This window comes from Acinetobacter corruptisaponis (assembly GCF_030053775.1).
In the GTDB taxonomy this organism is placed as follows: domain Bacteria; phylum Pseudomonadota; class Gammaproteobacteria; order Pseudomonadales; family Moraxellaceae; genus Acinetobacter; species Acinetobacter corruptisaponis.
The window spans coordinates 2651370-2709040 of sequence record NZ_CP125669.1 but is presented as its reverse complement, the minus strand read 5'-3'; the positions used below and the strand labels follow the sequence as shown (position 1 = coordinate 2709040).

Genomic DNA, 57671 nt, shown 5'->3' with positions numbered 1-57671 from the left:
ATTTTGTAATTAATGCCACTTCTGCAAGTTTAACGGGCGATGCATTACAACTGCCAGAAACCCTACTTTTCCATCATGCCTATGAAATGGCTTATGGCAAACCCTCCAGCTTTCTGGATCAGGCTCAGGCACGTCAGGTTCCATCCACCGATGGCTTTGGTATGCTGGTTGGACAGGCAATTGAGGCCTTTTCAATCTGGAATGGAGTCAAACCTGAACTCAAAGATTTTTTATAATTGCTCAGTAAAATTCGGCAAAAAAGAACCTGCGCAATCAGCAGGTTCTCTTTTTGGGGATTAAATTATTTGCTGCTCAGCATTTTCTGGTACACATCCTTAAAGATTTCATAATCAATAAATTCATTATGTTCAGCCTTTAAGTTCTTGATTGACTTCTCAGACAGCTGGTTTTTGCGTGCATCCACATAAACCTGCCCCAGAATATTGGCTGTTTGTTCCAGCACGTTTTTTTCCTCAGGATATGCGCCATTTTCACGTTCAAACTGGATTTGATACTGTTTGGCAAAAAGCTGCTGTGGCTGTTTGTATTGTGCCCTTAACTTTTTCAGGGCCTGACGATCCTGATCACCACGTATGGCATCGTTCACAATACGGTCCACCGCCCGCCCCAGCTTGTCATCAAACTGGTCTTCTTGTTCAAGGTGGTGCTTGCCTTGTAAACCCTCAATCGCTTTCAGTGCCTTGCCCTCTGGGTTATACACCTCCTCATCCGAGTACCAGTAGGCGTAGACACTGGCGATTTCCTGCAACTCCTGAGTGGAATAACGCTGCACAACCTGTGGCTGGCTTTCAGTCAGCTTGGCAATAAATACAGCTTTATAGGTTTGTTCATAGGAATGGGTTGCATCATAACGCTGTTCCGCAATCACTTTTAGCTGGTCATCCAGAGACAGGGTATAAGGCTGTGCAGAACGTTCCTGAATGGTAGACTGGCCTAGTTTTTCCGAGAAGCTGCCAATCGCTTGTTCCAGCATTGAACCCTTGCTTGCTTCCGCCCATGTTTTTGCACGTTTCAACTGTGCCTGATCAATCGGGGTGGCCTTGCCGTAGTTTGAAATCTGCATATCCGCTTTCAGGTTAAAGCGTGACTTGAATTCTGGTAAGGCATAGTTCAGGTCATAATCTAGCTTAATTGCACGTCCCTTTGCATCCAGTCCCACATCCATCACAAATGGGTTGCGTTGACTCACAGGTGGCAAGGCTGCATCTATGTCTGCCTGATGCTTGATCCAGAGTGCCTTAAATGCCTGATCATCAATAAACTGGTTTTGGTCATACGCTGCAAATATCTTTTCCAAGGCTTGCAGTTTTTCCAGATAAGCTCCCAGGCGTGGCGTGGTCTCCTGACCAAATACATCCATGTCGTAAACAGTTTGGCAATACTGCACATCACCATAAGTGGTTTTAGCAGTATTTTGCAGTGCCAGACACTGTTCAGCAGTCAAGCCCTGCTCATCTGTAGCAGCTTTATCTATGTTTTCAGGTGCATCTTCAACATTATTTGCTTCCTGTTCAGCAGCCTGCGCAGCATCTTCAGAAGCAGAACCATAAGACTCATCTGCATCATCAACACCCAGATGTTGATTTACCAGACGATAAAGCTGCTGGCTGACCACACTGGCATCATCTGCCGAGTTTTTTGAAGCCAGCACAGAGGAACTCGCTGATTTAGCCTTTGACTGAACCGCAGCATCCACCTCATCTGTAACCAGTTTCTCTAAACTCTTTTCCTTGAAATTTAGGACCTGCTGTACCAGATATTTCTCATTGACCTTGCTATACAGGTTTGCCTGAAGAATGAGTTCCTCAACCGATGTTTTAAGGCGGATCTTTTCCACAACCCCTGCTGCATGGTCATTTGAAGAAACTGCAAGCGCCTGTATGTCATTTGGATTTGCCAGACGGTAATACACCGCACTGGATGCCTTGACATACTCAGCAAATTTCTTGATATCCACCTGCTTGAACAGATGCTGGTATTTAGAAAAGTCCAGATAGGCCAAGTTGTTCTGGTTTTCCTTATTCACCAGATAGGGCATCAGGGCAAAGTAGTTGATATAGAACTTATAATCATTCAGGTCAAGCACCATGGGCACTTTCGCCTGTAGCAGCAAGGTCGGTTTTTCATAGCGCGCGGTGAGGTTGAATGATCCCATTTTCTGACGGTAATGCACTGAACCATCATATTCAAACTGCATGTCATTCAGAACATTGGCCATGACACGGGTAAACTTGTCCGCCTTGCTGCCGCCAAACTGTTTTGGCTGTTGTGCAAGGGCTTCATATAAAGCCTGCTTCTGTGCGCTGTTGAGGTTGACTTTCTGGTCGCGCAGATATTGATCGACCTTTTGCTTTACATTGGCATCCAGAGCCGCCTTGTCATCTTTGCTTACGGTTTTATTTTGGTCCAGATCAACATGGACATTAAACTTTCCACGGTAGTCATAGCTTGGATATTCATACATCGCATTGATGCTGTTAATGGCTTTCTGTTCAAGGTTTACAGCACCAGAATTGGTTTTAATGACATGCTGAGAACATGCAGAAAGACTAAACCCCAATACACATAAAGTTAAATATTTTAAACGCATAGTTTTACCAAACACCTTTATATCATTATATTTACAACTGTAAATTTAATCATCTTCATATTTAAAATGAGTTTCAAACATCAGTGGGAAGATGACTTTTTTACGCCCCTACCGCCTGATCAATTCGCTTTTCTGACAGTCTTTTCCATAGTGTTTATCAATGTATTTTTATCACCATTGTGAATAATCAAAGTATCGAAACAGATAATCCAAAACGATTCAAATACAGGATTAAGATTATGCCAGCTTATAAAGCCCCGCTCCGTGATATTCGCTTCTTAATGAATGAAGTGTTTGATTATCCTGCACACTACCAAACTTTGGCAAGTGGTCAAAATGCAGATGCAGATACGGTTGATATGATTCTTGAAGGTGCGGCAGATTACTGCGAAAACGTACTTTCTCCACTTAACCAGTCAGGTGATGAAGAAGGCTGTACCTTTAACAATGGTGAAGTGACTACACCTAAAGGCTTCAAGGAAGCGTATGACCAGTTCGTCATGGGTGGCTGGCAAGGTCTTTCCTACCCTGAAGAGTTTGGTGGTCAAGGCCTGCCAATGTCTTTAAACCTCATCAAATCTGAAATGATGGGTACTGCAAACTGGTCATTCACCATGTACCCTGGTTTAAGTACAGGTTGTATGAACACCATCATCCAGTTCGGTACAGATGAGCAAAAAGCGACTTATATGCCTAAACTGGTTGAAGGCACCTGGTCTGGCACAATGTGCTTAACGGAACCTCAATGTGGTACAGACTTAGGTCAAGTTAAAACTAAAGCTGAACCTGCTGCTGATGGCACATATAAAATCTCTGGTACTAAAATCTTCATCTCTGCGGGTGAGCATGATTTAACAGAAAACATTATCCATATCGTGCTTGCGCGTCTTCCAGACGCACCTGCTGGTACCCGTGGTATCTCGTTATTCATCGTGCCTAAGTTCATCCCAACTGCTGACGGCGGTGTAGGTGAGCGTAATACCGTATCTTGTGGTTCAATCGAACACAAAATGGGTATCCGTGCATCAGCAACTGCGGTATTGAACTTCGATAACGCTACTGGTTACCTCATTGGTGAAATCAACAAAGGTTTGCATGCAATGTTTACTTTCATGAACACTGCACGTATCGGTACAGCAGTTCAGGGTATTGCACATGCTGAATTATCTTTCCAGGGCGCTTTGCCTTATGCGAAAGACCGTATGTCGATGCGTGCCCTTTCTGGCAAGAAAGAGCCTGAGCGTGTAGGTGATGCGATTATCCACCATGCTGACGTTCGTCGTTTGTTGTTGACTCAAAAAGCGATTGCTGAAGGCGGTCGTTCAATGATCTACCATGCTGCAAAACTCGCAGATAAGATGGCGGATGCATTGGCAAGTGGTGATCAAGCCGCTTATGAAGCTGCTGATGACAAACTTGGTTTCTATACACCAATTCTTAAAGGCTTCCTGACTGAGCTTGGCCTAGAGTCTGCCAACAATGGTATGCAGGTTTTTGGTGGTCACGGTTATATCCGTGAATGGGGTATGGAACAAATCGCGCGTGATGCACGTATCTCTACCTTGTACGAAGGCACTACAGGTATTCAGGCACTTGACTTAATCGGCCGTAAAGTTCTTCTAAGCTCAAAAGGCAAGGTTGTTCGTGACTATACTGCTGAAATCTTGAAGTTCTGTGCTACACATGCCCGCAACAAGTACCTACGCCGCTTCGCCTGGGACCTAACCAAGCTTTGCGCTCAATGGAACACTTTGACTGTTCGTATCATGCTTGCTGCACGTAAAGACCGTGACATCGTTTCTTCAGCTTCTGTTGATTTCTTGATGTTCTCTGGCTATGTGATGATGGCTTACTTCTGGGCTCAGCAGGCTGTGATTGCTTCTGAAAAACTGGAAGCAGGCAACGGTGCTGAAACTCCTGAATTCTATAAAGCAAAAATCAAGGTTGCTGATTTCTACTTTGACCGTTTGTTGCCACGTGCGCAGGGTCATGCAGAATCAATGGTTTCGACTTCCCGTACCTTGACTTCACTTGCACCAGAACACTTCAGCTTCGATTACTAATCGGGACTGACAAAAAAGAGCGCTTGATGCGCTCTTTTTTTATTTTCCAAACAGCAACGTCAAATGATGTCGCTGATTTATTGTGATTTTCCTATCCTCTCGATTATTCTAAAAAAATAAAACAGCTCCACATCATATAGGCAAATAAAAATGACATTTAGGAAAGGCAATCTAAATTATGGCATCTATAAAAAGGCAGAAGATGGAACTTTTATCATTGGCACAACACTTCCAGTATTTGTCTTACTTGAAATATATGATCCTGACGAAGCAGGGTGTTTATATTCTTTAGAAACACTGTCTATTTATCAGGATGGTACAATCAGATGTGGTTATCAGCACTTTAACCTGCAACAACTTAAGCAAGAGATTCAAGAGGGAAAAATTACTGTTCAAATCGCTGAAAGTTCTAAACTTGAGATAGAAAGCCTCGGTGAATTTGGAATTTACCCCTCTCTTTCATACTATAAAAACAATGATGATTTAATAAAGGAAGTTATAGATATTATTGATGAACTCAATGATCGTCCAGATTCAAGCGCACGTTGTCAAATTGCTTGGGAAAACTATTTAACCCACCCTTGTGCAGAAAATATTGAATATTTAAGAATCGCTTATGAAGCCATCCCCACACACCATCGTAAATATGTTTTAGGGGATATGGATCAACATGACATACCCATCCGCAAAGTAATTTATCAGGAACCCCTGCCCTTAAGATATTCAATTGTTCAACCTGAATTCCAGCCAGCAATTCAACAGTTCAGTAAAGAGATTTTTGATACATCCACACCGTTGGAAAAATTTTATAAAGAATTAAAAAATTTGGCGGGCAATCAAAACATCAGACCTTTTGTTTGTAATGGCAATCCACTAAAAACTGACATTTTAATTATTGGTTTTAATCCAGCGACTCAAGCAGATGAGTTTTGGAAATATTTTGCTCCAGCTACAGGCTTCAATAAAAATGACTGGTTACAAGCCTATCAACAAGACCGTATAGATGCTGGCAAACCTGCACTCAGCAATACTCGCCGAGTCATCGAATGGATCAATGATGCATTACTCAGTATTCATCTAAATCTAGTTATCATGGAAACAAATATTTATGCCCTGCCCACGCGCAAAAAAACCGATCTGACACAATCTGATCAAGACACCTTTATTTTTGATTTCCTGATTCAACATCTTCAACCCAAAGTGATGATTACACATGGTGTAGATGCTGAACGGCATATAAAATCCATTAATTTGAACACACCCGTTTTAGCACAGAAACATTTTGCTATTGGTTGGTCCAGGAACAAGGCTCAAGAAATCCTAACCTTTTTATAATCTTGGAATTCTATTAAATGCTTCAATCTTGGATTCCATAAAAATAAAGTACCTAATGGAACTCATGAGATACTTTTTCCTATTCGTTTACTTAAGGATAAAAAAGATCATTCCGCCTTTTCAAAAATATAGGCTTTCTTTGGAAATGGATATTCCTTAAAGAACTTGCGGTTGCGCCCCTGATCCCCATTCCAGATTTTATCCAGATCCATCACAAGATTCTGGTCCTGATTGATCTCATAATATAAATTCACGTCAGCGGCAGCACAGCGCACCACAATCTCTTTTTCCACTGGCTCAACATGCCACTGCACCTGCTTACAGGTTTGCTCAATTTTGGCAACATTACGCGATGAATCTGAACCCAGACGACCGAAACTGGTATTGGTCCAGTAGACAGAGCCATCCTCCAGCAAGTTCATAATATATTCCGCTTCTTTCTCGTTATTGACACAACCAGCGAAATCATCGGTACATGGAATACGCGCATGATAACGCCCGACATAGGCCAGTTCGGTTTCAGACAGTTTAGTTGGCGTATGCTTGTGTGTCACAGGATGAGGCAGGGTAGCCTGCCCAGCAACCTGGGTTAATGACATCCCCTGCTGCGGGTCTGATTCCATGACTTCATGACTCGGTTGCGTCTGGGCCTGTTGTTTAGCGGATTCTGGGTGATGGCTATCACAGGCACTCAACCCAAAGCTCAATAGAGTGCCTACACTAAACCACGATAAGAATAACCTAAACTGCATATCCATAAATCTCTAACATCGATATCGTGACCATTTCCCCTCACCATTCCAGTAAATAAACTTTTTGGAAAGATCAAAACGATTGAACCGTTTTGTTATATGCCTCCAAAAGTCCATTCGTGGAGTATTTTGATAAGACCGAAATTTCGATTAACCCAAGCCATATGCTTTAAGTCGGTGCATTTTAGGCGATACTGTTGGTTTTTCCATCAACAAGTTACATACCGTAACTATTCTCTCGCCTATTGAAACTTTAAAAATTCAGCTTTGCCCCTATCTCCTAAATAACAGCATTGAACAAAACCCTTTTTATTTTTTACTGCTGTTTCATTTATTTAAGGAGATAGACTTAATGGCCAATTCTGGTTTATATCGCTCAAACCAACAAAGCATGATCGCTGGTGTAATGGGCGGTATTGCGGAACGTTTTGGTTGGAATGCAAACTTGTTACGCCTGATCTTTGTGGTGGTTTCACTCATGAGTGCGGCCTTTCCTGGCATTTTGGTCTATCTGATTTTATGGCTGGTAATTCCGAAACAGCAGACAGCACGTGTTGACCATGTTCAAGGCTATCATCAACCTGTTAAGACAGTTTATGAAGATCAACACATAAAACGCTAATCCCTCTTTCCTCTTTTGGTCGCTACGGTTGATTTACCCCTAATACAACCGTAGCTTTTTTTTGCCTGAATCAGGTTAAAACATATTGCTGGTTGAGGAGTTGCTGTAATGCTGCAATCATGTCAGCACGACTCACAATTCCAATGAGACGCTGGTTCTCTACCACAGGAATATAGTTAAAGGATTTCTCCACAAAATAGGGGACTAAATCCTGAATCGGCTGTGATGGCTCCACAGTGACGACACGGCGACTCATAATCTGTCTCACATAATGCTGCCATGAATTTCTTGGATCAGCGGCACCCTTAAACCATTCCACTACCTCATATAAGGCCAGCGTTCCAACCAGTTCTTCTTCCGCATTGACGACAGGCAAACTCATGAGGTTGACTTCCTTGAACTTCTCTAAGGCCTGATGAATATCATCATCTTCATGTAGCTTAATGACATCCCGACTCATAATATCCTGACAGACAAAGTAACTATTCAAGCGTTCGCTTGCGTGTTCCTGTGCTTCCAGAATAATTTTTTCCAGATCATATTGGCTGATGTCCAACAACTCGGTATGTTGCTCCAGGGCATATTCAATATCCTTGGGTTGAATCGAGACTTTCTGGGTAGGTGTCGGGTCTTTCGAGCGCTCATTGACATGCGCGGTAATGGGATAATGCCGCCCAATTAAACGGTTAAAAAATACCGCAAACAGCAACAGTAAAATCGAGTTCAATAGCACGGGATACAGTACAAAATGAAATCCTAGACGATGTACCGCCTCACCACCCAAAACCGCGGTAATCGCCACTGCCCCACTTGGTGGATGCAAGGAGTCTGTAGTCATCATCATAAAAATCGCAAACCCAACCGCCACACTAAATGCGCTGGTCAGATCAGGTAAATATTGAGTACAGGCCACCCCAATAATCCCTGCCAGCGTATTTCCAACAACCACATTCCAGGGCTGTGCCAGTGGACTGTTGGGAACCGCGAATAGAAGCACTGAAGATGCACCCATCGGTGCGATATACCAGGCATTCATGCCACCCAGTACATACCAACTGACCAGTGATGATATGGCAAGGCCACACAACGCACCGATGCCTGAGTAAAGACGTTCTTTCAGGGGAAGAACTTTATAGTTGGGTTTTAAAAAATTTAGCCAGTCTGATTGGGTAGAGCTCACAATGCACCTTGCTGGAATAGTGTTGTTTTTGATTCGTTGCGCAGTATACGCCTATCTCCTAACAAAGATGTATTTAAATTATAGTTTTAGGTTATGAGTAAATTTGTTGAAACCCGACAAGATCAATTCAGGTATTCACTAAGCTGTTCCACGCGCTCCGCATATTTTTGCATCGGACAGAACTCATACATGGGAGAACCGATATAGGCACCCGCATTACGACATTCCTGATCAACAAAGTTTTTCCATAGCTGTTGTGATTTCATAATATCGCTGTAACGTTCAGGTTGTTGGTCATCCTTACTTTGGTTCTTAATTTGATCCAATAGTTTTACAATTTGCTTCGCATATAACGTCTTGGTTTTATTGCTACAGATTTCCACCACGGCATTATTGATATGGCCAATATTTAATTGTTGAATCGTTTCATCAACACACTGGTTATAAGGGTCTGGCGCTGCCTGTACTGCCGTTGCATAAATAACCAACGCCAAACCCAGTATTTTCACGCTCAACCTGACCATCTTTTTCTCCAGTTTTTTTATAATATTTAAAAAATACTGCTATCAACCTTATTCAATTTTCCATTACAAATTCTAGTGGCCGCTTTCCTGTTTGCATAGTTTAAGAAACGTCTTGTATATAAAGTGCATACAAGAAACAATCATCCTCTTTCAAACAAAAACAGCCCACTCTATGGGCTGCCAGTCTATTCGTGACTTGTCTTAAAATGTCTTTGCAACACCCAGCCAGGTAAAGGTATTTGGTACATCACTCAACTGAATCGTCTGTTTTATTTTGAGATTTTTCAGGTCCAGCTCCACAATGGTTTTAGCCTGCGTATCATTGATAAAGACCGTCTCTGTGGCTGCATTGACCACCAGACGACTTTTAGCAAGTTCAGTCGCATTTACATTTTGGAGGGCCTTGATTTGCCCGATGCGTTGCCAGCTTTGCGTATCCACCACATGCACCATACCCATACTATCCAGAATCGCAAGATAGTGACCTGATGCATTGACCACCTGCTGCAAACGCTTCACTGGCGTTGTGCCATCTGCCTCTTTTGCCCCTAAAGACCAATCCAGACCCACTGCATTTAAATTGTTTGGATCAACAACAAACAAGGCATGCGTTCCTGTGGCAAAGGCAGCAAACTTGTCCAGTTTTTCATGTCCAGCAATGGTGGTAATTCGCTGATCAATTAAAACTTTCTTATCAATAAATTGACTTCCCTTTTGTTCAACCACCAGTACCCCATCTTCACAGCCAAAGGCAGCATATCGCTGAATGGAGGCTGCACCATGCAAACGGTTACAACCATTTGCCAAAGTCTGTTCCTCGTGGAAATGGTCACCATGCAACTCATAGCTTTTCACAATACTGAGTGTATCGGCATCGTTGGCTAAATAGGTACTGAGCACATAGGCACCACGCGGTTCAGCCACACCATGATGTTTTTTAGGCAGTTTCTGACTGGAAATGGACTGTTTCTCAATCGCTGAATCATTAAACACATCAAACTTGGAGCTTTCAACTTCGCTGCCATCGTAGAACAATGCAGCCAAACCATTAAAGCTACGGTAGTGTGCGGGTGTTGCACCCTTGAGCTGAAACGCCAATACATGCGGCATATTCTTCTGTAGCAGATTATCCTTGTTCAGCACGCCACTGTCTGCAAACTGCACTACACCCTCATTGCGGCTCAGCATTACCGCATAACGTGACTGCGGGCTGCCATACATCGCGGATGGGGAATAACTTAGCGCTGTTGTATGAATGACCTTTTGATCCGCCAAATCATAAACTGAGAGCAAGGGACGAACGCTGTCATCATTGGCAATGGCCAAACGCCCCTCATAGATTTTTGCAGGTTGCTCTGGCTTGGGTGTAACGGTTGACGATGAACCTGAAGAATCCCCTCCACATGCTGAAAGCAACACACTGCTCAACAACGCACTCAGCACATAGCCTTGTTTTATTTTCTTCACTGTAACTTCCCCTATTGGACAAATGATCTTAAATTATTGTTACGTTATAACATAACAATAACAGCTTGTTCAGCATTTTTTAAGTTTTATTTGAATGAGGAAGATTACAGACAGTAATAAGCTGGTTTAGATGAGTTTTTCATTCAGATAACGCCAGTAGCGTTTGGGTAGATACTGCACATGCAGCCTAATATTCTGACGTTCCTTAATATTGATGCTGTTAAAATAGTCTTTCCAGAGCTGGTCATATAAAACCTCCTGCTCGTCAAGCTGCAACTGAAAGCTTTGGCTGAAACCATTTTCGAGATTGCGATCAATTTCATCCGCTTGCAGTGAAACCTCATGGATTTCGTGCAAATCATAATACAGGCCAAACTTGCGCTGCTCATCGTAAATCAGCCAGCGTTGATCCTGATAACGCCGCCTAAAATGTGGCTGGATTAAGGGCAACACGTTAAAGTCTGGACGAACCAGACTTAAAAATAGCCCATCGGTGGTTTTCTTAAAACGGATAAAGGCTTCCATACGATGCTTTTCACGTCCCACCTTTTTTGTCCATTGAGAAATTGCCAACACACTGGGATGCGAATAATCCGTTTCGACTGAACCCTGCTGACTAAACACATAAATACAGTAATTGAGTAAGTGCTGGTGCGCTTCCAAAGATTCAGACAGATAGGCAAAATAAAACTGCCTTAAGGCTGGCTTTGAAAGTTTACGCTGGAGTGCCGACCAGACCCGTTGCGCATATTGTTCATGATTGGGGATTTCAACAATGCTGGAAAACAGTCCATGTTGGGCATTTTTAAATAAACAGAGCTTGACCTGAAACTCCCTGAACTGGAATGCCCGAAATACACAATTCAGTAATCCAACCATTGAACCATCAAAGTAATAATAGACCATTCCTCCACCTTACATCATTAAAATCCCAGACTTAACTGTGGAGAGAGTTGCTGAACATACTTGGATGAACCCTGCGTTAAAATCTGTTGACGAATGTAACTGGAGGAAAGTTCTTTCTGGAAACGTGGGCTGTCTTCACAACGGATAAAGAATTTTGCCCGTGAATAGGCCACACCGAGCTGTTTCAACAAATCAATATGCACCTTGCCAAAACGGCGTGCCTGTACAATTTTCTTGGCTGATTTCACCCCAATCCCTGGCACACGCAGAATCATGTGGTAATCCGCCCGATTTAAGTCCACTGGGAACTGTTCAGGATGGCGTAGCGCCCAACTCAGTTTGGGATCAACATCAAGGTCCAGATTTGGAAATCGTTCATTGACAATTTCATTGACCTGAAAACCGTAGAAACGCATCAGCCAATCGGTCTGATAGAGCCGATTTTCGCGCAAAAGTGGTGGTGCGGAACCCACCACAGGTAAGTAGCTATTTTCTGTATTGATCGGGATATAGCCTGAGAAATAGACCCGCTTGAGTTTAAATTCCTTATAGTGATGATCCGCCATGAGTAGAATATCCTGATCGGTTTCCTGATGTGCCCCCACCACCATTTGTGTGGTCTGTCCTGCGGGTACATATTTCGGCACATGCTTGATGATCTGGCGTTCATCCTTGAGCTGAATCAGGCGATCTCGAACCAGTCCCAAATCTTTCTGCACTTCCTGATGGGATTTTTCAGGAGCAAAGGCTTTTAAACCAATTTCAGTCGGCATTTCCAGATTGATGCTCATTCGGTCTGCATAAAGTCCCGCTTCGTGGATCAGCTCTGGCGATGCTCCTGGAATGGTTTTAAGGTGAATATAACCATTAAAGTTTTCTTCCAGACGCAGTTTCTTCACCACCTGAAGCATTCTTTCCATCGTATGGTCTGCCGACTTGAAAATGCCTGAGCTTAGAAATAGCCCTTCAATATAGTTACGCCGATAGAAGTTCATGGTCAAATCAACCACTTCCTGAACGGTAAAAGCAGCCCGTTTGACATCATTGGAACGGCGTGACACGCAATAGGCACAGTCAAAAATACAGACATTGCTCAACAGGATTTTGAGCAGTGAAACGCAACGGCCATCTTCGGTATAGCTGTGGCAAATCCCACCATGACTGGTATCGCCTAAACCTTTGTCCTTATTTTTACGGTCACTGCCACTGGAAGAACAGGACACATCATATTTGGCGGCGTCCGCAAGAATTTGCAGTTTTTCACGAATGCGATCAGACACGCCTTTCACCACCATACACAACGAACGAGAGGTAAAAAATTAACATAAGCTTTTGCTCAAACATAAGTGATCAAAAGCAGTTTTACGTCATGGCTTGTCGTTTCAATGCACTGTTATTTCAAGTTCCTTTAGATAAAACAGTTCGGGTACTGTACAAAATAACTGGCAAGGCAATCAGGTAAATCACAATCACGCTCAGCCAAATTGCACCTGGCCATTGCGCCTGAAACTGGAAATAAAGCATGGAGAAAAACAAGGGGGCAATCATGGATGCCAAACTCACTGTAGATGCAATCACACCCTGAAACTGGCCTTGCTGTTCGGCAGAAACCTGTCGGGAAGCCAAGGCTTGGAGTGAGGGCGTACCCATACTTCCCAACGCAAAAATAGGCATAATCGCAAAAATCATCCAGCCACTTTTGGCAAAGGCCATCACGTATAAAGCCACACAGGTACAGGCTATACCTATCAGCACGGTGTTACGGTCACCCAATATGCTTGAAGCATGGCGTGGGATAAAGGCCTGAACCAGCATTTGACATAGACCAAACATCCCTAGCGAAAAGCCAACCCAAAACCCATTCCACTGAAACGTGTCATGTCCCCACAATGCCCAGCAAACCCCATACACTTCCCCTATGGCACTAAAGATAAAGAAAGTTGCAATTAGGGGAAGTACACCATGAACTGAACCAACACCAGCAAACACTTTCAAAGGATTTAATGTGGGTAATGGCCCTTTCCTTGAGGTCACCTGTCGAGATTCGGGTAAAACAAAATAGGCAAGTAAAAGGTTAAATCCTGTCAACATGGCCGCCACCAGAAAAGGTAGCCTTAACCAGTATTCACCCAGAAATCCACCCAGCACAGGACCAATAATAAAGCCTGCGCCAAACATGGCATTGATTAAACCAAAATATTTTGCACGACTGCTTTCCTGAGAAACATCGAAAATATAGGCACTTGCAACAGCCATATTGGCACTGGTGATCCCAGCAATAATACGCCCCAGAAACAGGAAAAGTAGGCTATGCGAAAAGGCCAGAAACAGATAGTTGACTGCTGAACCAGCAAGTGAAATCAGCAGGATCGGCCTACGGCCCCATCGGTCACTTAAAGCCCCTAACAAGGGAGAAAAGATAAACTGCATGGCCGCATACAGACTGGCCAATATCCCCATATATACGGCAATATGGGTACTGTGTGTCATATCTTGCAGTAATGAGGGAAGAATCGGAAAAATAAGCCCGATACCAACAGCATCCAGCGCAATAGTTGCAAAAATAATAAATAGAGGTCGATTCATAAAGCGTCCTATCGAAAAATCAGGCACAGTAAAACTGTGGAAACCTGTTAACGATGCCTGATAACATCTCAAGCCCTGATGAACGCTGACCGAACCTTAAAGATTGGGATATGTGTCGAACTGAGTATTTTCCCCAAGAATAGGAAATGAACCTCAAGTCGATTTTTCGCGAATTTTTTATCGTAACAATGAAAAAGATTACATTGCACATCCTAACATTAAAATGATGAGGCTCACAATCTGATCAGCAGGATGATGGGAACGCAAAAACCCAGGCTATCACCTCAGCAATTTTCCCCGCATTAAGCCTTTGCCACTCCCCCCCAAAATCCTTATACTTAGGGACAATTTTTCCTAAATTTATAACGGATACAGCATGAGCCGTGCGATCTCGCATATTGACACATTTCAGGGCTTAATTCTTGCCCTACAAAACTATTGGGCGGAGCAAGGCTGCGTCGTATTACAACCCTATGATATGGAAATGGGTGCGGGAACATTCCACACTGCAACATTCTTACGTGCATTAGGCCCAGAAACCTGGAATGCGGCCTATGTTCAGCCGTCACGTCGTCCAAAAGATGGCCGTTATGGTGAGAATCCAAACCGCCTGCAACACTACTATCAGTTTCAGGTTGTGCTTAAGCCAAACCCAGACAACATTCAGCAACTTTATCTCGATTCTTTAAAAGCCATCGGTATTGATACGCTGACGCATGACATTCGTTTTGTTGAGGACAACTGGGAATCTCCAACACTAGGTGCATGGGGTTTAGGTTGGGAAGTTTGGCTGAACGGCATGGAAGTAACCCAGTTCACTTACTTCCAGCAAGTCGGTGGCGTTGAATGTTATCCAGTGACAGGTGAAATCACCTACGGTCTGGAACGTCTGGCCATGTACCTGCAAGGTGTCGATTCCGTTTATGATCTGGTATGGACCAAAGGTCAGTTTGGTACGGTGACCTACGGTGATGTATTCCATCAAAATGAGGTTGAGCAATCGACCTATAACTTTGAATACGCACCTGTTGACAAACTGTTTGAACTGTTTGATTTCTATGAATCAGAAGCCAACCGTTTAATCGAAGCCAAGCTTTCTCTACCAGCCTATGAACAAGTGGTGAAAGCATCACATACCTTTAACTTGCTGGATGCACGTGGTGCAATCTCTGTGACTGAGCGTCAACGTTATATCTTGCGTGTGCGTACCCTTGCCCGTGCCATTGCCCAAAGCTATGTACAGGCACGTGCGGAACTTGGCTTCCCAATGGCAGAACCGCATTTGCGTGATGAGGTATTGGCCCAACTCAAGGCACAGGTTGAAGCGGAAGCTGCACAGAACAAAGCCAGTACATAAATGGAAAAATAACATCTGATTTAGGAAGATCAAAATGCCAAGTGTTGTGATTGAAGTAAGACGTGAATACTCAACTGAGCAGGAAATCGCCATCATTGAGGCTGTTCACTCGGCTTTGGTTCAACACTTTCAGATTCCTGAAAAAGATAAACATATCCGTTTCATCGCCCATTTACCGCATCGTTTTGCCTGCCCACCGCATCAGGAACAGCCTGAGTTTTATACACAGATTAGCATTGATGCCTTTGCTGGGCGTTCTGTGGATGCAAAACGAAACCTTTATCAAGGCATTGTCAACAATCTTGAGTTGCTTGGTATTCCACCCAAGTAAGTGACGATCATTGTTCGCGATCTTCCATTGGAAAACTGGGGGATTCGTGGTGGTCAGGCGGCTTGCGATGTTGCATTAGGGTTTAAGGTAGATGTTTAGATCATCTTGCTTATGACAGATAAATATTTTTAGAAGACATTTGAACATGACACATACCGTATTATTTGAATTGGGCTGTGAAGAACTTCCACCCAAAAGTCTAAAAACCTTACGTGATGCCTTAAAGGCAGAAACAGAAAAAGGTTTAAAGGATGCAGGCTTAAACTTTGCCTCTATTGAGGCTTATGCCGCGCCACGTCGTTTAGCGCTGAAGATTGTGGATATTGATGCAGCACAGGCCGACACGCAAAAACGCTTTGATGGCCCTGCTGTTCAGGCGGCTTACGATGCTGAAGGTAAACCGACCAAAGCACTTGAAGGCTTTATGCGTGGTCAAGGCATTGGCGTTGACCAACTTTCCACCTTTCAGGCGGGTAAAGTTGAAAAAGTTTGCTTCCTGAAAGATGTCAAAGGTCAAAGCCTTGATGCCTTACTGCCACAAATTTTACAGACAGCTTTGGACAATTTGCCAATCGCCAAACGTATGCGTTCAGCGGCAAGCCGTACCGAATTTGTACGTCCAGTAAAATGGGTTGTGTTACTAAAAGATGATCAAGTCATTGAAGCCACCATTCAGGATCACAAAGCGGGTAATGTCACCTATGGTCACCGTTTCCACGCACCAGAAGCAGTGACTTTGGCACATGCCAATGACTACTTGGCAGTGCTGGAAAAAGCGTATGTGGTTGCCAACTTTGAAAAGCGTCAGGTAACCATTCAGGAACAAGTGAAAAAGTTGGCAGATGAAGTCAATGCCACTGCCATTGTGCCAGCAGACCTGTTGGATGAAGTCACCAGTCTGGTTGAATGGCCTGTCGCTTTGCGTGCAAGCTTTGAAGAACGTTATTTAGCCGTTCCTCAAGAAGCCTTGATTACCACCATGCAGGATAATCAGAAGTATTTCTGCTTAATCAATGCCGAGGGTAAATTACAGCCTTACTTCATTACCATTTCAAATATTGAGTCGAAAGACCCGATTCAAATTATTGAAGGAAATGAGAAAGTTGTACGTCCACGTTTGTCTGACGCAGAATTCTTCTTCCTGCAAGACCAGAAACAGCCTCTCGCTAGCCGTAAAGAAAAATTAGCCAATATGGTGTTTCAGGCTCAATTGGGTACGCTTTGGAACAAGTCAGAACGTATTGCAAAATTGGCTGTGACATTGTCACCCATTACAGGTGCGAATGTTGCCGATGCTGAAAAAGCGGCGTTATTGTCGAAGTGTGACTTAACCTCTGAGCTGGTGGGTGAATTCCCTGAACTTCAAGGTATTGCAGGTACATATTATGCACGCCTTGAGGGTGAAAACAACGAAGTTGCAGAAGCGTTGGGTGAGCAATACTTACCGAAGTTTGCAGGTGATGTGTTACCGCAGACCAAGACAGGTACAACCATCGCCCTTGCTGACCGTTTAGATACGCTGGTTGGTATTTTCGGGATTGGTCAGGCACCGACAGGTTCTAAAGACCCGTTTGGATTACGCCGTTCTGCGATTGGTATCTTGCGTCTCATCATTGAAAATGAACTTGATGTGACCATCGAAGAGCTTGTGAACTTTGCCTTGCAAGGTTATGGTGGCGTTGTTAAAGATCACGACAAAACCCGTGCCGATGCGGTGGCTTTCCTTGAGGGTCGTTACCGTGCCAAGTATGAAGACCAAGGCGTTGCCGTTGATGTGATTCAGGCGGTTCAGGCACTTGCGCCAAAATCTCCGCTTGATTTTGACAAGCGTGTCACTGCGGTCAATCATTTCCGCACCTTGCCAGAAGCCGCTGCATTGGCTGCGGCAAACAAGCGTGTTGCCAATATTCTTGCCAAAGAAGCAACACCAGAGGGTACTGTGGTTGAAGCTAACCTAGTTGAAGCGGCTGAAAAAGCACTTTATGCAGAACTTCAAGCGTTGACACCTGTGGTTCAGCCTTTACTTGCTGCACGTAACTATACTGAAGCACTGTCCAAACTTGCTGCATTGCGTGCGCCAATTGATGCTTTCTTTGAAAATGTCATGGTCATGGCGGATGATGCTGAATTGAAAGCCAACCGTCTACGCTTATTGGCACAGTTGCGTGATTTATTCACGGCGATTGCGGATGTGAGTGTGTTGCAGGGTTGATAAAATAAGAAAAGAATCGCCTAAAAGCGATTCTTTTCTTATAAGAATTATTGAAGATTGCTTATTCCAACTTCTATAGATTACCTTTATATTCTATATTTAATAATTGTATTTCTTGTTTACTAATTTTATCTAAAATATCTGGAAAAAGTTCTAGCATATCAATTATTGCCAAACTCAAATATACCTCAGCGATACTTAATGAAAAAGCTGTATATTTCTCTTCAACCTCAGTTTTGACGCCTGTCCCTCTATCTGCTTCCAACATACGGTAGAACCCCATAGGATAACTATGAGTATAACTAGACAATAACTGATAGTTTATTTTAAAGTGATTTTTTGAGTTCCCAATTCTTTCTTCAATTTCTTCTCGACTTAAGAAAAAGGCTGTATCACCTTTCAAATAATGTTTTTTTTGTTTAACATCTAATTGATTAAAATAGTTTGTACTCTCTAGTTCACTAATCAAGCGCTCTTTTATTTCTGCATTTACTTCCTCATTACCAATTTTATAAAAAAGTTTTCCTCTAGCCATAAAATCATGGTAATTAAACAGTTTTTTACGAGCTAATGCTTCATCATCTGAAATATTATCAATACATAAGTAATAAAAAGTTTGGTAGCATTCCATCAAATTCCTAACCAAAGAAAAAGCTGAACTAAAATCCCAATGTAATGCATATTTTTTGCCAGTATCGTGGTCTACCAATTTTTTTAAGGTGATTGATATAACACAGATTTTCGTAAAAAGAATAGATGCCCAACCTTTACGATAATCCACCAATCTTCCTGCGACTAATTTAGAAACTTTTCTTGATAGGTTTGATATTTTCACATACTTGGATAATGACTTTTGGAAAGTCATTTTATCAATATTTATAATATCCATACCTTCACGTAGCTCTTCAAATAAATCTGTATTAGGCTTTATCATATAATCCTCTAATTAATATAAAATTTTATACCACTAATTTTACAAGCTAAATTTAAATTGCATTACCTTTAAATATAACAATTAACTCACAATAGTCTTATACACTTCAACAACTTAATATCTCAATTTCACATCACCTACATTCTTTTCTTGAACTTGGCGATAAGCTATAAAACTTGTATTGTAAAAATTTCGCTCTAAGGACAAACGATGATGAAAAAAGTTCCTGTACTGTATTTAACGACTACACTGATCGCATCGTCTTCTCTTTGGGCAGCCGAAACAAATACAACTACGGCGAATGCAAATACTGCAACGGCTGAAAAAACACTTCCTTATGGTGACAATCCAAGCTTAGGCCGTGTATTACTGTATAAAACAGGTAAAGGCTTGCAAAATCTTGGTGGCTCAATTCAGGGTGCATCTGAAAACACCTCTCAGAAAATGAGTGAAAAGTGGAAAACCACAAAAGAATACACTGCTGAACAATCCGTCATTGTTCAGGAACAGACTGAAAAAGCCAAACAATATACTGCTAAAAAATGGCAGGACACCAAAGATGCCGTGGTTGGAACCAATGATGGCAATGTGCCTATTGAGCGTGCTGAACTGAGCCAACCTTCATCAAATTAATACGATTTAACAAGATTTACAGGAATGAATGAAACAATGACTGTTACGCCTTTTAAAACCATTTTGCTTTCTTTAATCAGTAGTATTGGCTTCACTGCATGTTCTACATTATCCACCCAAACCGAGCCACCTTTGCAACAACTGCAACAGGTTCAGAACATTGATGCCCTACCCAATACCAACACCAATGCGGCATCCTTAAATAAATATAAGGATCATTGCATGATCCAGTTTACAGGTTATTTTGATGGTGGTCAGAGCACGGAATCATGGGAATTTAAAGGCAATCAGTTGAGTCGGGCTTTTTCTGAAACCTATCAATATGTGCCGAATCGTTTATTCAATGCGACCACTGAAAAACCTGTATTAGATCAGAAAACGCGAAAAACCACAGTATTTGACATTCAGAAACCTGAGGTAAAACAGAACTTTGACAAGTTAAAAAGCTACTTTAACCAAACTGCTTTAGACCAGTGTGGCTAAATTTGCCATCTCCATAATTTCTCTCCAAAGTGTTTTTAAGCTGTAATCTGGTTGTAAAGTTTTGCTGAAATCCATACATTTCCGCTTTTTTGCCCGCTATGATGCAGTTGCGTTGATGAAGTACCCCAAACGGTACATCGCTTAAGGAAATCGCAATGAAGAAAATGATCAAAACAGCTATCGTGACAACAAGTATTCTCGCTTCTGCCTCTATTTTTGCACAAAACGTCGGGGTAAATGCCAATGGCTCAGCTCAGGTCAATGTACAGTCTGGTGGCTTGATTAGTGGCGTTGCAGGGGCAGTAAAAAATACCGCCCAAGGCGTAGGTCACGCAGCTCATCATGTCGGTCATGCCGCTGTAAACACAGGTGTGGAGGCAACCCAGAAAACTGTGGCTACAGCAAGCAATGTGGGTTCACAGGTGGTGGATAAAACCGCGAAAGTGGTTAAAAACGGTAAGGATTATGCGGTAGAGAAAGCTGCTGATAGCAAGGAGTTTGCTGCCGAAAAAAGAGCGGAAGCAAAAAAACGTCATCAGCAACATCAGGCTGAGCAAAAATCAATTGGCCTGAATACCCAAGCAGGGGTTAATGTTGGAAACTCATCCATTCAAGCGCAAACGGGCTTAAATGCAGATAAGAAACAGGCTCAGGCAGGTGCAAATGTTGGTGTGAAAATCTTGGGCGTAAATGCCAATGTCGGCACCAATACCAAAGTGGGTGAAAACTAGTCTTTTCAATTCAATCTAACAAGCCCTCTGCGATTGTAGAGGGCTTTTTTATTTACGATTCAACAAGATGTAGGTGAGTTTGCTCATCCATATTATTTTCAACAAACTGACCCAATCCCTGTGCATCACAACTCAAGGTCAGTTGTTTATAGCTGATACTACAAAAATCCGCATACTGCTTGAAAACCAGTGGAGACTGGTCGAGTGGCAAAGCTTCACCTTGTTTGATTAGCTTATGAATCCCACGATCATTCATGGTTAGCAAATAGCTTTCATGATTCAGTTCAAGGGAAACCAAAGTATTGGCTTGTGCTGTTAAGGGCAGCAGGTATTGTGAGTTAGCCTCAATGATCTCAGCCTCATAGCTTTCAAGCTTTAAACTCACCAAATTAAAAACCAGAGCAGTATCCTGAGTTGTTTTTACATTGGCAGCCTGTGCCTGAGCATGCTGCACAAAATGGATAGGTATCCCCAATTTATGCAGGTTCTGTTCAGTGCCCTGCTTTAAACGAAATAATTGCTGCACCAGTTTTTGTTTTAACACGGCATCAAAATAACGTTCATCCAGCTCAAAATCATTCTGCTGTAAAATCCTTAGCAAGGCCTGATGATGTCGGGCAAGTAAATGATCAATCACCTGACGGTAATAGAACTTGCTTTGCTTTTTGACCTCCCTCACCCGTTTATAGAAATAGGTAATGTCAAAAGGCTGCTGGACAAAGTCATGCAGCAGTTGTGAACTTGCCAGCACAGACAAGGCTTCATGGCCTGTAAATGGTAGATGAATTACCTGCCTATTCGGCAGCAAAGGCTGTATTTTCAGGAAATGTTCTTTGTCTTCCGCATAGTAAGGATCATAGACCAGAATGTATTCCCGTGCTGGATCAACTTCATCCGCCTGAATCTGCATATCCTGATGCAATGCGGCATCAAAAAATTCGGCATAACGGCGGTCCTGCACCACTTCAGGATCAATTGAATATTGCGGGACAAATGCCACCACTTTTTGCATATTCAACAAGTTTGAATACTTAATTGCAGCATAGCCACCCATTGAACCGCCATAGCCAACAATTTCCTTGAATTGCTGCAAAATGGATTGAATCTGTTGCTGCATTTGCAACATGCTGCTTTTAGGGAACCACGATTTCTGTTTCGGCATAATGCCAATCACATTGTATTGATACTTGAATAATGATTTTTCAGCATTAATCGACATGCCTTTGGCACGGCTAATCAGGTCGCCAAAAGAAATCACCAAAGCGTCACTTGAACCTTTTAAAAAAATAACGCGAATATGTTCATCTTCAAATATTATTTGCTTATCCATGCTCACACTAAAAAGTTGATCCTAGGCGGGTATCAAAAACGCATCAAATGAGGGCTTTGCCAATTCATTATTGCGGAGTATCTTATTTTATAGAGATAAGACAGATTAAAAAGCGCAAAAAATGACACAATCCCTACATCCATCCGCTGCAAAAGGCTTCGGTTCAGGCGCTGAACTGTATCAGCAGGTCCGTCCCAGTTACCCGCAAGAAATAGTGGTTTGGCTACAAGATCGCCTCCAGATAGGTGAAAGTTCCACTGTTATTGACCTCGGTTCGGGGACTGGCAAATTCTTACCCTACCTCATTCAAATCCAGGCAAAAGTGATCGCGGTGGAACCCGTGGCGGAAATGCTGCAACAGCTTCAACAGGCTCATCCAACAGTTGCATGTGTACAGGCTTTTAGTGACCGACTGCCTTTGCAAAATGAATCGGTTGATGCCATGGTCTGTGCCCAGTCTTTCCATTGGTTCTCAAACATTGAAACACTGACCGAAATGCATCGCGTATTAAAACCATCAGGGCATCTGGGACTGGTCTGGAACCAACGTGATATTCAGGTTGACTGGGTCAGGGCCTTGGCGGATGAAATTGCACCACTTGAGGGAGACACCCCACGTTACCATAGTGAAAAATGGAAACAGGTATTTGAAAATCAGCAGCTCTTTAAATTTGTGGAACTAGAGACCTTTCAGTTACTGCATCAGGGAACAGTCGAGCAGGTGGTCAGCAAACGCCTGCTGTCCACCAGTTTTATTGCGGCAATGCCAGCACAACAGCGACAAACACTTAAAGCAAGGTTTGAACAAATTGTATTTGATTTTACAGGGCTAACTGCGCAAGATCAGATAGATTTTCCTTACACCACTTTTGCATATCATTTTCAGAAAACATCAAATTCATTATAGATCGAGTTGACCATGCCAAACATCAAAACAATATTTGCAATAAGCTGTGTACTCAGCACCACCCTACTGCTCAGTGCCTGTAACAAGGACCAGCCACCTGTCCCAAATAATGAAAAGCAAGGCAGTTCAGTCAACAATTCAATTGGCGAACTGAACCAGACACCCATCAAGCAATTCCCTGCCACGCCTGATGATGGACATGACATTGCCATTCTGGAAGATTATGACCAGCGTTTTACCGCAATGAGTGACAGTATGGAAATCGAGTTGGCAAAAATGAAAGAGGCCAATACGCTGACACCAGAATTTGAACAGCAGCGCCAGAAAGATAATATCCACTCTGCACTGACGATGCTAAAAGATCTGGAATTAAAAACCGAGCAAGGTCGCTATATTCAGGGTTTTTTGTCGGATTACTGGCAGAATCAGGCTAAAGCTCTGGAACAAAGCACTTTATCGGGTACAGGCACAACCGACACAGGCAAACAGGTGGATCAGTTAAACCAGTACCTGCATGCACAAAGTCAGTTGCATCACTGGAAAAGCACTCAAACTGCTGATTCAAAAATGCAAACTGAATAAAACCTATAAAGATGTAGAGGAGCATTTAGCCCCTCTACATCTCAAGAAAGATCCAATTTAAATCTTCTGCTTCTCAATCCACTGGATAGAGTTCACACGAAATAGCTCGCAGGCGCCATCCCCTGTGTCTGTGGGGGTCAATGACGACTTCCACACCAGATCCTTGTCACGCACCTCAACCAGCTCACCTTTGAGCTGCACCAAATCACCGCGCTTTACCTGTTTAATCTGCTGGGCAATCTTGGGATTGGCGGGAATGATGTGCATATTCGACACCATCTGCATCGCCTGATTGGCAGGGACAGGCAGCCTGTCCATTTTCCAGTTCAGGTAACGGTCATACTGGGTGACTGAAATGGTGCGGGCAATCTCAGGCTGGGCAAACAGCCCCCAACTCACCGCATAGTCAATTGGCGAGAATTTTGCCTGTTCATCATCCTGATAAACCTTTGAACCAAGGATACGGAAATTACCATAAAAAGGCTGCAACACAGAGATGGACTGGTCTTTTAAAATAGGCGATAAACCATTGGCAATATTATATTCCGCACCACTGGTGGATGCATGTGCCTGTCCAATCGCAGCCACCATGCATAAACTGATCCATAAGCTTTTGTTCATGCTGACCATCCTCAAAAATATCACTGAAAACTTAGAAAATCACTTCTCTTCATAGTATGCTTAGACCATGCAAGAAAGTGCTTTTTTTGGTAACAGTCAAACGCTCTCTGGTCATATTTTTGTGACGACTTCACTCCCCTTTTTTAAATCAATGAATGGAACTCTATGATTTATCAATTTTATCAACGTCGGGTTTTCCCGCACCTGCTCAATCAGGTCATGCAAACTGCCAGCCTGATGGATAAACGCCGTGAACTGCTGCTGCCGATTGAGGGCGAAGTGCTTGAGATTGGTTTTGGAACAGGTTTAAACATTCCATTTTATGGCAATGTCGATGCACTGTATGCGCTTGAACCAAATCCAGACATTTACCATCTGGCGGTTGAACGGGTTCAGCATGCACCATTCCATGTCAAGCATGTGCAGTCGCATGCAGAGAAACTGCCTTTTGCCGACAAGTCCCTAGATCATGTGGTTTCCACCTGGACACTGTGTAGTATTGCCCGACTGGATCAGGCACTGGCAGAAATTTATCGTGTGCTGAAACCAACGGGAACTTTCCATCTGGTTGAGCACGTCAAGCATCCCAACTCGGTCAAGATCCAGTCTTTACAGACCTTGCTTACCCCAATTCAGAAACGTATTGGCGATGGCTGCCACCTGAATCGGGACATTGAACGCAGCCTGCAACAGGCAAAATTCAAGTTTATCGAAAAGCAATATTTTGATGCAGAGGGCATTCCAAGCATCGCGCAGAAGATGCTGATGGCACGGGTACAAAAGCTCAATCTTGAGATTGCGGATTAATCATTAAAATCAATACGCAGGGTCTCGAAGCGGATTCGTCCCTCACGAATTGCCTGAGCAATGGCCTGCTGTCCTTTGCTCAGGCGTGCGCCGCCACTTTTAATATCCAGCAGGATCACCTCAATGTCTTCGGCATCACCATCGCCATCACGGAAGTCGGTATAGCCATCAAATACCACATAATCCACGGGGTCACCCAGAAACTTGGCATCACTGGGAAGATACTGAAACTCAGGCAGAATGGGGGCAAACTGCTCAGCCATTTTGCCCTTTAGCACCGCGCGGCTGGTGTTGACACTGCGCTTCTGTGCATCGACCAGCGCCTGTTTATGTGCCAACTCAAGTTCAGCAATATACTGTTCATATTCCGCCTGAATACGCCCATTGCGTGTGCTGGATAATATAATGGTGGTGATCACCACACCAATACATCCGCCTATCAGCATTGCCAACCAAACTGACATAAAATTTCCCCCTGTTCTGAGCCTAAAGTGTAACCTACCACGCTGAAAAAGATGCTAAGGTAGAATGGAATATAAGAGACTCGTTAAAACGCAAATTTCATGAAAACCATATTAATTGCAAATCAGAAAGGCGGTTGTGGCAAGACCATGACGGCGATTACACTTGCTGCGGCATTATCACAAAAAGGTTATAAGGTTGCGCTGGCCGATGCGGACAACCAGAAATCCGCCTTACAATGGCTCAAGCAGCGTCCTAAAACGGTGACCGAAATTCAGAGTCTGGACTGGCGACATGAGAAATCGATTGGTGAGGCACCCAAGAATCTGGACTACCTGATTATTGATGCGCCTGGTGCCCTTTCAGGAGAACATGCGGAGCAACTGGTTAGTGAGGCACATGCGATTGTCACCCCATTACAGCCGTCGTTTTTCGACATTGACAGTACCCGTCGCTTCCTCAAGCATTTGCAGGACATCAAACGAATTCGTAAGGGCAAAGTTCAGATTCTGCTGATTGCCAATCGGGTCAAGCCAAATAGCGCCAGCTCAAAGGATATTCAGGACTTCTTTAGCAAGATTGAGCAGCAGCCTGTGGCATGGATTTCCGAACGGAGTGCCTATGGGACATTGGCGATGCAGGGACTCAGTGTTTTTGATAAGCCACAGAAGAACTTTGTCAGTATCCAGAGTCAGTGGCAGCCTGTCTTAAATCAGTTGGTGGATGATCCAAGCCAATGGTTTTAAACCATCTTGTTCCATCACGGCAGGATGGAACAAGGTATGGACCATTTATGCAACTGCACCGACGAAAACCTATCTTTATTTAGGTTCAATGAAAGGTGCGGGATTTGGGCTAGGTTGGTCTGTGTCATCACCCTCATCTTTCAGGTTATGCCTCATTTCATCACTATCGAGGTTTTCTACAGCTTTACGGATGGTCTCGTTACCGTGACTGCCATCATTTGACTGGATTGCCTGTTCACGTTCCGCACCTTGCTCCTGTAGGGCATTTTCAGGATTTTTAGGAATATCTTCCTTTTCTATAGCCTGCTGTAATTGATCACTGTCCGTCAGGCCTTCCACCTGCTGATAACTGAGTTTATCACCGTTCATGAGAGCAGCCACTGCGCTTTCGGCTTGTGTACCATTGCTGTTATTCGGTTGTGAATGATGGTCCTGACCTGTTTTTGGAGAGATATTGTCCTGATTATTTGAATGTGTCATCGAACTGCTCCTTAAATTCACTTTATGGATGTATGATGAATTCAATATAGCAATACGCTTTGTAACTCTTTGCCAACTCCTGTATTAAAGTCGATAGCAAATGTTGCTATCGTAAGTTGCTGTATTGCAGCCTTAAAACTTTGGTAAATGCTGAGCTATACATATTGCCGATCATGGACCATTCCATTGAAAATAATCGACTGGCTGGATATATCATCAGCTTTATCCTCCTCATTTCATCCAGATATTTAAACGTGAAATTACCGAATGAAAATTTTACTGGACACATTTTTCAGTTAATATGATTTTATTCAACTTTTATCTTTAGAGACGGACGCTTGTGCAACAATACGCTCCCACATTACAACGTGTTTTATTGTTTGGACTGTTCTTTGTCTTAATCTATTTGGGATTCAGTATTCTCAAATATTTTATTGTGCCTGTACTTTGGGCGGCAATTATTGCCTACATGACCTGGCCTGTATATTTATGGGTACAGCGCCGTTTCTTTGGGGAAAATCGTCCCACCCTCAATGCCACCATCATGATCAGTCTGGTCATTCTGGTGATTGGGGTTCCATTTATTTGCGCCATCTTCATGCTGCAACTGGAAGGGCGTAACCTCTATTTTAATTTACAGAGACAATTGTTTTCAGGGCATATCCAGATTCCTGACTTCATCAAAAACCTGCCTGTGGTGGGCAAGGACATTAGCCGTACAGTGAACGAACTGAGTAATGACCCAAACAGCATTACCAAGAATATTGCGGAATGGATTCAAAGCCATTTAAGTTATGGGCGTTTTGTTCTCAGTGAGATTAGCCGCAACTTGGTCAAATTGACTTTTGCCATCATGACCCTGTTCTTCTTCTATCGTGATGGGCAGATGATTCTGGCACAGGTCAGCCGTGCCATGGAAATGGTGATTGGCCCACGTGTGCATCATTACCTTGACACCATTTCAGAAACAACCCGTGCGGTGGTATACGGCGTAGGCCTGACTGCCGTTGCACAGGCGCTTTTGGCAGGTTTCAGTTATTTTGTTGCGGGTGTACCGAACCCAATGCTGCTGACGATGGTCACTTTCATTTTAGCCCTGATTCCATTTGGTACACCAGTCTCCTATTTCGGTGTTGGTCTGTGGCTGTTTGCGCAGGGCCAGACTGTTGAAGCGATTGGGGTGATTGCATGGGGTGTTTGTATCGTCAGCACTTCGGATAATGTGATTCGTCCATTGGTGATTTCAGGCGCAACCCAGATTCCATTCCTGTTGATCATGTTTGGTGTACTGGGCGGAATCGCAAGCTTTGGTCTGGTTGGCCTGTTTATCGGTCCAGTGATTCTGGCAATTTTGTTGGCGATTTGGCGTGAATGGCTGCATGAGAATGTGGAAGAACCTGTTGCCGTACTTGAGGCTCCACCTGAAAGCAAATAGGGTTATTTAACCTTTTTGTTATCAAATAATTAAAGAAGCTTGCGAGTTCTCCTAAACTTTGCTTGAATTTAATTGATAAAGATAATCAATTAAGGATGCCTCGCAATGACTTCAATGATTCAAAAATTTTCCCTACTGAGTTGCCTAGGCCTAAGTATCGCTGCCTGTTCATCGGTTAATCTGGATAACAACGCAAATAAAATCCAGACACAGCCTACATCACCAGACCAAAAACAACTGATCACGGTTCATCAGGTGGATGCCAATGGTGTGGGTGCCTCCATTGGTACCGTGTCTTTCCAGCAAACACCGAAAGGCCTGCTCATCACGCCTGCACTTGGAAAACTTTCTCCAGGTGAGCATGGTTTCCATATCCATGAAAATGCCTCATGTGAAGCTGCTGAAAAAGAGGGCAAAATGGGAGCCGCCCTCGCTGCGGGCGGGCATCTCAATCCAGAGAAAGTTGCCCATCACGGTACGCCACTGGATGGACATTTAGGTGATCTACCTGCCCTAACCGTGAATGACAAGGGTTTTGCAACCACGCCTGTGCTTGCCCCACGACTGAAACTTGCCGATATTCAGGGTCGGGCAATCATGATTCACGCAGGTGGCGACAACTATTCGGATTCACCTAAGCCTTTGGGCGGTGGCGGAGATCGGGTTGCCTGTGGTGTGATTAAGTAAAAAGTATTTTAGGTACTGTGGGTATCCTAAAAGATATCCACAGTTGTGTTGATGTTTTAAACAGAAATTTGAAAGCTGGGATGATTTCCCAGCTTTTTATTAATGAATCCCCTCAGCTTGACGTTCCAGCATAATCTGTTTCAGTACCGCCCGTGGCTGGGTAAACCAGATGCCAATCAACACCACACTTGCCAAGGCAAAAGCCCAGATATGAAAATATGTGTACAGCACACGTACCAGCTCAATGATCGCAAAAAAGCTGATCATCAACAGCATGGAAACAGCGGCTGCCACCGTACCTTTTGACATCTCTGAAGACATCAGGGCAAAGCGGTACATTACGGAAAAACTGATTCCCTCACCCAAACTTACCAAGGTCATGCCAATCAGCAAGCAGGGCACCAGATAGCTTTGCCAGATCACGCCCAACACCAGAAACAGTGTTCCCAGCAGCATAATCGGCAAGCCCATCAAGATGGTTCTACCCAAGGGAAAGCGGTCAATGACCTTGATCAGGATAATGTTGCCCGCGATTAAGCCAAAGAACACGGGAAACTGCGCCAAACCATATTGCACACTACTCAGCTTGAGTTCATCCACCAGAATAATGGGAGAAAGCGCAATCCAGAGCATCAAGGGCATGCCAACCAAAGGTAAGGCAAGACTGAGGCTGAGGAAACGGCGGTTCGTAAATACCTTTTTGAAATCATCAAAAATATAGATAAAAGGCTGTCTGGCTCGGCTCTCCTGTCTGGAGGGCATAAATTTCTTTAGACCAAACCAGCTTAGAAATGACACGGCGGCAATTGCAACAAAGCCCCAATGCCAGGACACATAATCAATCAGGAAAGCACCCAATACAGGGCCAAGCAAGGGCGCAAGCAGGGAAATATTCGCCATCAGCGCCATCACCTTAATGGCATCACGTTCCTCAAAGCTTTCCTGAATGGCGGCATAGCCCACCGCTGAAATCACGGTCAGGCCAATGCCCTGTAAAAAACGCAGGGCAAGGAACTGCTCAATGTTATGGGTCAGTAAAATAAGCAAACAACAGAGAGTAAAGAACGCCACACCAGCCAATAAAACCTTTTTACGCCCAAGCCGATCAGACAGTGGGCCCAATAGCCATGCGACAGTAGCTCCACCAAGCAGGTAAAACGACATGGAGGATGGCGCCCAGGTGGCACTGACCCCAAATTGTTCCGTAATTGCCAGCATGGCTGGCTGAATCAGGTCATTACCGATATAGACTGAAAATTCGAATAGCACCAAGGCTAATGGAAACATAAGCGTTATACGGTTTAACGTCATGTTCTGATGATTTGTTGTCATGTTCTATTCACAAAAATAACCAACTCGGGTTCGTTCCATTTCCCATAAACGGAAATGGAATCATCACCACAAGGCTTTATGGTTGAGATTTAAATTTTGATGTCATGCTGTGAGAAAGCATGTGATAAATGTGAAAACACCGTATTCACAGGGTGTATATAAGAAAAACGATTTATTTACGTGAGACTGGTAAATGTTTTTTACCTTTTGGCCAAATTGCCAGACGCAACTTTAGCATTTTTTCAAAATGACCGCAATTTGTACAATCCCAATGATTGTTTAGATATGTGAATAACCGAAAAGTTATCCACAGTTTTGCCTATCTTTGAGGCTGAACCACAGTTCACAGGTCAATCATGGACAAAGCTCAAACTGGAATTTATCGGTATTGTCTCCCCTCGCACATTGATAACTTTGTTTCTTGTTCACGATCTTCCAGACCTCCTGATCACGTTTCAACTGGTATTCAGTTCGCACCGCAATCACTGAATCATCCTGCTGGGCCTGTTCAACCGTCACCTGTGCATCGGTTGGGTTCTCAGCGCTATTAAACTGCTGGTCTATTTTCAAGTTGGTTTCATCATGGAACAGGTTTGGCTGATCCAATAAAACCGCATGCATTACGGTACTTTTTTGCACCGCCGCCTGTTGCTGTGATTGCGCAATAGGTGGATTACATGCTGCCAGAAACAGGCTGCATCCCAGAATCATCCAGATTTTATGCATTTTGTATCGTTCCAATTTGCCCGACTCATTTATGCTACTATGCAAAACTTAATTGCCAAGCAATAAAATGTATATGGCTTGCAAAAGATTTGTTGTCATGATCAGATGATTGATAGTGACATAAAGCATTAAAAAGACTGATTTTATAACATCAATATCACAATAGATTGGGCATCATGATATGGCAGATTTAGCCAGAAATTTAACGATTATTTTAATCGTGGGCAGCACTTTGGCTGGCTGCTCCAAAAAAGAAGAAAGTGCGGCAAGTGATGCCGCGGTTGCCACAGAAAGCGCAGCCTTAGATAGTGAAGCGATTCGCACCAATGCCACCAAAAACCCAGAACAACTGGTCAGTACCCAGCAAAGCGCCCTGGAGCAAAGCCGTCAACTGGTCAAAAGTGCCCAACTGCAATTTGAAGTGCAAGATGTGTTAAAAACCACATTAACACTGGAACAACAGTTGTTGCAATACAATGGCTACATCGAAGAGAAACAGGTCAATTATCAGGTCAGTGACAGTTCCCAGCGTAACCGCATTGATGGCAGCGTCGACATTTATGAAAAGATCACGCCAACCGTACAGCTCACCGTACGCCTCCCCAATGACCAAGTCACAACTTTTCTGAATAATCTTCTGCCGCTTATGCTGAACTTTAACAGCCAAAGCTATGAAGCAAAACGCTATGAATTAAAGCGACTCGAAGAAAAGCTCAATACCGCAAACCAAAGTAACAGTCCATCCAATGCGGTCAACAACCAACTGCAACAATTGACCGATTTGGAAGTCAAAGACCGCCTGGCTTATAGCACCATTCGGCTTGAGTTCTATCAACAGCCGAAAGTCCGTAAACGCCATGATTTAAATATCCATCGCATCGCTACATTGGACAGTGATCCCTTACTGACACGAATTGTAGAATCATTCAAAGTCGGTTTAGCTTATTTTAAAGAAACCCTACTCTGGCTGATTCAATTCTGGGCATTCTACCTAGTCATATTTGCTATTTGGATGGTTCGTAAAGTGTATAAGGCAACAAAGCACAGCAGCTAATTATTGATTTTTAATCAATAGTATTTTGCTGGTTTACGCATTTTTACTCACGAATAGATTCCCTAAAATGCATTCAAGTTTTAGCAATCTATTTTTGAGTATCCCATGAGCAATATTCTAATTATTAACGGTGCCAAACAATTTGAACATTCCAATGGCGAATTGAATGACACCCTCACCCAGTTTTCTGAAAGTTATTTAACAACGCTGGGCCATACGGTACAGGTCACACGTACTGATAGCGAATATGACATTCAGGCCGAAATTGAAAAATATTTATGGGCGGATGTGGTGATTTACCAAATGCCAGGCTGGTGGATGGGTGCGCCGTGGACCATGAAAAAATACATTGATGAGGTTTTCACCATTGGTCATGGTTCACTCTATGCCAGCGATGGACGTAGCCGTTCAGATGCCTCAAAAAAATATGGTTCAGGTGGCTTGATTCAGGGCAAGAAATACATGCTGTCGCTGACTTGGAATGCCCCGATGGAAGCTTTCACCGATCCAGCGCAGTTTTTTCATGGTGTTGGGGTGGATGGCGTGTATTTACCATTCCATAAAGCCAACCAGTTTCTAGGCATGGAAGCACTGCCAACCTTTATCGTCAATGACGTGATCAAGATGCCAAATGTACCAAGTTATCTTGAAGCCTACAAAGCCCATTTAGATCAAATTTTTGCAACTGCACATTAACAAGGGAATAACATGCTGACCATTATTGCTGAAATCCGCCCCCATGCAGGTGTAGAACATCGTCAGGCCGTTCTGGATGCCTTTCAGAAAATCATTCCAACCGTACTGGCGGAAGATGGCTGTCATGGTTATGAGCCTTTGATTGACCATCTCCCAGCAATTGCCATGCAGACACAGGATGAAAACAGCATTGTGATGCTAGAGAAATGGCAAAGCACAGCGCATCTGGAAGCCCATATGCAAACTGCACACATGCAGCAGCATTTTGAAGCGACCAAAGCGCATGTTGCTGATGTGAAAATCCGTATCTTAAAAAGCGGAATTTGACAGATAAAATGATCAGTAGACCAAGCCTCTACTGATAATAATGCTGTTTCAAATGACGGCTATATTCGGTTAAATACGCTTCCAGACTCGCACGTCGATCAGCTTTCTGCATCTCTCTTGCCGCTAGCTGCTCAATTTTATTATCCAGCAACTTGAGAATGGCCGTCTGTTCAGCTTCGGGTAACTGTGCCTTTTCTTTCTGCTGCTTTTTGATTTCGAGATAATCCTCAGCCCAATGGCGCAACGGATCATGCTCAGAAACCTGTTCAAATAATGTGGTGATCAGCAATTCAGGCATGATTTCCTGTGTCGCAAGTTCTGCCGACATCAAGCCACGAATCGAATAAAATACTTTTTTATAAGTAAAGTTATCCGCGGTTTGCATCACTTTCATGCCACCTTTCGCCAATGACAAATAGTGGTGATACAAAGCGCTATAATCAATGCGTTCAAGCAGACCATCCCGAAAACCTTGCCATTCTGGAAAGGCATTAAAATAAACAATATGCGCTCGCACCCATTCCAGAACTGTTGGATTACTCTTGGCAAGCAGTCCAAACATTTTATCCAGATCATAGGACACAAAGTCAAAATCACCGTCCATGACTTCAATCAGGTCACGGTACTTTTTATAGTCAAAATATTGGTCTTTACTCGGTAAATGGAAACCCCGTACATCATAGTCACTGTCAGGACTGGCCATACCCCATAAACGACTACCACTTTCAATATAAAATAATGGAATGTCTTGGCGTTGTTGAAATAGCTTTTCAATTTCTTGGTGGATGTTCATCTTATTTATTCTGCTTAATAAGAGTTTGACTAATCACTTTCCATTCATTTTCATTATCTTGTTTGACGATATATTTAAACTTATTCGCTGGAAAGTTATTTCCTCCATCTTTACCCCCATATTTATCATCAGCATAATTCCATGAAATGATTTCCAAGGTTTTTGGTTGAGGCTTTTTCACTGATTCTATAAAGCGAAAATTTATCGTTTCATAAATATCTGTTCCTAGAGCATCAAGATTTTGTACTAAAAATGGTCTATTTTCAGAGAATCGGGAAACTTCTGAAATAATAGAAGACCATGTTCCACTTCCTCCATTACAGCCTTGATCACCACCCCATAAAATGAAATATGAAGAACTCCCTAAAGATGGATCTCGATCTATTGTAAATACATCCTTTATTGTTGTAAGCCTTTCCTCACCCTTTTCAAAAGTTGTCATACAGGCTGTAGCTTCTGCATATTTTTTCATTACATTTAGAGCTTGTACTTTTTCCTGACTTTCAGTTAAAGCATGGCTATTCTTAATAGCCAGAATATTTAAAATAGAAAATAATAAAATATGAGATATTTTCATCAGAAATCCTTTACTAAAATTTACTTGTGAATTGATATTTTGTTATAACAAAAAAGCGCATCTTTCGATACGCTTTTAACAGAGTTTTCTTTATTTAATCAAGCATTAAAGATCAAACTTCTTTTGACGGTTCTTTACTAAGTCACGTCCTTTTTTGAGTGAGTTCTGCAAATCTTGCTGTAATGATTCGATTTCTGACTTCGTCAAAGCCATAGCGGTGAATTTGTTTTACAAGATAGCGAGCTTCTGATTCGGTGAAACTTGAGAAATCATACATTCCTCATCATTTATATTTAAAAAGGAAAGCACTTCTTTCGATATAATGCTGATCAGTTATAGAGTCTAAATAACCCTCCCTTAAAAAGGGAGAGAATTCACAAGCATTTGATTTGCGTCAAGTCTCCCCTTATCAAGGGGAGATTTAGAGGGGTTTAGAGAGCTTAACTGACTGGCATTACATCTTTCAATACGCTTTTAACAGAAATTCTTTTATCTAATCAAGCATTACAGATCAAATAATTTCCCTGGGTTCATAATTCCATTCGGGTCAAATGCCAGCTTCAACGCTTTCATATATTCAATTTCTTCAGGCGAACGTGAATATTCCAGATATGGCTTTTTAGTCATCCCGACACCATGCTCGGCAGAAATCGAACCATCATATTTTTTCACTGTTTCAAACACGTATTTATTCACCACCTGACACTTGGCAAAGAACTCATCTTTAGTTAAGTTTTCAGGTTTTAAAATATTTAAATGCAAATTACCGTCACCAATATGACCAAACCAGCAAATTTCAAAGTCTGGATAGTTGTCAGCCACAATCGCATCAATTTCCGCAATAAATGCTGGTACATGGGTAATCAATACGGAAATATCATTTTTATATGGAATAAATGGCGCAATCGACTCTGAAATATCTTCACGCAAACGCCATAAGCTTTGTGCCTGTTCCAGACTTTGGCTCATCACCCCATCAATCACCCAACCCTGTTCCATGCAATGCTCAAAAATCTGCATGGCCTTGTCCATGATTGGTTCATACGGCGCTTCAAATTCCAATAACACATAGAACGGACATTGGGTTTCAAATGGACGTTGTACATGACCACGATCCAGGACTTTCTGCATGGCAACTTCACCAAAGAATTCAAACGCAGTCAGGTCGATTTCTTTCTGGAATGCATGCAACACAGGCATCACCGCTTCAAAGTCAGGCGTACCCAGCACCATCACCTGCAAGTTTTGTGGTTGACGTTCTAGCTTGATTTCCGCCTCGGTCACGAGTCCTAAAGTCCCCTCACCACCGATGAATAAATGCTGCAAGGCATAACCCGTGGCATTTTTAATCATGCCCTTGTTTAAACGGATCACATCACCTTTACCTGTCACCACCGTCAGGCCCAGCACCCAGTTACGGGTCATGCCGTATTTAATAACTTTAATACCGCCCGCATTGGTCCCGATATTGCCACCAATTTGGCTTGAACCTGCCGAAGCAAAATCCACTGGGTAATACATACCTTGTTCTTCAGCATAGTTCTGCAACTGTTCAGTCACCACACCTGGCTGCACACGCACCATACGGTCGGCTGGGAAGAACTCCAGAATCTGGTTCATCTTGTCAAAGCTGATGACAATCTCGCCATTGGTTGCCACCGCACCCGCTGAAAGACCCGTACGACCACCAGATGGTGTAATTGCCACATTGGACTGGTTGGCAAGTTTCACAATCGCTTGAACCTGCTCCGTGCTTGACGGGAAAACGATGACTGATGGGTTTGGATCAAAATGTTTGGTATGGTCCCGCCCCCAGTTTTGCAGACTATCGGCATCGGTTTTAATACGGTTTTCACCCACAATTGCCGTTAGTTGGGTCAATAACTCAGGTGTTAAAGCGACTGAAGCATTCATCGTTTACAGGCCTAGCAAGAAATAAATATCGGGTTTCTGGATGGCAACATCATATTTTTCAATCTATTAAAAACAAGATGATGAAAACATCCAAAATATAGAAACGCTACAGGACAGCACAAACCCTAGCTCGTTGAGGTTTGACCACCAGTTGCATGCATTTTACATTGAAGCAGGCATGGGATAAAGCGCAGGATCAAGATACTGTCATAACAAAATGTGTATCAGCCATAAATTTCATGTGAAGCTGAAAAATTATCAACAATTCTGCTGTGGTAATTTTAAAGCAAATATCTATAACTGCATGCTCTATGCTATGATACGGCAACTAAATTTTGGCCTTTGTAGCGGAGCCGTAATGAGCCAACATCTTTCTCTACCTAAAGACAAAATCCGTTTTCTTTTATTAGAAGGTGTGCATCAAAATGCCATCGATACCTTAAATGCAGCGGGTTATACCAACATCGACTACCACAAGACTGCGCTTGAAGGCGAAGCTTTGAAAGAGGCGGTCAAGGATGCGCACTTTATTGGTATCCGTTCGCGTACTCAATTGACTGAGGAAGTCTTTGAAGCGGCGAATAAACTGATTGCGGTGGGTTGCTTCTGTATCGGGACCAACCAGGTCGATTTAAAAGCGGCGATGTCCCGTGGTATTCCTGTGTTCAATGCGCCATATTCAAACACGCGTTCAGTCGCTGAATTGGTTCTTGCTGAAGCCATTTTATTACTTCGCCGTGTTCCTGAAAAATCAAAGGATACACATGCGGGTGGCTGGAACAAGTCTGCGGTAGGTTCGTTTGAAACACGCGGTAAGACTTTAGGTATCGTTGGTTACGGTTCAATTGGTTCGCAACTTTCTGTATTGGCAGAAAGTCTGGGTATGAAAGTCATCTATTTTGATGCCGTGACCAAGTTACCACTGGGTAATGCACGTCAAATTGGTTCTTTAGATGAGCTTTTGGCAACTGCTGATGTGGTTTCCCTACACGTTCCAGATGTGCCATCTACACGTAACTTCTTTAAGAAAGAACAGTTTGCACAGATGAAAGAGGGTTCGATCTTCATCAATGCGGCACGTGGCACCTGTGTCATCATCGAAGATTTGGCTGATGCGATTAAATCAGGCCACATTGCGGGTGCGGCGGTTGACGTGTTCCCGAAAGAGCCTAAAGCAAACGGCGAAGAATTCCAGTCTCCACTTCGTGGCTTGGACAACGTGATTTTAACCCCTCACGTGGGTGGTTCGACCATGGAAGCGCAGGCGAACATCGGTCTGGAAGTTGCTGAGAAATTTGTGGCTTACTCAGATAAGGGTATGACCCTATCTGCGGTGAACTTCCCAGAAATCGCATTGCCATTGACTGAAGGCCAACATCGTCTACTGCACATCCACAAGAACATTCCAGGTGTATTGTCCAAGATCAACACCCTATTTGCTGAGCAAGGCATCAACATCTCAGGTCAGTCTTTAATGACCAAAGGTGACATTGGTTACCTTGTGATGGATGTGGATGCATCTGCATCTCAGGAAGCGCTGGATACCTTGCACAATGTTGAAGGTACGATCCGCGTACGTGTATTGTTCTAATCAGGACAATTCAGGAAAGGCCACAGTTTAAGCTGTGGCTTTTTTATGGGCGTTTGAATTATTATGTGAAATAGATTCTATTTATACCAATCGTTCCAATAATTAAGTTGCTCCCATGTCCAAAACACCTGTACATGCCTTACTGTTATTAATGATTGCCATGTTATGTGTGCAGGGTAGCGGTTCTTTAGCAAAGATTCTCTTTCAAAGTTTTCCAGTCTTAACTGTCTCTGCCATGCGTTTATTTTTTGGCGCAATGATTTTGGCTGTCATCTTTAAAATCTGGAAGATCAATTTCAGCAATGTACGCTGGAAAGCAATCCTCAGCTACGGCATGGCCCTCGCAGGGATGAATGCCCTGTTCTATTTATCGCTGGAACGCTTACCCTTAGGTTTGGCTGTAGCCTTTGAATTTATTGGGCCACTGAGTGTGGCGCTGTACCATGCCCGTCAAAAATACGACTTTATCTGGGTGGGCTGTGCCATTCTGGGCTTGGTACTGCTGTTTCCCTTACAACAGGCCCAGCAGGGTCTCGACCTAATCGGTGTATTGTTTGCAGTCAGTGCAGGTGCATGCTGGGCATTTTATATCATTGCAGGGCAAAAACCATCTGGCATTTCTGGCAATCATACCGTTTGTTTGGGGATGAGCATTGGTATGTTATGCTTGCTGCCTTTCGCCGCTTTTTCTGGTGCAGTTGGACATGTGTTTGAACTGCCAAATTTATATTATTTTATTGGACTAGCCATCTTAGCCAGTGCACTACCATTTTCATTAGAGATGATCGCGCTGCGCAATTTAACACCTCTCAGCTTTGGAACCCTGATGAGTCTGGAACCCGCTGTGGCAGCCTTGTCTGGATTTATTTTTCTGGGTGAAACATTACTGTGGAATCAATGGCTGGCCTTGATGACCATTATCATTGCATCCATTGGCTGCACCGTGACCACCCAGCATGCCCGTCAGCAAAAAGAGGCCATATGAAAAATCTCCAGTTGCTTGCCGTGCTGTACATGGTTTTATCCATGGTGGCCTACCAGATCAGTGCCTCATTTGCCAAACAGTTGATTGCAACCCTTCATCCATTGACCGTCACGATTTTAAGGCTCAGTTTCGCCACGGTTCTGGTTGCCATTATGTTTCGCTCATGGAAAATTTTATCCAGACTCAAACAGCTCAAATGGCGTGACCTATTACTTTACAGTGCCTCTTTAGGCTGTATGAACATCCTGTTCTACAGTTCTTTAGGAAAATTGCCACAGGGAATTGCTGTGGGGCTGGAGTTTATTGGACCCTTGGGTCTGGCCCTGCTTTCAATTAAACAGCGTAGCGATTATATCTGGGTGGCTTTTGCGATTTTAGGGATTGCCCTGATGGTGCCGTGGCATGATGCCAATGCCCAGAATTTTTCCTATGTCGGCGCGGCATGCGCACTCGGGGCTGGTTTCTTTTGGGCACTGTATATTTATTTCGGGCATCGTGTGGTGCAGCAAAATATTGGCATGCATGCGCTGACCATCGCCATTGGCCTGTCCGCCATCACTTTACTGCCTTTTGGTTTGTGGAACAATGCACCCGCTTTGCTGGATACCCAATACTGGGGCAAGGCGCTGCTCATTGCCCTATTGGCAACCGCAATTCCCTATGCGCTGGATTTGATGGCACTGAAACAATTGAGCAAACTCAGTTATGGCACACTGTCCAGCCTTGCACCTGCGCTGGCCGCATTGGCAGGACTGTTTTTACTGCATGAACAGATTAGCCTGATTCAATGGGTGGCATTGGGCTGTATTATGATTGCCTCCATTGGCGTCACCTTGCGTGGAGAGAAAACAGCGGCATCAGCATGACGCTGTTCTCTCTCCCTCATTGAAAATATTAGGCTTCTACGGTTTTGTATTTGTGGTATTCAGCAAGATATTTTTTTGCCAAAGTTTCTTTTTCGGCATCTTCCAGAATTTTTCCCGCCTGCTGGAAAAACTTGTGTTCTTCCTCTTTTAAATGATGATGGACTTTTTCACTGAGCTGTTTGGCGATGGCAAGCCAGCCTGGATTACTCATGTCAGTTTCCTCAAGCTTCTCCACCAGTTCATCCATTTCATGGTGCTCAGCCAGTGCATGCCGTGTAATGTCCAGCCCCACATCATTAAACATTAAGGGGATATATAAATAACGGTCTTCAGCAACCGAGTGTGCATAAAGCTCGTTCTTGAGCTGTTTAAACAGCTGTTCCCTTTCTTCAGTATGTCCGCTGGTTTGAATGAGCTGTTGTGAGAGACTGCGCTGTTGTCCGTGACTTTCCCTCAGTGCTTCAAATATATTCATTATTCACCTCTATGATTGGCTGACATCATCCATACCCATGTTTAAATTCTTTATTGGGCTGTTCTGTTTGGCTAGCTTTCATATTAGAAAATGGCACTTTTTAAAACAGCGCTGTTTCAGTATGTTTTTGTATATAAAATTTATTTTTATAGCTCAGGCTGCAATCAAAATCTGGTAGGCCAATCGGCAAATCAGAATACTGACCAGTATCAGGAATAAAATACGGATAAAGCCACTGCCATATTTTAACGCCAACCGCACACCCAATAATGAACCTGCAATATTGGCAATCGCCATCAACAAGCCCAGCTGAAACATTACATGGCCTGTTGGAATGAAAAAGCTGAGTGCCGCAAGATTGGTCATGAAATTGCCGATTTTGGACAATGCCGATGCATGTAAAAAATCGACCTGTAAAAAACGAATAAAAAAGAAGATAAAGAAACTGCCTGTACCTGGACCAAATATTCCATCATAGAAACCAATGGCGAGACTGCCGATTGCAGCGAGAATCAGCAGTTTTGGAGTGATTCGCTGGTCCACATGCACTTGCCCAAACTGTTTTTTCATAAAGGTATAGATGGCGATCACCACCAGCATGACCAATACAATCGGTCTCAGGATATGGGTGGGCACCATTGAGACGCAGGCAGCACCAACAAAAGCGCTGATAAAGGCAAACACGGCGATCACGGCCAATATCGACCACTGCAACTTCACACGCCGTACAAATGAAAATGCGGCTGAACCTGTCCCACAAATGGAGGCCAGTTTATTGGTCCCAAACAGGGTTGCTGGCGCTGTTTGTGGTAATGCACCCATCAATGCTGGAATCTGAATCAGTCCACCACCACCAACTGCGGCATCAATGGTTCCCGCACAAAAAGCGAAGAACACCAGACCCAGAATCAGTTCCCAATCCATCAACACTAACCTTATAGATTTAACAGGCGTTTTGGTACAAGACGTTTTTTATCAGTGATTTCCGCCAAACCCAGACAGCGTTCGCCATCAAATACCAGCACCTCAGTCGCCGCCTCATGCTCAATATTGCTTTCCTGACCGTTGCAGAAATACTTTTCACGGCCCTCGGGTAACTGCACTTTGGGAAAGTGCTCGACTGGTGCATAGACCGAAAGCAACAAGGCATCCCGTTGCTGCTGGGTCAGGCTTTCCAGATATTCAATGGTATAGTCTGGATTAATCTCAAAATGCCCTGTTTGAGTACGATGTAATTTTGTTAAATGTCCACCACAGCCCAAAGCTTCACCAATATCTTCACCTAAGACCCGAATATAAGTTCCCTTTGAACAAGTTACATCTAAAGTTAAGCTGTCCTCTGTGAAATCAATCAGTTTTAACTCATAAATCGTCACAGGACGTGCTGCACGTTCAATCTCAATGCCTTGACGCGCCAGTTCGTACAGAGGACGGCCATCACGTTTCAGGGCTGAATACATCGGTGGCACCTGCTGAATGTCACCACGGAACTGGGCCAATACCTGTTCAATTCTTTCTGCCGTTAAAACAGGCACATCTCTCTGCTGGAGAATCTCACCCTCAACATCGCCTGTGGCGGTGGTTTGCCCCAGCTTCACCGTGGTTTGATAACGCTTGGTTGAATCCAGCAAATAATGTGAAAACTTGGTGGCCTCCCCCAGACAGATCGGTAACAGACCTGTTGCAAGTGGGTCCAGGGCACCTGTATGCCCCGCTTTTTGCGCATTAAAAAGTCGGCGGACTTTTTGAAGTGCGGAATTGGAACTTAAACCTAAGGGCTTATTTAATAAGAAGACACCACTCAGATGGCGATAAGAACTTTTTTTCATAAATGAAAAGTCAAACTATAAAGCGGTATTTTATCAAAACTATTCATCGGATTTTTAAAAATTACGTGTTTAAAAAAGCAACAAATATGATAAATTTTCTTTCGTTTTCGAAATTAAAAGCAAATGGATCATGCTTAATGAATAAAATTAGAAAAAAAATATTCCTATTATGTAGCTTATTGATCATTTCAATTTCAATGCTGAGTGTTGTGTATTGGTTATACCCTCAAGATCAGCAGCCACAGTTCAAATCAACTGGTCAATCCAGCAGCACATTTAATTCAGCAGACCATTCAGATAATTCAGGCCCAGCACATGCACGTGACGCAGCTTTTAACAGCACAAGCCAAATGGATACTGAAATCAACTGCAAACTACAGTTTAATGCATCACAAAAATTAGTCGTGAATGAGCTAACCCGAGACTGCTTTGAATATTTCATTTCCCAATATGGCGAACGAAATATTGATGAAATCCGACAAAATTTTCAGCGCTATATTGCCAAAGGTTTTCAGGCATCGGAGCAGCAGCAGATTCAGGAATTATGGTCACGTTATTTGAGCTATCGGGAACAGCTGAGCAAATTGCAGATGAATCAGCCTGCTCAGGAAAGTTATGGCTATTTTCAGGCAATCTTCGATGCAATGCATGACCTAAAGCAGCGTTTCTTTTCTCAAGTTGAAATTGAAGGCCTGTTTGGTACAGAGGACATCTACCAGCAATATACGCTTGACCGTATGCGCATTTTAGAAAATAAAAACCTGGATGCCGTCAGCAAGGCTAAACAGCTACAACAGCGCTTTGACCAACTTCCACAGGATTGGCAGGAAAACCTCAAGGATTTATCCAAACTGGAGGATTTACGTTCCTTAACTGAACAGATCAAGGCCAGAAATGGTTCAGCACAGGAATTGCGGGACATGCGGGTCAACTTGGTTGGCGAGGCTGCCACCCAACGTCTGGAACAACTGGACCAGCAACGCTCAGACTGGAAACAACGCGTACAGTCCTATCTGGATGAGCGCAAGACCATTGTGGACAGCAATATGAGTGCATCGGCCAAAGATCAGGCCATTCAACAGCTCAAACAACAACAGTTCCAATCTACACAGGAACAGCAACGTCTACAAACATTTGAAACGGTCTATGACCAAGGAGGTCCCTTACCCTTTAGCAACTAGCAACACCTAATACAAGACATTGAAATAATGCGATTTAGCACGGATGCAATGTCAGTTCGCAAGAACATGAAGACCCATATGAAAAACAAAAATTGAGAGTAATATCATGCAAAAACTTATTCGCTATCTTGCCGTATCCATTATGGCAATCAGTGCGTCAGCCAGCTACGCTTCCAACGCAACCCAGGTCAAGGAAAGCTTTGTGCTCTCCAGCTATGCCAAAACCAAGTATCCCATTGTTTTTGTACATGGGGTGGCAGGGTTTTCACGCGTTGGCAGTGATCCTTTAGGTGTCGATTACTGGCACCAGATCTTGCCTGACCTTGCACGAAATGGTGCCAATGTCTGGACCACACGCCTTTCTCCGTTTAACTCAACTGAGGTTCGGGGTGAACAGCTGGTTCAGCAAGTTGAGGAAATCCTTGCCATTACTGGGCAGCAAAAAGTCAACCTGATTGGTCACAGTCAGGGGGGGCCAACCATCCGCTATGTTGCAGGTATCATGCCGAGCAAGGTGGCATCACTGACCAGTGTCAGTGGTACACATAAAGGCTCGCCTGTGGCCAGCCTACTGATGAAGACCGATGGAACCATCTTTGGCTCTGCTGGAGCAGCCATGGCCAACTTCTTCTCAGGCGCGATTACATGGTCACAGGGACTCAACCCGAAAAGCTATCCACATGACGCGATGGCGGCAGGACGCAGCATCTCGGTTGAGGGCTCAACGGCATTTAATACCCGATTCCCAATGGGCGTACCAACCACAGCCTGTGGCGAGGGCACTTATCAGGATAAAGGCATTTATATGTATTCATTCTCTGGCACACAGGCACTGACCAACATCCTTGACCCACTTGATCCCTTGTTTGCGGGAACGAGCCTGATTGTTGACATAAAAGGTGACAATGATGGTATGGTCAGCCGTTGCAGTGCCAAGTTTGGTAAGACAGTTCGGGACAACCTGCCGTGGAACCACGCTGATGAGGTCAATCAGGTGCTGGGCTTGAAATCAATTTTCGCACCTGATCCAGTGGACATTTACCGTCAACATGCCAACCGCCTGAAATTGCAGGGACTGTAAAACAGGTATAAAAAAATGCGCCAGATGGCGCATTTTTTTGCTTTAAAACGAGGCTAAAATTAACCTTGTTTACGCGCTGGCAACTTCTCACGAATACGTGCAGCTTTACCAGACAACTCGCGTAGGTAGTAAAGTTTAGCACGACGAACGTCACCACGACGTTTCACTTCGATTTTAGCAACGATTGGAGAGTGAGTTTGGAAAACACGCTCAACACCAACACCACTAGAAATTTTACGAACTGTGAAAGCAGAGTTTAGACCACGGTTTTTCTTCGCGATTACAACACCTTCAAACGCCTGAAGACGCTCACGGTCACCCTCTTTTACTTTTACTTGAACGATAACAGTGTCACCAGGAGCAAAAGCAGGGATATCAGTTTTTAACTGTGAATTTTCAACAGCTTGAACTAAAGGATGTTTACCACTCATTGTGGAATCTCCAATATGTGCGGGAGAGAAGAGGTCTCTTACACCGCTGGGAATAGAGGCTAAGGCGCATATCTCCCGTTTAACTTTCCCTTTAGGACAAAATTGCCTTAAAGAGCCTATTTTTAACTTAAACCAAGTTTAAGTAGAACTCGAAGCCAGGCTTCTCGTCTGGTGCAAGGATCAACCGATATAGGCTTAATCCTGCGAATTTTGTAGCCATTTTTTTTGCTGCTTGCTCAACTCGACTTTTTCCACCAACTCTGGTCGGCGATCCAAAGTACGTTGATAACGCTGCAAAAAACGCCATTTCTCTATATTGGCATGATGTCCTGATTTAAGTACCTCAGGCACATCCAAACCCTCAAAATGGTCAGGCTTGGTATATTGTGGACAATCCAACAGACCATCCACAAAAGAATCCTGTATCGCAGATTGCTCGTCAGACATGACATTGGGCAAACGGCGAATAATGCTGTCCAACAATACCATGGCAGGAAGTTCACCACCCGACAACACGTAATCCCCAATTGACCATTCCTGATCAACATAATGCTGGATTAAACGCTCATCGACCCCTTCATAACGTCCACACAATACAATCAAACCATCATAATCAACGAATTGCTGTACCGCCTGTTCATTTAGGGTTTTGCCTTGCGGTGACATATACACCACAGGAGCATGAACACAGCCTGCTTGCGAGGCAAGTTGTTTGGCATGGGTAATTGCTTTTGCCAGCGGCTCAGCCATCATCACCATACCAGGACCACCACCGAAAGGACGCTCGTCCACCCGTTTGTAGTTACCCTCTGCAAAATCTCGCGGATTAATACAAGTGACTTGTACAATCTGTTTTTTTGCGGCTCGACCGCTAATCCCGTACGCTGTAATCGCTTCAAACATTTCAGGAAACAATGTGATGACTGCAAAAAACACCGCAGACTCCTTTATTTTCCTACTGCGCTACCATCCTCTAATAGAGTTAGTAATCTACGCCCCAATTGACGTAAATGCGACCAGCTTCAAGATCAACACGTTGCACCACATCTTTATGCCACGGAATCATGCGCTCTTCGGCATCAATACTGTCAGCAGTGGCCTTGACCACCATAACATCATTGGCACCTGTTTCAAAAAGCTCAAAGATTTGACCGAGATTGACTTCCTGCTCATCATCACCAAGACCCAACACGGTTAAGCCCTTTAGATCTGACCAGTAATACTCATCTACATCTGCTTTTGGAAGCTGAGATTTGGCAATCCAGATATTGGCACCCACCAGATTTTCCGCACCAGTGCGATCACTCACACCCTTTAGCGAAACAACCAGACCTTTGCCATGTGGTTTCCAGCGTTTTACATCGACTGTTTGCCAACCTGCCTTGGTCTCAATGTACCAAGGGAGGTAGTCAAACATATTGCTCATGGGTTCAGTATTGGAATAAACCCAGAGCCACCCATTCAGTCCATAAGCTGAACGTAACTGTCCAATCTGAATACGATCTTCGGGTACATTCTGTATTGGTGTCATGGGCTATCTACTACAATACTTATGCAGTAGCCGCAGCTTTTTTAGCTTGAGCAGCTAAAGAAGCAACACGCTCAGAAGGTTGGGCACCTTGTGAAATCCAGTGTGCAAAACGGTCAGCATCTAAACGAACTTTTTCCGCTTGACCTTGTGCAGTTGGGTTAAAGAAACCAATACGTTCGATGAAACGACCATCACGTGCATTGCGGCTATCAGTCACAACGATTTGATAGAATGGACGTTTTTTTGCACCACCGCGCGCTAAACGAATAACAACCATGAGAACAACCTTATAATTTTTACGGATTATCCCTGCGCCGACCATCGGCAACACTTCAAACCCCTTTCATAGAGGGCGATATTCTACGTCATATTTGCCCTGAAAGAAAGATTAATTTAAGGCTTATCCACAACTGTAAATTTAATCTTGATGCGATCTGCACCTACCAGTCTTCCGAGTTGCTACCACAACCATTGATGGTAATACTGGCTGCTGTCTTGGTTTTGCATTTAAAGCCCGTGCTTGTTAACAAAGCAGAATAATTTTGAGGGTTTTCACTTACGGCTTTCAGTGACCAGGTTTGTGAATTTACGGTAAGGGTAAGTGTAAACTTTTGATTGCCCGTTAATTTGTCCAATGGCAGCAATAAAGTCGTATTGGTTGCATTCGGAACATCAAAGTAAGGGCCTTTGCTAGTCGGCGTACCTTTGAATACAAAGCCATCATAACTAAAGTTACGCGTACGGTGCTGTTCCAATAAGGCAGAAATCTTTTGCATTTCCTGCTGTGCCGTGGATAAATCTGCACGGCGTATATAGGTGTCATAGCTTGGTATAGCAATCGCTGCGATAATTGCAACGATTGCAACCGTGATCATCAACTCTATCAGGGTAAAACCTGATACCTGATTCAGTCGAAGCATATTCCTCTCCAGAAGCTTAACCTGATAAGGAAAGGAGCTTTGTTCGAAATCAGAAGATTTATTCTTATTCATTATTTTCATACCATGTTAATGGCACAATCTGACGGCGCATTTGATTATATGGTGTTCCCGTCAGCGGATTGGCTGCTGTATTTGAAACAACACCTCGGGATTGTAAAGCGCCTGTTGTACTTGAACCCGCCCCCACACTCAGTGCCACAATGCCATCACCTGATTTACCCACCAGCCCCATCGTTTCAGATAATTGCTTTTGCTCACAAAGACCAAAAGGTAAACAGTAACGATAAACTTCTGTCTTACCCCGCACCTGTACTGGGCAAGTTGGTGTTGTACCTGGATCATACACACTGGCATAAAGATTTTTATTAATCACAGCCATCTCATCCATAACCTTTTTACCTTTGCCCGCAGTTCCATCCTTACCAACACTTGCATCAGGATCAAAAGAAACGACCCAGCCATTTGGTATCAAGGCTTTCACATCCTCAATATTCTTGTCTTTGGTTTCAGCAACACTCAACATGCCCCTTAAAGATTTACCAGAAGTGGTCAAATCAATATCTTGGGTTTCTAGATCACTAGTATTTAGTGCATATAAATTATTTTTGGTCACATCACGATCAAAGAGATTATAAATTGCACCTGAGCTTGGATCAGACGCAGGCAAGCTACGATTACCTGAAGCAATACTCACCACTGCCAGTGGTTTTTCATAGCCATAGACGCTAAAACTTGGTGCATCATAGAATCGTGGACTGCGGCCATTAGCCTGATGTAGATTCAGTATTCGAATTGCTCGTTTTGCAAAATTACCTGTAGCGGTATTGGCATTTAGGTCTATACGCCAGACCTGCCCACCTAAATCACCAAAATACAGATGATCAACCAAACCATTCCCATCACGGTCTGCCACATTGATACGACTGACCACACTGTATTTCATATCACCTACATTAAGGGCATTTTCTGTCGCAGTATTATTTTTATCCGTTGCATTGGCACTTGCCCACCACAACAAGTTGCCATTATCAGCATCAAACATATATACACCAGCACCCGTTTGGTTAGTTTGATTATAATCTTGAGCCTCATAACCTACGTCATAACCACCACCCACAAACATGACTTGTTTACGTTGTCCTTTCCAGTTGACATACGCAATGGTTGGTTTTGACCAGCTTTGCCCCATATAGCCAAGTGGTGTATTTGCAGCAACCTGTTCAGGGTTAATATGGAATTTAAGTTTCGGATTGTCTAAGTCGGCCAAATTAAGTGCATAATAACTGCGTCCCCCCATACGCAAACCACCATATACAAGTTGTTTGCCTGTTGCGATCACAGTACCTTGCTTATTTTTGGCCTCGCCTACTGTTGCGTAAACTTTTCCTTTATCGTCCATACCATAGGCATATTCCGTATATGCAGTCCATGCTCCATCTATGCCATAAGGCATATCCTGCCAACGACCTTTACGATCCTTGGTGAATGATTCTCTTTGTTTGGTATTTTCCAGCATCTCATTTGGCAGGAATGCAAATTTCTCCTTACCATTACTCGCATTCACAACATGCAATAAGCCCTGTGTTGAACCAAAAACGATATAATCATTCCGATCAATATCGCTTCCATTAAATTTGGCAAATTGGGTCAATTTTAACGGGGTAGAATGAAGTGGCATGCCAATTTGCCAAAGCGGTTCGCTTTGAGCAAGACTATTTCCTGTTGCACTTTCAGGGTTATCTAATTGATAACCCATTAAATTCATTAAATAACCACCATAACCATCTTTTGCTGTTGCATTCTCTTTACAACGTGCCTCACTTGAATCATTTAGATAATCCAGTGTGACTTTCTTCAAGTTTTGACTTTCAGCAAATCCACCACCAGATTTACAGTTTCGGTTGATCCATAATGTACGTGTTGAATCATCGGTTTTCGATGGACGTAAGGTTTTTAACTGTTTCAGCACTCCACCATCAAACAGGGTGGAACCTTTTTCTTTATCCTCTAATGCTGCTCCATTCCATTGATCTTTCCAGTCCACCAGACGAATCACATTCTCACCACTGGTCGTATCAGTCACTGAGTATTTTTTGAGGTTACCAAACCAGCTTTGATGATCTTTCGGTGCAAATATACTGTTATAGACATCATTACTGAGTTGATATGGGGTCAATGGATCAGCTAGAATAGTTTGTAAACCAAGGAAAGGGGCAGACTCAGCGTCAACAATGTGTTTGCTAAAATTAACGATACTTTGCGCTACCCCACCTGTACTTGCTTCTGTATACCATCCGCCTTTGCCATCATGCCCCCAATACGCCAGATTCTCAATATCGGTGGTATCTGATGGCGTGGTTGGTAAAATCACATCAACCAAATTGGTTAATTTCCCTAAGTCCAGCAGTCCCAAACTCAAGATATTGGCTGCTTTCAATGCAGTACTGAGCAGCCCCTTAACCACATTAAGCAGATCATTTACGATGCTGCCACCAGTACCAGCCCCCTCAACTGTATCGTTATTTAAACGAACATAGTTGAATTCCTTACCTATACCCGCCACACCTGTTTTAATTTCAACCTGAGTCCGATAGTTGCTATTTTTATCGAGTAAAGCTTGTGAATAGTTGGCAATACATGCCCATGTTGCCTTGTCTGAACCACGGCTTGACCAGCCTGTTGTTGAACTACAAAAATCCGCTGGATTATTGCTTGGTGTTTTACCCAATGATTTTTGCATAACCCGTTGTATGCCCAGTTTATCGGCTGGATCAATTCTCGGCACATTACCAGTCAGTACAAAAATACCCTGTGCCTGACATTGTGAAGTGGAAGTCCCTTTCACCACTGCTTTAATAGAGCTTGGATTATCATAGTCATTACTATTTGCTGTGCTCATCGGCACAGTACTGGCACGATAGCTAAAGCCTGAATAAATCGAATTTTGTTCAGATGGCTGATAGTAATATTGACTGTCTTGCCAGCCTGTTGTTGGATCATAGACTGATGTTGGCGGTGTGCCATTTTTTTGGTATTCATTATAGCCAAGTAGTGGATTGACCCAAGTGGTGAGACAACCAATCACGCATAAGGTTGTTCCTGTACGCCGTTCCTCCCACGCTCCAATGGCCGAACAACGTTCTTCAGAACTATTTAATGAGGTACTATTGGTATTAAAGCTTCGGGTATAAACCGATGTACATTTTGCCACATAGTTTGAACCGACTTTTTTTGCAACAATATTTCCCGCCGTCCCTCTTGTATTATGTCCAAGCAAGTATGCGCCTGTTTCGGCATAGGCCGTTGCTGTTGGGGTTTCTGGATTTTCCAGCAATGCCATTAGGGTATCAGGAATACTGCCAACCAAGGTCATTACACCGCCCAACACCCCCGCAATATCCAGTCCGCCAGCAACACTATCTAAAATTCCAACGACTCCCTCTAACGTTCTACCCAATGGATCAGTGCTAGGAACCAAACCATCAATAGCCGCTTTGAGTGCAGCCTTTTGCCCCTCAGTCTCCAGTGTTCTTGCAGGTACAACAATCATGCCTGCTTTTTGATTAACCACACCACTGACATCTTTTGCTGGAAACACAGAAAGTCCAATCGCTGTCTTTTCAGGCAAAGCTGTTATCCCTTTATCCGTATTGCCTTCCAATACATCCCTCACCGCTATTTTGATCCGTGATAAACGGCTATAACAGCGATAACCCTCCCCTAGGTTAATATTGACTGCAAGAATCTTATTACTTTTTGCTGGTTCACCAGATTCGAGTTTGGAAAATGGCGTACAACTGGCACGCATATAGTCCAATGAGCTTTGCAAGCCCAGTAAACTATTTTTTTGCGTCCCAGTTAAAGTATCCACTGTACCTAATAAATCCAAAACTGATTTTGGAAAAACCACATCACAGTAAGCTTCTGTTCCAGCCGCTGGTGTGAGCGTCACATCAACCACAGGTAACGCCCCCAGTACCCCAAAAATCTTACTGCTAATACATAATGGATAATCTTTAAGCAAGTCTAAAGCAGGTGAGCCCATAGATTGGGAAGCGTCCACCATCAACATAATGGTACTGTCCCCACCACTTGTTCCCTGACGATAAATCTCAACATCACTGGCATGAACAACAGGTGATAAGATCAAACTACAAGACAATGCTGAACCTGCAATAAATAACCATTTAACGACTGGCTTGTTATTCATTATCTTCTGATTTTTTATCTGTTTTTGTTGTTCCATTTTCATTTTATTATTTTTCATGTTCATTTCTCCCTTATGAACCTGAGGGTTCAAAGTCAGATAAGAAGCGATATTCTGCAACTTGTGTGCTATATAAAATATTTTTATCTTTCAAGCATTGAACCAACCCCTGTACCCCTGATGGCGGTTCAATACTTTTGTTTAGACATCCTGTATTGGCATCAAATAAATCATTCTCAGGATTTGAAAGCAGGCCCTCCATGACAGATGTCACCTGGACATGCAGACGCATACTATTTTCAGTTTTTGCATTGACCGCATCTGTACCACGTGCCATGTCAGAAAATGGCTGGGTCGTTGAAGTGGCTCTCTTGATATGGACTTGGGTGACCACCTGAGAACGGCCACCTGAAAAATTATTGATGTCTTTTTTATCATCGGCTGTAAGTGACTGGCATGCTCCACCACCTGTCGCCATCTTTTGGCTGTGCTTTGTTGTTCCTTGCCAATATAACCAGCTCGCATTAGACAAATTAAATGGTGAACTGCCCTTAAAACAGAAAACCAACTCCTTATTCCAGTTATCCTCATTTTTAAAGAAACCTACAATACCATTTGCACTACTAATGGTTTGTGTTGTTTCAGGACGTTGAAATTTCAATAATGCAGCATCTGCATTTTGCAATAACAAGGTTTGTACCTGATTATTACTGACCAATTTTAATGAGCTGACGCTCTGTCTGATTGCGAGTGTTCCCACAATCGTGATTAATAACAGAATCATTAATACAACGATCAGTGTAGAACCTTGTTGATGTTTAATCATGTTCCACTCTCCCCTGTATTACAATTTGCTTCTGTCTTACTGGTATCACAACCCTCATTAACCCAGCCCATAGCATTTCTTAGGGAAATTGTCTGGTCAACCACCTGGCGTAAATGGGAATCCTGATAAGCAGGTGCTAAAGTAACATTTGTACCCAAGACCTGAAATGATTGTTGATTTCTTTCTTTAATGACGGACTGATTTCCTGTGCTATCAGCAGACTGCACCAAAACCCCAATTTGGATCGCATGAACATGAGGCCTTACAAGTTGTACCACACCATCAATATTTTTATTCTTGGCTGTTAAAGCCATATAGTTCTTAATGTCAGTATAAGCCAGCTTGCTATCTGCATTATCCAGATCACCATCAATGTAGCCCAACCGTACCTGGAAAAAATCAACATTGGAAAGGATCACCTGACTATTTTTCCAGTCTAATGCAATGGGTGTATCCGTATCCTTGATTGCATCAAGTTGTGCCTGGGTATACTGGGCCGCCTGGCAACGCAGTGAATGCCGTAAGTCTGTAGAAGTTGAGCCTACGTAGTATCGTTGCACCACAAAAGTATCTTTTGCCAGCACATTACCAGAACAGTCAAAACCGTTTTGAGGGGCTTGATAGCGAATCAACAACTGATCATTGGTTAAACCTGTAACATGCGCATCGCCAAAACTGGTTAATTTATTACTGGAGAAGCAAGCAGCACAGTTTAAGTTAATTTTCTTACCAACATTTTTGTCAGTCAGCAAAATCCCAGCATAAGCTATCTGGTCATTTACCGCTGGGACGGGAGAGCTCAGATTTGCCTTACGGATATCATCAATAATAAAGTTTAGACCCAAACTTGCATTGTTCTGGATATGGGCCATTGCTTTTTGTAGCTTGTAACTTGTAAGCCCAGTGATAAAAAGTTGAATTGCCGCAGCAACAATAATGAGCCCCAGTGCAATTGATATCATGAGTTCAATCAGGGTAAAGCCTGAGCAGTGATGAGCGAAACGCCGTTTCGCCACTGCGCAAGACGAAGAGCTATGCTCGGAGTGAGTCAATTGTGAATATTCATCTAAATTTGTGAGACTTATTCTTTTCATTTTAGTAAGCCTCCAGAAACAAACAGTGTGAACCCTGCACATACACACCATCTTTGATACAGTTTTCCAGACCTTTCTCACCAGCCAATGAGGTTGTATCCCATGCCACATAAATACATTGCCGAGTGGTTCCAACTGGGCAATTACCTACAGCAATATTCATCCCATTATTTTTGGCCTGAACAGCCGCATTTTTAAGGTCTTGTGCAGCAATATCGACGGCTTTTCCTGCTGCTGTTGAGACAACTGTTGTTGGTACTGATACTGCACCAATTTTATACTCACCATCTTCTGTCGCTTGAGGATTGGCACGCATTCTTTCTGCCAGATCGCGTGCTATAGTGAGGGCCAAAACCTGATGGCTGGCCTCTGAACTTGCATCAATTGCTTTCAGTTGCAAAACCGCAAAACCCAAAACGCCAATAGCCAATAAAATTAAAGCAACCAAGACTTCAACTAAACCTACACCTTTTTGATTGATATAATTCATGTGCAAGCTCCTTCTTTTATACTTGTATCCCCAGTAATTCCAACCTTAATACAATAAGAAAGACCGTTACGAACCAACACAAAATTGGCGGCTGTCGCAAGACTGCCATTCTTTCTAAATTTAAGGCTGGAGATAGAGAGGCTGTCAGCTGTAACCCCTTGATCTAGAGAGGCTATAAAAATTCGCTCTTTATTTTTTTCATAGTCATTATCGACATCATTTGCATCAGGGTCAGTACCTATCAATGCTTTTAGGCAATTCTGCTTTGATAAAGTATCCAAGCAAATCACTGTTGTATCCCGCAAACCAACCGCTTTGGTTTGCGCTTCAGCAACTTTCATTACCAGTTCACGGGCAGAAGAATCTAATTTTTGACGTGTGTAAGCTGTAGCAAAGGATGGTGCTGCGATTACCATAATAATTGCAAGAATAGCTATAGTTACAATTAGTTCAACTAAAGTGAACGCTTTATTATTTACTTGTTGCATACAGTCCTCCATATGCACAAATCTTATTGTTTTAGTCAGTTTTGTTTTATTTACTTATCAATTTCCTACTAAAACGATATGAAAGCTATTTTTTATGGATAAAAGGTAGATATTGTCAGATAATTAGAAAATAATTCATATAATTTATTTTTTTATTATAAATTTGAGAAATTTATCACAAAAAACCAATATAACATTTTCTCTCTAAACTCATATTAAATAAAGACTAAAAACAAAAAAGCAAATATTAGAGAATATTTGCTTTAGCACTCACCAAAACAACAAATCAATCCCAGTTATTTTTAGTAAAATCACAGGTAGTTGAATCTTTTTCCCAATATCTTTGTCCTTGACTATTTAGACAAACAACACCATTTCCTACCTGAGTAGTTCCTGAGTTAGGTGTTGCAATTAATGTCCACGTTCCAGCGGTAACATTTGATAACTGTAAAGCATACGTTGCTTGACCAGATTGAGGACTAGAGCCATTATGACCAATATCACCAAGTGCGATAGGAGTACCATCTGATTTTATAAAAGTAGAGTTAATCGCTTTATAACGTTGCAAACGGGCAGAAATATCTATCATATCACTTTGTACCTCAACACGTTTGGCCTGTACTACATATTTTCTATATGATGGATATGCAATTGCAGCTAAAATACCAATTACTGCAACTACAATCAGCAATTCAATAAGTGTAAATCCGTTTTGTTTACCAATTTTCACTATTTGCTCCACAAGGATTTGTTGATGCTAATTTAGTTGTAGTCAGAACTTCTGAATCAATTAACTTGTCTTTTGTTTTACATCGAATTCCACTGCTAGTAATTAGGAAACTAAAATTCTGGTCTTGCAAAGAATTACAAGTTGAACAACTCCCCCCATAGTTAATTTTAGAATTCGCTTCTGCAAGCATCACCCAACCTTGCCCTAGAGCTGTCGCATTATCCAAGGCAACGCCAGGCACTGTCGCATCACGTACAAGAATGGTATATCTTTTTTCAGAACCCGATGAATTAATAGGAACTGTGATTGACGTTGTTGAGAACCCTCGATAATTCAAATTACGGGCTTTATGTTGCTCCAATAAATTTGACAAACGCTGCATTTCATTCATTGCCTGAGTAGCGACACCATTACGAACATATTGCTGATAACTTGGAATGGCGATTGCTGCAAGAATTGCAATAATCACCAATACAATCATGAGTTCAATCAAGGTAAAACCTTTATTTTTCATAAAAGCTCCATTAACGCTCATACCAACGCTGAGAAATAAACTTGGTTTTTCCAGTATATTTTTTAAGCGTTTCTGTAGGTGGAAGATTCAAAACCATACCACGATCTCGATTAATACCACCGAAACTAATACCAATATTTCCTTTTCCTAAGAAAATGTCATTTGAGCGACTAACCACACTAGTTGTTCCATCAGCATTTTTCTTCTGGCAAACTCCATATGGTAAGCAGAATTGGGATGCATTACTTTCACCACGTACCCCACCTTTACAATCTGTAGCAGTAATATCTTTAGAAGAATCGAAAATACTGACATAAAGATCACTATCAATCGCAACAGCCTCATTTAGAATTCGCTTTTGAGTTCCTGTAGGATAATACCACCCCCCATTAGTGAGCTTCGTTTCAGTATTTCCATTGGTATTTTTGACGAGATTTTTACCTGTAGCTCCATCTGGCTTAACATCCTGAGTGTATAATTCACTCGTAGTTAACACTGGTAAATTACGGCGAGTAACATCTTTGTCATAGACTACATAAACTGCATCATCGTTATTTGTGGTTGCAGACATTGGATAACTCAAGTTTCCTGAACCAATACTCACAGCTGCAAATAAACTACCAGATGGCACCGTATGGATTGTGAATGTTGGCGCATTATAGAAACGAGGAACTCTAGTTGCACCCGACATATCTAAAATACGCACTACACGGGTTGCAAAGTTTTCCCCATCAGTTGTAACCCCCGCTTTGGCAGAGGCATTTAAGTCTACACGCCAGACTTGTCCACCTAAATCCCCAAAGTAAAGATGATCAGCAAGACCATCACTATTACGATCAACGGCTTTGATACCACTTACCACACTGCGTTTCATATTGGCTTCATAAGTTTTATTAGTTGAAGTATTGTCTGAGCCAGCATTTGCACTTGCCCACCACAATAAACTACCGTCATCGGCATCAAACATATATACCCCTGCACCTTGGTCAGTATAACCAGATGAAGGACTATAATCAGCTGAAGACTCATAAATTGAATCATAGCCACCACCAACTAACATAACTAGTTTACGTTTACCTTGCCAGTTGACCCATGTAATAGTTGGTTTAGACCAACTTTGTCCCATACAACCCAAGCCATTGGTTGAACTACATGTTCCTGTAGGATTAATGCGGAATTTAAGCTTCGGAGTCCCTCCACCTGATGTAACATCAGAGAGGTCTAAAGAATAATAGCTCTTGCCTCCCATGCGTAAACCGCCGTAAAGCCATTGCTTCCCGCCATTTGAACTAGCCACACTTACAACAGGCTCATTGGTTTTGGCACCTTTTTTAGTGGTATATTCTGTATAGGCTGTCCATTGCCCATCTATACCATAATGTAAAGTCGCATTTGGATCATCTTGTTGACCAATAAAACTTTCTGCCTGTCTGTCTATCATTTCACTTGGTACAAAAGCAAACACCTCTTTACCAGCATCATTATCAGTTGCACTTTTGCCTGCACGTACCACATGCAAAACCCCTTGTGTAGTACCAAAAGCAATTAAGTCATCGCGATCATCATAGCTAATGGTTTCAGTTTTCTCATCATATTTAGTCGTTCCTTTTTGTGTTATGAGAATTGGTTTTGAATGCATCACTGCACCCATTTGGCGAAGCGTAGCATTGGTGTTATTTAGGAAATTATTAAATGTAGTATTTGTTTCATCCGTTAAAGAACTTGCAACATCAGCACCCACATCATAACCAAACAAGGCAGCAACATATCCTCGTTTACTATCAACACTAAAGTTATTGTCAGTATTATTCGTTTTCAAATCCGCGGTCTTAACCTGTATCAAATTACCACTATTAATTGGTTGTGCTACATAAGTTGTATTATCTACAGCTAAAGCCAGCTTTCGATCAGTAAAGATCTTTCTTTCCGTGGTGACAGGATCATCACCTGTTGTTGTACTCGAACCTAGTAGTAAACGACTTAATGCCCCTCCAACTCGAACACTCAAGGTTTCCTCGACATCAATACCATTAACCTGTTTAACCTTAGTAATTTCTCGCATGATATTCTGATCAGCCCAATAATCATTTGGGTTATCTACACTTTGACCTTTTTCTGTACCAGAGGTGATCATTACATCAGCACCATCCTTGTCTTTTAGAGCATTATTTACCACTTGATATTTTTTTAAGTTTCCCACCCAAGTAG

The 57671-nt window shown here is 42.9% G+C and carries 56 protein-coding genes and 2 pseudogenes (2 of these 58 cut by a window edge); 24 read left to right on the top strand and 34 right to left on the bottom strand.

Annotated features, from left to right (window positions below):
* Positions 1 to 236 carry the final stretch of a shikimate dehydrogenase gene (gene aroE / locus QLH32_RS12895; protein ID WP_283266542.1) on the top strand. The gene continues 553 nt to the left of window position 1, outside the view, so only the last 236 of its 789 coding nucleotides appear in the window; its start codon lies beyond the left edge, outside the window; the stop codon is at positions 234 to 236.
* 65 nt (positions 237 to 301) lie between these two features.
* On the opposite strand, the gene QLH32_RS12890 is transcribed toward aroE, so the two are convergent.
* Entirely contained in the window at positions 302 to 2611 is a 2310-nt protein-coding gene (locus QLH32_RS12890; RefSeq protein WP_283269342.1) for a hypothetical protein, read from the bottom strand.
* A gap of 239 nt (positions 2612 to 2850) precedes the next feature.
* Between QLH32_RS12890 and QLH32_RS12885 the strand changes: the two genes are divergently transcribed.
* Positions 2851 to 4674, top strand: a complete 1824-nt coding sequence (locus tag QLH32_RS12885; protein ID WP_283266541.1) for an acyl-CoA dehydrogenase C-terminal domain-containing protein — start codon at positions 2851 to 2853, stop codon at positions 4672 to 4674.
* Between the two features lie 150 nt (positions 4675 to 4824).
* A complete protein-coding gene (locus QLH32_RS12880) occupies positions 4825 to 6009 on the top strand; it encodes a DUF7639 domain-containing protein (RefSeq protein ID WP_283266540.1) in 1185 nt (394 codons plus the stop codon).
* Positions 6010 to 6116: 107 nt separating this feature from the next.
* Here QLH32_RS12880 and QLH32_RS12875 read toward each other — a convergent pair whose 3' ends face one another.
* Positions 6117 to 6761, bottom strand: a complete 645-nt coding sequence (locus tag QLH32_RS12875) for a hypothetical protein (protein ID WP_283266539.1) — start codon at positions 6759 to 6761, stop codon at positions 6117 to 6119.
* 352 nt (positions 6762 to 7113) lie between these two features.
* Between QLH32_RS12875 and QLH32_RS12870 the strand changes: the two genes are divergently transcribed.
* Positions 7114 to 7383: a PspC domain-containing protein gene (locus tag QLH32_RS12870; RefSeq protein WP_267980705.1), complete on the top strand. Its 270-nt coding sequence runs from the start codon at positions 7114 to 7116 to the stop codon at positions 7381 to 7383.
* A gap of 70 nt (positions 7384 to 7453) precedes the next feature.
* On the opposite strand, the gene QLH32_RS12865 is transcribed toward QLH32_RS12870, so the two are convergent.
* The 6 genes from QLH32_RS12865 to QLH32_RS12840 form a co-directional block, all read right to left on the bottom strand.
* Positions 7454 to 8563, bottom strand: coding sequence for an HPP family protein (locus QLH32_RS12865; RefSeq protein WP_283266538.1), 1110 nt, complete (start codon positions 8561 to 8563; stop codon positions 7454 to 7456).
* Positions 8564 to 8685: 122 nt separating this feature from the next.
* Positions 8686 to 9087: a lysozyme inhibitor LprI family protein gene (locus QLH32_RS12860; RefSeq protein WP_283266537.1), complete on the bottom strand. Its 402-nt coding sequence runs from the start codon at positions 9085 to 9087 to the stop codon at positions 8686 to 8688.
* Positions 9088 to 9288: 201 nt separating this feature from the next.
* Complete coding sequence (locus tag QLH32_RS12855; RefSeq protein WP_283266536.1) at positions 9289 to 10554, bottom strand: hypothetical protein; 1266 nt, start codon at positions 10552 to 10554, stop codon at positions 9289 to 9291.
* Between the two features lie 126 nt (positions 10555 to 10680).
* The gene (locus tag QLH32_RS12850) at positions 10681 to 11460 is read right to left on the bottom strand and encodes a TIGR03915 family putative DNA repair protein (RefSeq protein ID WP_283266535.1); all 780 of its coding nucleotides are present in this window, start codon (positions 11458 to 11460) and stop codon (positions 10681 to 10683) included.
* Between the two features lie 17 nt (positions 11461 to 11477).
* A complete protein-coding gene (locus tag QLH32_RS12845; protein WP_283266534.1) occupies positions 11478 to 12740 on the bottom strand; it encodes a putative DNA modification/repair radical SAM protein in 1263 nt (420 codons plus the stop codon).
* Between the two features lie 118 nt (positions 12741 to 12858).
* Entirely contained in the window at positions 12859 to 14046 is a 1188-nt protein-coding gene (locus QLH32_RS12840; RefSeq protein ID WP_283266533.1) for a TCR/Tet family MFS transporter, read from the bottom strand.
* 376 nt (positions 14047 to 14422) lie between these two features.
* On the opposite strand from QLH32_RS12840, the gene glyQ reads away from it, so the two are divergent.
* The 3 genes and pseudogenes from glyQ to glyS all read left to right on the top strand — a co-directional run bounded on the left by glyQ (position 14423) and on the right by glyS (position 17946).
* Entirely contained in the window at positions 14423 to 15403 is a 981-nt protein-coding gene (gene glyQ, locus QLH32_RS12835; RefSeq protein ID WP_279958641.1) for a glycine--tRNA ligase subunit alpha, read from the top strand.
* A gap of 34 nt (positions 15404 to 15437) precedes the next feature.
* Positions 15438 to 15833, top strand: a pseudogene (locus QLH32_RS12830) (tautomerase family protein).
* Between the two features lie 46 nt (positions 15834 to 15879).
* Entirely contained in the window at positions 15880 to 17946 is a 2067-nt protein-coding gene (glyS, locus tag QLH32_RS12825; protein WP_283266532.1) for a glycine--tRNA ligase subunit beta, read from the top strand.
* Positions 17947 to 18019: 73 nt separating this feature from the next.
* On the opposite strand, the gene QLH32_RS12820 is transcribed toward glyS, so the two are convergent.
* Positions 18020 to 18880 (bottom strand): DUF5677 domain-containing protein, encoded by an 861-nt coding sequence (locus tag QLH32_RS12820; protein ID WP_283266531.1) that lies wholly within the window; start codon positions 18878 to 18880, stop codon positions 18020 to 18022.
* Between the two features lie 213 nt (positions 18881 to 19093).
* Between QLH32_RS12820 and QLH32_RS12815 the strand changes: the two genes are divergently transcribed.
* From QLH32_RS12815 to QLH32_RS12805, 3 genes are all read left to right on the top strand, one after another.
* Positions 19094 to 19513, top strand: coding sequence for a hypothetical protein (locus QLH32_RS12815; protein WP_283269341.1), 420 nt, complete (start codon positions 19094 to 19096; stop codon positions 19511 to 19513).
* 36 nt (positions 19514 to 19549) lie between these two features.
* On the top strand, positions 19550 to 19996 hold the full coding sequence (locus QLH32_RS12810) for a hypothetical protein (RefSeq protein ID WP_283269340.1): 447 nt from the start codon (positions 19550 to 19552) through the stop codon (positions 19994 to 19996).
* A gap of 155 nt (positions 19997 to 20151) precedes the next feature.
* Positions 20152 to 20727 (top strand): hypothetical protein, encoded by a 576-nt coding sequence (locus QLH32_RS12805; protein WP_283266530.1) that lies wholly within the window; start codon positions 20152 to 20154, stop codon positions 20725 to 20727.
* A 52-nt stretch (positions 20728 to 20779) separates the two neighbouring features.
* On the opposite strand, the gene QLH32_RS12800 is transcribed toward QLH32_RS12805, so the two are convergent.
* A complete protein-coding gene (locus QLH32_RS12800; RefSeq protein WP_283266529.1) occupies positions 20780 to 22057 on the bottom strand; it encodes a hypothetical protein in 1278 nt (425 codons plus the stop codon).
* A 121-nt stretch (positions 22058 to 22178) separates the two neighbouring features.
* Here QLH32_RS12800 and QLH32_RS12795 point away from each other — a divergent pair, with 121 nt between their 5' ends.
* Together QLH32_RS12795 and QLH32_RS12790 are read left to right on the top strand one after the other, a co-directional pair.
* Positions 22179 to 22964, top strand: a complete 786-nt coding sequence (locus QLH32_RS12795) for a class I SAM-dependent methyltransferase (RefSeq protein ID WP_283266528.1) — start codon at positions 22179 to 22181, stop codon at positions 22962 to 22964.
* A gap of 12 nt (positions 22965 to 22976) precedes the next feature.
* Positions 22977 to 23546: a hypothetical protein gene (locus tag QLH32_RS12790; RefSeq protein ID WP_283266527.1), complete on the top strand. Its 570-nt coding sequence runs from the start codon at positions 22977 to 22979 to the stop codon at positions 23544 to 23546.
* Positions 23547 to 23603: 57 nt separating this feature from the next.
* Here the strand turns inward: QLH32_RS12790 and QLH32_RS12785 are convergent, their stop codons facing one another.
* Positions 23604 to 24167, bottom strand: coding sequence for a hypothetical protein (locus tag QLH32_RS12785; RefSeq protein ID WP_267980721.1), 564 nt, complete (start codon positions 24165 to 24167; stop codon positions 23604 to 23606).
* A 165-nt stretch (positions 24168 to 24332) separates the two neighbouring features.
* On the opposite strand from QLH32_RS12785, the gene QLH32_RS12780 reads away from it, so the two are divergent.
* The gene (locus QLH32_RS12780; protein WP_279958648.1) at positions 24333 to 24974 is read left to right on the top strand and encodes a class I SAM-dependent methyltransferase; all 642 of its coding nucleotides are present in this window, start codon (positions 24333 to 24335) and stop codon (positions 24972 to 24974) included.
* Here QLH32_RS12780 and QLH32_RS12775 read toward each other — a convergent pair.
* The gene (locus tag QLH32_RS12775; protein ID WP_283266526.1) at positions 24971 to 25438 is read right to left on the bottom strand and encodes a Holliday junction resolvase-like protein; all 468 of its coding nucleotides are present in this window, start codon (positions 25436 to 25438) and stop codon (positions 24971 to 24973) included. The two genes, QLH32_RS12780 and QLH32_RS12775, sit on opposite strands and share 4 nt — an antisense overlap.
* 99 nt (positions 25439 to 25537) lie before the next feature.
* Here QLH32_RS12775 and QLH32_RS12770 point away from each other — a divergent pair, with 99 nt between their 5' ends.
* Positions 25538 to 26182, top strand: coding sequence for a ParA family protein (locus QLH32_RS12770; protein WP_279958650.1), 645 nt, complete (start codon positions 25538 to 25540; stop codon positions 26180 to 26182).
* Between the two features lie 75 nt (positions 26183 to 26257).
* Here the strand turns inward: QLH32_RS12770 and QLH32_RS12765 are convergent, their stop codons facing one another.
* Positions 26258 to 26662: a hypothetical protein gene (locus QLH32_RS12765; RefSeq protein ID WP_283266525.1), complete on the bottom strand. Its 405-nt coding sequence runs from the start codon at positions 26660 to 26662 to the stop codon at positions 26258 to 26260.
* 340 nt (positions 26663 to 27002) lie between these two features.
* Between QLH32_RS12765 and QLH32_RS12760 the strand changes: the two genes are divergently transcribed.
* Together QLH32_RS12760 and sodC are read left to right on the top strand one after the other, a co-directional pair.
* Positions 27003 to 28097, top strand: a complete 1095-nt coding sequence (locus QLH32_RS12760) for an AI-2E family transporter (RefSeq protein ID WP_283266524.1) — start codon at positions 27003 to 27005, stop codon at positions 28095 to 28097.
* A gap of 105 nt (positions 28098 to 28202) precedes the next feature.
* Complete coding sequence (gene sodC / locus QLH32_RS12755; RefSeq protein WP_283266523.1) at positions 28203 to 28784, top strand: superoxide dismutase [Cu-Zn] SodC; 582 nt, start codon at positions 28203 to 28205, stop codon at positions 28782 to 28784.
* Positions 28785 to 28883: 99 nt separating this feature from the next.
* Here the strand turns inward: sodC and craA are convergent, their stop codons facing one another.
* Together craA and QLH32_RS12745 are read right to left on the bottom strand one after the other, a co-directional pair.
* Positions 28884 to 30116 carry a chloramphenicol efflux MFS transporter CraA gene (craA, locus tag QLH32_RS12750; RefSeq protein WP_432442284.1) on the bottom strand — a complete coding sequence of 411 codons (1233 nt, stop codon included), beginning with the start codon at positions 30114 to 30116 and terminating at the stop codon, positions 28884 to 28886.
* 354 nt (positions 30117 to 30470) lie between these two features.
* Complete coding sequence (locus QLH32_RS12745; RefSeq protein ID WP_283266522.1) at positions 30471 to 30842, bottom strand: hypothetical protein; 372 nt, start codon at positions 30840 to 30842, stop codon at positions 30471 to 30473.
* A gap of 181 nt (positions 30843 to 31023) precedes the next feature.
* Here QLH32_RS12745 and QLH32_RS12740 point away from each other — a divergent pair, with 181 nt between their 5' ends.
* The 3 genes from QLH32_RS12740 (at position 31024) to QLH32_RS12730 (ending at position 32919) form a co-directional block, all read left to right on the top strand.
* The gene (locus QLH32_RS12740) at positions 31024 to 31896 is read left to right on the top strand and encodes a DUF4349 domain-containing protein (RefSeq protein ID WP_283266521.1); all 873 of its coding nucleotides are present in this window, start codon (positions 31024 to 31026) and stop codon (positions 31894 to 31896) included.
* 105 nt (positions 31897 to 32001) lie between these two features.
* Complete coding sequence (locus QLH32_RS12735) at positions 32002 to 32592, top strand: NAD(P)H-dependent oxidoreductase (RefSeq protein ID WP_283266520.1); 591 nt, start codon at positions 32002 to 32004, stop codon at positions 32590 to 32592.
* A gap of 12 nt (positions 32593 to 32604) precedes the next feature.
* Complete coding sequence (locus QLH32_RS12730) at positions 32605 to 32919, top strand: putative quinol monooxygenase (RefSeq protein WP_283266519.1); 315 nt, start codon at positions 32605 to 32607, stop codon at positions 32917 to 32919.
* Positions 32920 to 32947: 28 nt separating this feature from the next.
* Here the strand turns inward: QLH32_RS12730 and QLH32_RS12725 are convergent, their stop codons facing one another.
* The 3 genes from QLH32_RS12725 to QLH32_RS12715 form a co-directional block, all read right to left on the bottom strand.
* Positions 32948 to 33712, bottom strand: coding sequence for a nucleotidyltransferase domain-containing protein (locus QLH32_RS12725; RefSeq protein ID WP_283266518.1), 765 nt, complete (start codon positions 33710 to 33712; stop codon positions 32948 to 32950).
* 1 nt (position 33713) lies between these two features.
* Positions 33714 to 34289 (bottom strand): hypothetical protein, encoded by a 576-nt coding sequence (locus QLH32_RS12720; RefSeq protein ID WP_283266517.1) that lies wholly within the window; start codon positions 34287 to 34289, stop codon positions 33714 to 33716.
* Between the two features lie 504 nt (positions 34290 to 34793).
* Entirely contained in the window at positions 34794 to 36203 is a 1410-nt protein-coding gene (locus QLH32_RS12715; RefSeq protein ID WP_283266516.1) for an FAD-binding oxidoreductase, read from the bottom strand.
* A 358-nt stretch (positions 36204 to 36561) separates the two neighbouring features.
* Here QLH32_RS12715 and serA point away from each other — a divergent pair, with 358 nt between their 5' ends.
* The 3 genes from serA (at position 36562) to QLH32_RS12700 (ending at position 39645) form a co-directional block, all read left to right on the top strand.
* The gene (gene serA, locus QLH32_RS12710) at positions 36562 to 37794 is read left to right on the top strand and encodes a phosphoglycerate dehydrogenase (protein WP_283266515.1); all 1233 of its coding nucleotides are present in this window, start codon (positions 36562 to 36564) and stop codon (positions 37792 to 37794) included.
* 115 nt (positions 37795 to 37909) lie between these two features.
* The gene (locus QLH32_RS12705; RefSeq protein ID WP_283266514.1) at positions 37910 to 38779 is read left to right on the top strand and encodes an EamA family transporter; all 870 of its coding nucleotides are present in this window, start codon (positions 37910 to 37912) and stop codon (positions 38777 to 38779) included.
* The gene (locus QLH32_RS12700) at positions 38776 to 39645 is read left to right on the top strand and encodes an EamA family transporter (protein WP_283266513.1); all 870 of its coding nucleotides are present in this window, start codon (positions 38776 to 38778) and stop codon (positions 39643 to 39645) included. The genes QLH32_RS12705 and QLH32_RS12700 overlap by 4 nt, the downstream gene beginning before the upstream one ends.
* 28 nt (positions 39646 to 39673) lie before the next feature.
* Here the strand turns inward: QLH32_RS12700 and QLH32_RS12695 are convergent, their stop codons facing one another.
* The 3 genes from QLH32_RS12695 to truB form a co-directional block, all read right to left on the bottom strand.
* Complete coding sequence (locus QLH32_RS12695) at positions 39674 to 40120, bottom strand: hemerythrin domain-containing protein (RefSeq protein WP_283266512.1); 447 nt, start codon at positions 40118 to 40120, stop codon at positions 39674 to 39676.
* A 153-nt stretch (positions 40121 to 40273) separates the two neighbouring features.
* Positions 40274 to 41044 carry a sulfite exporter TauE/SafE family protein gene (locus QLH32_RS12690; protein WP_283266511.1) on the bottom strand — a complete coding sequence of 257 codons (771 nt, stop codon included), beginning with the start codon at positions 41042 to 41044 and terminating at the stop codon, positions 40274 to 40276.
* 11 nt (positions 41045 to 41055) lie between these two features.
* Entirely contained in the window at positions 41056 to 41949 is an 894-nt protein-coding gene (gene truB / locus QLH32_RS12685) for a tRNA pseudouridine(55) synthase TruB (protein WP_283266510.1), read from the bottom strand.
* 137 nt (positions 41950 to 42086) lie between these two features.
* Between truB and QLH32_RS12680 the strand changes: the two genes are divergently transcribed.
* Both QLH32_RS12680 and QLH32_RS12675 read left to right on the top strand, forming a co-directional pair.
* Positions 42087 to 43130, top strand: a complete 1044-nt coding sequence (locus tag QLH32_RS12680) for a lipase secretion chaperone (protein ID WP_283266509.1) — start codon at positions 42087 to 42089, stop codon at positions 43128 to 43130.
* 106 nt (positions 43131 to 43236) lie between these two features.
* Positions 43237 to 44211 carry a lipase family alpha/beta hydrolase gene (locus QLH32_RS12675; RefSeq protein ID WP_267980742.1) on the top strand — a complete coding sequence of 325 codons (975 nt, stop codon included), beginning with the start codon at positions 43237 to 43239 and terminating at the stop codon, positions 44209 to 44211.
* 59 nt (positions 44212 to 44270) lie between these two features.
* Here the strand turns inward: QLH32_RS12675 and rplS are convergent, their stop codons facing one another.
* The 13 genes and pseudogenes from rplS to QLH32_RS12610 all read right to left on the bottom strand — a co-directional run.
* Positions 44271 to 44642: a 50S ribosomal protein L19 gene (gene rplS, locus QLH32_RS12670; protein WP_283266508.1), complete on the bottom strand. Its 372-nt coding sequence runs from the start codon at positions 44640 to 44642 to the stop codon at positions 44271 to 44273.
* Between the two features lie 195 nt (positions 44643 to 44837).
* The gene (trmD, locus tag QLH32_RS12665; protein WP_283266507.1) at positions 44838 to 45578 is read right to left on the bottom strand and encodes a tRNA (guanosine(37)-N1)-methyltransferase TrmD; all 741 of its coding nucleotides are present in this window, start codon (positions 45576 to 45578) and stop codon (positions 44838 to 44840) included.
* A gap of 46 nt (positions 45579 to 45624) precedes the next feature.
* Positions 45625 to 46173: a ribosome maturation factor RimM gene (gene rimM, locus QLH32_RS12660; RefSeq protein WP_283266506.1), complete on the bottom strand. Its 549-nt coding sequence runs from the start codon at positions 46171 to 46173 to the stop codon at positions 45625 to 45627.
* A gap of 19 nt (positions 46174 to 46192) precedes the next feature.
* On the bottom strand, positions 46193 to 46450 hold the full coding sequence (gene rpsP, locus QLH32_RS12655; protein ID WP_279958782.1) for a 30S ribosomal protein S16: 258 nt from the start codon (positions 46448 to 46450) through the stop codon (positions 46193 to 46195).
* Between the two features lie 163 nt (positions 46451 to 46613).
* Positions 46614 to 47093 (bottom strand): type IV pilin protein, encoded by a 480-nt coding sequence (locus QLH32_RS12650; RefSeq protein ID WP_283266505.1) that lies wholly within the window; start codon positions 47091 to 47093, stop codon positions 46614 to 46616.
* A gap of 64 nt (positions 47094 to 47157) precedes the next feature.
* Positions 47158 to 51381, bottom strand: coding sequence for a pilus assembly protein (locus tag QLH32_RS12645; RefSeq protein ID WP_283266504.1), 4224 nt, complete (start codon positions 51379 to 51381; stop codon positions 47158 to 47160).
* 13 nt (positions 51382 to 51394) lie between these two features.
* Positions 51395 to 52147, bottom strand: coding sequence for a PilX N-terminal domain-containing pilus assembly protein (locus QLH32_RS12640; protein WP_283266503.1), 753 nt, complete (start codon positions 52145 to 52147; stop codon positions 51395 to 51397).
* Complete coding sequence (locus QLH32_RS12635) at positions 52144 to 53241, bottom strand: PilW family protein (protein WP_283266502.1); 1098 nt, start codon at positions 53239 to 53241, stop codon at positions 52144 to 52146. The genes QLH32_RS12640 and QLH32_RS12635 overlap by 4 nt, the downstream gene beginning before the upstream one ends.
* Before the next feature lies 1 nt (position 53242).
* A complete protein-coding gene (gene pilV / locus QLH32_RS12630; RefSeq protein ID WP_283266501.1) occupies positions 53243 to 53731 on the bottom strand; it encodes a type IV pilus modification protein PilV in 489 nt (162 codons plus the stop codon).
* Positions 53728 to 54195, bottom strand: a pseudogene (locus tag QLH32_RS12625) (pilus assembly FimT family protein); the annotation flags it as partial. The gene pilV and the pseudogene QLH32_RS12625, both read right to left, overlap by 4 nt.
* A 310-nt stretch (positions 54196 to 54505) precedes the next feature.
* Positions 54506 to 54949 carry a type IV pilin protein gene (locus QLH32_RS12620; protein ID WP_283266499.1) on the bottom strand — a complete coding sequence of 148 codons (444 nt, stop codon included), beginning with the start codon at positions 54947 to 54949 and terminating at the stop codon, positions 54506 to 54508.
* Complete coding sequence (locus QLH32_RS12615) at positions 54936 to 55463, bottom strand: type IV pilin protein (RefSeq protein WP_283266498.1); 528 nt, start codon at positions 55461 to 55463, stop codon at positions 54936 to 54938. Before QLH32_RS12615 ends, QLH32_RS12620 begins: the two co-directional genes overlap by 14 nt.
* Positions 55464 to 55473: 10 nt before the next feature.
* Positions 55474 to 57671, bottom strand: partial view of a PilC/PilY family type IV pilus protein gene (locus QLH32_RS12610; RefSeq protein WP_283266497.1) — the 3' portion only. It continues 1843 nt past the right edge of the window; the window shows 2198 of its 4041 coding nt (coding positions 1844-4041); its start codon lies off the right edge, out of view; it ends in the stop codon at positions 55474 to 55476.

Bases quoted from the DNA above. Each gene is read 5' to 3' on its own strand.
- QLH32_RS12890 (WP_283269342.1), bottom strand. From the start codon at position 2,611: ATGCGTTTAAAATATTTAACTTTATGTGTATTGGGGTTTAGTCTTTCT.
- QLH32_RS12885 (WP_283266541.1), top strand. From the start codon at position 2,851: ATGCCAGCTTATAAAGCCCCGCTCCGTGATATTCGCTTCTTAATGAAT.
- QLH32_RS12880 (WP_283266540.1), top strand. From the start codon at position 4,825: ATGACATTTAGGAAAGGCAATCTAAATTATGGCATCTATAAAAAGGCA.
- QLH32_RS12875 (WP_283266539.1), bottom strand. From the start codon at position 6,761: ATGCAGTTTAGGTTATTCTTATCGTGGTTTAGTGTAGGCACTCTATTG.
- QLH32_RS12870 (WP_267980705.1), top strand. From the start codon at position 7,114: ATGGCCAATTCTGGTTTATATCGCTCAAACCAACAAAGCATGATCGCT.
- QLH32_RS12860 (WP_283266537.1), bottom strand. From the start codon at position 9,087: ATGGTCAGGTTGAGCGTGAAAATACTGGGTTTGGCGTTGGTTATTTAT.
- QLH32_RS12850 (WP_283266535.1), bottom strand. From the start codon at position 11,460: ATGGTCTATTATTACTTTGATGGTTCAATGGTTGGATTACTGAATTGT.
- QLH32_RS12840 (WP_283266533.1), bottom strand. From the start codon at position 14,046: ATGAATCGACCTCTATTTATTATTTTTGCAACTATTGCGCTGGATGCT.
- glyQ (WP_279958641.1), top strand. From the start codon at position 14,423: ATGAGCCGTGCGATCTCGCATATTGACACATTTCAGGGCTTAATTCTT.
- glyS (WP_283266532.1), top strand. From the start codon at position 15,880: ATGACACATACCGTATTATTTGAATTGGGCTGTGAAGAACTTCCACCC.
- QLH32_RS12820 (WP_283266531.1), bottom strand. From the start codon at position 18,880: ATGATAAAGCCTAATACAGATTTATTTGAAGAGCTACGTGAAGGTATG.
- QLH32_RS12815 (WP_283269341.1), top strand. From the start codon at position 19,094: ATGAAAAAAGTTCCTGTACTGTATTTAACGACTACACTGATCGCATCG.
- QLH32_RS12810 (WP_283269340.1), top strand. From the start codon at position 19,550: ATGACTGTTACGCCTTTTAAAACCATTTTGCTTTCTTTAATCAGTAGT.
- QLH32_RS12805 (WP_283266530.1), top strand. From the start codon at position 20,152: ATGAAGAAAATGATCAAAACAGCTATCGTGACAACAAGTATTCTCGCT.
- QLH32_RS12800 (WP_283266529.1), bottom strand. From the start codon at position 22,057: ATGGATAAGCAAATAATATTTGAAGATGAACATATTCGCGTTATTTTT.
- QLH32_RS12795 (WP_283266528.1), top strand. From the start codon at position 22,179: ATGACACAATCCCTACATCCATCCGCTGCAAAAGGCTTCGGTTCAGGC.
- QLH32_RS12790 (WP_283266527.1), top strand. From the start codon at position 22,977: ATGCCAAACATCAAAACAATATTTGCAATAAGCTGTGTACTCAGCACC.
- QLH32_RS12785 (WP_267980721.1), bottom strand. From the start codon at position 24,167: ATGAACAAAAGCTTATGGATCAGTTTATGCATGGTGGCTGCGATTGGA.
- QLH32_RS12780 (WP_279958648.1), top strand. From the start codon at position 24,333: ATGATTTATCAATTTTATCAACGTCGGGTTTTCCCGCACCTGCTCAAT.
- QLH32_RS12775 (WP_283266526.1), bottom strand. From the start codon at position 25,438: ATGTCAGTTTGGTTGGCAATGCTGATAGGCGGATGTATTGGTGTGGTG.
- QLH32_RS12770 (WP_279958650.1), top strand. From the start codon at position 25,538: ATGAAAACCATATTAATTGCAAATCAGAAAGGCGGTTGTGGCAAGACC.
- QLH32_RS12765 (WP_283266525.1), bottom strand. From the start codon at position 26,662: ATGACACATTCAAATAATCAGGACAATATCTCTCCAAAAACAGGTCAG.
- sodC (WP_283266523.1), top strand. From the start codon at position 28,203: ATGACTTCAATGATTCAAAAATTTTCCCTACTGAGTTGCCTAGGCCTA.
- craA (WP_432442284.1), bottom strand. From the start codon at position 30,116: ATGACAACAAATCATCAGAACATGACGTTAAACCGTATAACGCTTATG.
- QLH32_RS12745 (WP_283266522.1), bottom strand. From the start codon at position 30,842: ATGCATAAAATCTGGATGATTCTGGGATGCAGCCTGTTTCTGGCAGCA.
- QLH32_RS12740 (WP_283266521.1), top strand. From the start codon at position 31,024: ATGGCAGATTTAGCCAGAAATTTAACGATTATTTTAATCGTGGGCAGC.
- QLH32_RS12735 (WP_283266520.1), top strand. From the start codon at position 32,002: ATGAGCAATATTCTAATTATTAACGGTGCCAAACAATTTGAACATTCC.
- QLH32_RS12730 (WP_283266519.1), top strand. From the start codon at position 32,605: ATGCTGACCATTATTGCTGAAATCCGCCCCCATGCAGGTGTAGAACAT.
- QLH32_RS12725 (WP_283266518.1), bottom strand. From the start codon at position 33,712: ATGAACATCCACCAAGAAATTGAAAAGCTATTTCAACAACGCCAAGAC.
- QLH32_RS12720 (WP_283266517.1), bottom strand. From the start codon at position 34,289: ATGAAAATATCTCATATTTTATTATTTTCTATTTTAAATATTCTGGCT.
- QLH32_RS12715 (WP_283266516.1), bottom strand. From the start codon at position 36,203: ATGAATGCTTCAGTCGCTTTAACACCTGAGTTATTGACCCAACTAACG.
- serA (WP_283266515.1), top strand. From the start codon at position 36,562: ATGAGCCAACATCTTTCTCTACCTAAAGACAAAATCCGTTTTCTTTTA.
- QLH32_RS12705 (WP_283266514.1), top strand. From the start codon at position 37,910: ATGTCCAAAACACCTGTACATGCCTTACTGTTATTAATGATTGCCATG.
- QLH32_RS12700 (WP_283266513.1), top strand. From the start codon at position 38,776: ATGAAAAATCTCCAGTTGCTTGCCGTGCTGTACATGGTTTTATCCATG.
- QLH32_RS12695 (WP_283266512.1), bottom strand. From the start codon at position 40,120: ATGAATATATTTGAAGCACTGAGGGAAAGTCACGGACAACAGCGCAGT.
- QLH32_RS12690 (WP_283266511.1), bottom strand. From the start codon at position 41,044: ATGGATTGGGAACTGATTCTGGGTCTGGTGTTCTTCGCTTTTTGTGCG.
- truB (WP_283266510.1), bottom strand. From the start codon at position 41,949: ATGAAAAAAAGTTCTTATCGCCATCTGAGTGGTGTCTTCTTATTAAAT.
- QLH32_RS12680 (WP_283266509.1), top strand. From the start codon at position 42,087: ATGAATAAAATTAGAAAAAAAATATTCCTATTATGTAGCTTATTGATC.
- QLH32_RS12675 (WP_267980742.1), top strand. From the start codon at position 43,237: ATGCAAAAACTTATTCGCTATCTTGCCGTATCCATTATGGCAATCAGT.
- rplS (WP_283266508.1), bottom strand. From the start codon at position 44,642: ATGAGTGGTAAACATCCTTTAGTTCAAGCTGTTGAAAATTCACAGTTA.
- rimM (WP_283266506.1), bottom strand. From the start codon at position 46,173: ATGACACCAATACAGAATGTACCCGAAGATCGTATTCAGATTGGACAG.
- rpsP (WP_279958782.1), bottom strand. From the start codon at position 46,450: ATGGTTGTTATTCGTTTAGCGCGCGGTGGTGCAAAAAAACGTCCATTC.
- QLH32_RS12650 (WP_283266505.1), bottom strand. From the start codon at position 47,093: ATGCTTCGACTGAATCAGGTATCAGGTTTTACCCTGATAGAGTTGATG.
- QLH32_RS12645 (WP_283266504.1), bottom strand. From the start codon at position 51,381: ATGAAAAATAATAAAATGAAAATGGAACAACAAAAACAGATAAAAAAT.
- QLH32_RS12640 (WP_283266503.1), bottom strand. From the start codon at position 52,147: ATGATTAAACATCAACAAGGTTCTACACTGATCGTTGTATTAATGATT.
- QLH32_RS12635 (WP_283266502.1), bottom strand. From the start codon at position 53,241: ATGAAAAGAATAAGTCTCACAAATTTAGATGAATATTCACAATTGACT.
- pilV (WP_283266501.1), bottom strand. From the start codon at position 53,731: ATGAATTATATCAATCAAAAAGGTGTAGGTTTAGTTGAAGTCTTGGTT.
- QLH32_RS12615 (WP_283266498.1), bottom strand. From the start codon at position 55,463: ATGAAAAATAAAGGTTTTACCTTGATTGAACTCATGATTGTATTGGTG.